The organism is Streptomyces sp. NPDC004126 (assembly GCF_050275515.1).
Lineage (GTDB): Bacteria > Actinomycetota > Actinomycetes > Streptomycetales > Streptomycetaceae > Streptomyces.
On the sequence record NZ_JBNNPF010000020.1, the window covers coordinates 112,435 to 153,060 of the forward strand.

Annotated in this window: 47 protein-coding genes and 1 pseudogene (1 of these 48 only partly in view); 28 read left to right on the forward strand and 20 right to left on the reverse strand. The window is 73.1% G+C overall.

The window, feature by feature from the left end:
* On the reverse strand, positions 1 to 598 hold the 5' portion of the coding sequence (locus ACQKM2_RS20535; RefSeq protein ID WP_427711578.1) for a fibronectin type III domain-containing protein. 167 nt of this gene lie to the left of the window's left edge; only the first 598 of its 765 coding nucleotides appear in the window; its start codon is at positions 596 to 598; its stop codon lies beyond the left edge, outside the window.
* Between the two features lie 137 nt (positions 599 to 735).
* On the opposite strand from ACQKM2_RS20535, the gene ACQKM2_RS20540 reads away from it, so the two are divergent.
* The gene (locus ACQKM2_RS20540) at positions 736 to 1,185 is read left to right on the forward strand and encodes a hypothetical protein (protein ID WP_427711580.1); all 450 of its coding nucleotides are present in this window, start codon (positions 736 to 738) and stop codon (positions 1,183 to 1,185) included.
* Between the two features lie 124 nt (positions 1,186 to 1,309).
* On the opposite strand, the gene ACQKM2_RS20545 is transcribed toward ACQKM2_RS20540, so the two are convergent.
* Both ACQKM2_RS20545 and ACQKM2_RS20550 read right to left on the reverse strand, forming a co-directional pair.
* The gene (locus ACQKM2_RS20545) at positions 1,310 to 2,416 is read right to left on the reverse strand and encodes a serine hydrolase domain-containing protein (protein WP_427711582.1); all 1,107 of its coding nucleotides are present in this window, start codon (positions 2,414 to 2,416) and stop codon (positions 1,310 to 1,312) included.
* A 7-nt stretch (positions 2,417 to 2,423) separates the two neighbouring features.
* Positions 2,424 to 3,329 carry a DMT family transporter gene (locus ACQKM2_RS20550; RefSeq protein ID WP_427711663.1) on the reverse strand — a complete coding sequence of 302 codons (906 nt, stop codon included), beginning with the start codon at positions 3,327 to 3,329 and terminating at the stop codon, positions 2,424 to 2,426.
* A gap of 52 nt (positions 3,330 to 3,381) precedes the next feature.
* On the opposite strand from ACQKM2_RS20550, the gene ACQKM2_RS20555 reads away from it, so the two are divergent.
* The gene (locus ACQKM2_RS20555) at positions 3,382 to 3,906 is read left to right on the forward strand and encodes a MarR family winged helix-turn-helix transcriptional regulator (protein ID WP_427711584.1); all 525 of its coding nucleotides are present in this window, start codon (positions 3,382 to 3,384) and stop codon (positions 3,904 to 3,906) included.
* 34 nt (positions 3,907 to 3,940) lie between these two features.
* Here ACQKM2_RS20555 and ACQKM2_RS20560 read toward each other — a convergent pair.
* Positions 3,941 to 4,066: pseudogene (locus tag ACQKM2_RS20560) on the reverse strand (alpha/beta hydrolase); the annotation flags it as partial.
* A 69-nt stretch (positions 4,067 to 4,135) separates the two neighbouring features.
* On the reverse strand, positions 4,136 to 4,699 hold the full coding sequence (locus tag ACQKM2_RS20565; protein ID WP_427711586.1) for a nitroreductase family protein: 564 nt from the start codon (positions 4,697 to 4,699) through the stop codon (positions 4,136 to 4,138).
* A 177-nt stretch (positions 4,700 to 4,876) separates the two neighbouring features.
* Between ACQKM2_RS20565 and ACQKM2_RS20570 the strand changes: the two genes are divergently transcribed.
* A complete protein-coding gene (locus ACQKM2_RS20570; RefSeq protein WP_427711588.1) occupies positions 4,877 to 5,425 on the forward strand; it encodes a hypothetical protein in 549 nt (182 codons plus the stop codon).
* A gap of 600 nt (positions 5,426 to 6,025) precedes the next feature.
* On the opposite strand, the gene ACQKM2_RS20575 is transcribed toward ACQKM2_RS20570, so the two are convergent.
* Positions 6,026 to 6,811 carry a transglutaminase domain-containing protein gene (locus ACQKM2_RS20575; protein ID WP_427711590.1) on the reverse strand — a complete coding sequence of 262 codons (786 nt, stop codon included), beginning with the start codon at positions 6,809 to 6,811 and terminating at the stop codon, positions 6,026 to 6,028.
* Positions 6,812 to 6,885: 74 nt separating this feature from the next.
* The gene (locus ACQKM2_RS20580; RefSeq protein ID WP_427711592.1) at positions 6,886 to 8,328 is read right to left on the reverse strand and encodes a cellulase family glycosylhydrolase; all 1,443 of its coding nucleotides are present in this window, start codon (positions 8,326 to 8,328) and stop codon (positions 6,886 to 6,888) included.
* 282 nt (positions 8,329 to 8,610) lie between these two features.
* Here ACQKM2_RS20580 and ACQKM2_RS20585 point away from each other — a divergent pair, with 282 nt between their 5' ends.
* From ACQKM2_RS20585 to ACQKM2_RS20595, 3 genes are all read left to right on the forward strand, one after another.
* Positions 8,611 to 10,098, forward strand: a complete 1,488-nt coding sequence (locus tag ACQKM2_RS20585) for a hypothetical protein (RefSeq protein WP_427711594.1) — start codon at positions 8,611 to 8,613, stop codon at positions 10,096 to 10,098.
* 176 nt (positions 10,099 to 10,274) lie between these two features.
* The gene (locus ACQKM2_RS20590; protein ID WP_427711596.1) at positions 10,275 to 11,390 is read left to right on the forward strand and encodes a sensor histidine kinase; all 1,116 of its coding nucleotides are present in this window, start codon (positions 10,275 to 10,277) and stop codon (positions 11,388 to 11,390) included.
* Positions 11,387 to 12,013 carry a response regulator gene (locus tag ACQKM2_RS20595; protein ID WP_427711598.1) on the forward strand — a complete coding sequence of 209 codons (627 nt, stop codon included), beginning with the start codon at positions 11,387 to 11,389 and terminating at the stop codon, positions 12,011 to 12,013. Before ACQKM2_RS20590 ends, ACQKM2_RS20595 begins: the two co-directional genes overlap by 4 nt.
* A gap of 4 nt (positions 12,014 to 12,017) precedes the next feature.
* On the opposite strand, the gene ACQKM2_RS20600 is transcribed toward ACQKM2_RS20595, so the two are convergent.
* Positions 12,018 to 12,497: a MarR family winged helix-turn-helix transcriptional regulator gene (locus ACQKM2_RS20600; RefSeq protein WP_427711664.1), complete on the reverse strand. Its 480-nt coding sequence runs from the start codon at positions 12,495 to 12,497 to the stop codon at positions 12,018 to 12,020.
* 182 nt (positions 12,498 to 12,679) lie between these two features.
* On the opposite strand from ACQKM2_RS20600, the gene ACQKM2_RS20605 reads away from it, so the two are divergent.
* From ACQKM2_RS20605 to ACQKM2_RS20615, 3 genes are all read left to right on the forward strand, one after another.
* A complete protein-coding gene (locus tag ACQKM2_RS20605; protein WP_427711600.1) occupies positions 12,680 to 13,810 on the forward strand; it encodes an NADH:flavin oxidoreductase in 1,131 nt (376 codons plus the stop codon).
* Between the two features lie 211 nt (positions 13,811 to 14,021).
* Positions 14,022 to 15,134 (forward strand): hypothetical protein, encoded by a 1,113-nt coding sequence (locus ACQKM2_RS20610; RefSeq protein WP_427711602.1) that lies wholly within the window; start codon positions 14,022 to 14,024, stop codon positions 15,132 to 15,134.
* Positions 15,135 to 15,186: 52 nt separating this feature from the next.
* The gene (locus ACQKM2_RS20615) at positions 15,187 to 15,729 is read left to right on the forward strand and encodes a DapH/DapD/GlmU-related protein (protein WP_427711604.1); all 543 of its coding nucleotides are present in this window, start codon (positions 15,187 to 15,189) and stop codon (positions 15,727 to 15,729) included.
* Positions 15,730 to 15,806: 77 nt separating this feature from the next.
* Here the strand turns inward: ACQKM2_RS20615 and ACQKM2_RS20620 are convergent, their stop codons facing one another.
* Together ACQKM2_RS20620 and ACQKM2_RS20625 are read right to left on the reverse strand one after the other, a co-directional pair.
* The gene (locus ACQKM2_RS20620; RefSeq protein WP_427711605.1) at positions 15,807 to 16,313 is read right to left on the reverse strand and encodes a RidA family protein; all 507 of its coding nucleotides are present in this window, start codon (positions 16,311 to 16,313) and stop codon (positions 15,807 to 15,809) included.
* Between the two features lie 123 nt (positions 16,314 to 16,436).
* Complete coding sequence (locus ACQKM2_RS20625) at positions 16,437 to 16,841, reverse strand: MerR family transcriptional regulator (RefSeq protein ID WP_427711607.1); 405 nt, start codon at positions 16,839 to 16,841, stop codon at positions 16,437 to 16,439.
* 98 nt (positions 16,842 to 16,939) lie between these two features.
* Between ACQKM2_RS20625 and ACQKM2_RS20630 the strand changes: the two genes are divergently transcribed.
* From ACQKM2_RS20630 to ACQKM2_RS20640, 3 genes are all read left to right on the forward strand, one after another.
* A complete protein-coding gene (locus ACQKM2_RS20630; RefSeq protein WP_427711609.1) occupies positions 16,940 to 17,728 on the forward strand; it encodes an amidohydrolase family protein in 789 nt (262 codons plus the stop codon).
* A gap of 75 nt (positions 17,729 to 17,803) precedes the next feature.
* The gene (locus tag ACQKM2_RS20635) at positions 17,804 to 19,039 is read left to right on the forward strand and encodes an MFS transporter (protein WP_427711611.1); all 1,236 of its coding nucleotides are present in this window, start codon (positions 17,804 to 17,806) and stop codon (positions 19,037 to 19,039) included.
* 154 nt (positions 19,040 to 19,193) lie between these two features.
* Positions 19,194 to 19,595 (forward strand): hypothetical protein, encoded by a 402-nt coding sequence (locus ACQKM2_RS20640; RefSeq protein ID WP_427711613.1) that lies wholly within the window; start codon positions 19,194 to 19,196, stop codon positions 19,593 to 19,595.
* Positions 19,596 to 19,656: 61 nt separating this feature from the next.
* Here ACQKM2_RS20640 and ACQKM2_RS20645 read toward each other — a convergent pair whose 3' ends face one another.
* Positions 19,657 to 20,670 carry an EcsC family protein gene (locus tag ACQKM2_RS20645; RefSeq protein WP_427711615.1) on the reverse strand — a complete coding sequence of 338 codons (1,014 nt, stop codon included), beginning with the start codon at positions 20,668 to 20,670 and terminating at the stop codon, positions 19,657 to 19,659.
* 196 nt (positions 20,671 to 20,866) lie between these two features.
* Between ACQKM2_RS20645 and ACQKM2_RS20650 the strand changes: the two genes are divergently transcribed.
* Positions 20,867 to 21,487, forward strand: coding sequence for an HAD family hydrolase (locus ACQKM2_RS20650; protein WP_427711617.1), 621 nt, complete (start codon positions 20,867 to 20,869; stop codon positions 21,485 to 21,487).
* A gap of 22 nt (positions 21,488 to 21,509) precedes the next feature.
* On the opposite strand, the gene ACQKM2_RS20655 is transcribed toward ACQKM2_RS20650, so the two are convergent.
* Positions 21,510 to 22,148 (reverse strand): PadR family transcriptional regulator, encoded by a 639-nt coding sequence (locus ACQKM2_RS20655; protein WP_427711619.1) that lies wholly within the window; start codon positions 22,146 to 22,148, stop codon positions 21,510 to 21,512.
* Between the two features lie 214 nt (positions 22,149 to 22,362).
* On the opposite strand from ACQKM2_RS20655, the gene ACQKM2_RS20660 reads away from it, so the two are divergent.
* The 4 genes from ACQKM2_RS20660 (at position 22,363) to ACQKM2_RS20675 (ending at position 26,016) form a co-directional block, all read left to right on the forward strand.
* Positions 22,363 to 23,010 (forward strand): DUF5701 family protein, encoded by a 648-nt coding sequence (locus ACQKM2_RS20660; RefSeq protein WP_427711665.1) that lies wholly within the window; start codon positions 22,363 to 22,365, stop codon positions 23,008 to 23,010.
* Positions 23,011 to 23,428: 418 nt separating this feature from the next.
* Complete coding sequence (locus tag ACQKM2_RS20665; RefSeq protein ID WP_427711621.1) at positions 23,429 to 24,022, forward strand: helix-turn-helix domain-containing protein; 594 nt, start codon at positions 23,429 to 23,431, stop codon at positions 24,020 to 24,022.
* A gap of 205 nt (positions 24,023 to 24,227) precedes the next feature.
* Positions 24,228 to 24,803, forward strand: a complete 576-nt coding sequence (locus tag ACQKM2_RS20670; protein ID WP_427711623.1) for an ImmA/IrrE family metallo-endopeptidase — start codon at positions 24,228 to 24,230, stop codon at positions 24,801 to 24,803.
* Positions 24,796 to 26,016 carry a DUF6545 domain-containing protein gene (locus tag ACQKM2_RS20675; RefSeq protein WP_427711625.1) on the forward strand — a complete coding sequence of 407 codons (1,221 nt, stop codon included), beginning with the start codon at positions 24,796 to 24,798 and terminating at the stop codon, positions 26,014 to 26,016. Before ACQKM2_RS20670 ends, ACQKM2_RS20675 begins: the two co-directional genes overlap by 8 nt.
* Positions 26,017 to 26,059: 43 nt before the next feature.
* Here ACQKM2_RS20675 and ACQKM2_RS20680 read toward each other — a convergent pair whose 3' ends face one another.
* Together ACQKM2_RS20680 and ACQKM2_RS20685 are read right to left on the reverse strand one after the other, a co-directional pair.
* Positions 26,060 to 27,394 (reverse strand): FAD-dependent oxidoreductase, encoded by a 1,335-nt coding sequence (locus tag ACQKM2_RS20680; RefSeq protein WP_427711627.1) that lies wholly within the window; start codon positions 27,392 to 27,394, stop codon positions 26,060 to 26,062.
* A gap of 137 nt (positions 27,395 to 27,531) precedes the next feature.
* Positions 27,532 to 27,798 (reverse strand): hypothetical protein, encoded by a 267-nt coding sequence (locus ACQKM2_RS20685; RefSeq protein WP_427711628.1) that lies wholly within the window; start codon positions 27,796 to 27,798, stop codon positions 27,532 to 27,534.
* 356 nt (positions 27,799 to 28,154) lie between these two features.
* On the opposite strand from ACQKM2_RS20685, the gene ACQKM2_RS20690 reads away from it, so the two are divergent.
* Complete coding sequence (locus ACQKM2_RS20690; RefSeq protein WP_427711630.1) at positions 28,155 to 28,526, forward strand: peptidase inhibitor family I36 protein; 372 nt, start codon at positions 28,155 to 28,157, stop codon at positions 28,524 to 28,526.
* A gap of 133 nt (positions 28,527 to 28,659) precedes the next feature.
* On the forward strand, positions 28,660 to 29,379 hold the full coding sequence (locus tag ACQKM2_RS20695) for a 2-phosphosulfolactate phosphatase (protein ID WP_427711632.1): 720 nt from the start codon (positions 28,660 to 28,662) through the stop codon (positions 29,377 to 29,379).
* An 88-nt stretch (positions 29,380 to 29,467) separates the two neighbouring features.
* Here ACQKM2_RS20695 and ACQKM2_RS20700 read toward each other — a convergent pair whose 3' ends face one another.
* The 3 genes from ACQKM2_RS20700 to ACQKM2_RS20710 form a co-directional block, all read right to left on the reverse strand.
* Positions 29,468 to 29,920, reverse strand: coding sequence for a GNAT family N-acetyltransferase (locus ACQKM2_RS20700; RefSeq protein WP_427711634.1), 453 nt, complete (start codon positions 29,918 to 29,920; stop codon positions 29,468 to 29,470).
* Positions 29,921 to 30,236: 316 nt separating this feature from the next.
* Complete coding sequence (locus tag ACQKM2_RS20705) at positions 30,237 to 30,785, reverse strand: GNAT family N-acetyltransferase (RefSeq protein ID WP_427711636.1); 549 nt, start codon at positions 30,783 to 30,785, stop codon at positions 30,237 to 30,239.
* Positions 30,786 to 30,880: 95 nt separating this feature from the next.
* Positions 30,881 to 31,705 carry a helix-turn-helix transcriptional regulator gene (locus tag ACQKM2_RS20710; RefSeq protein WP_427711638.1) on the reverse strand — a complete coding sequence of 275 codons (825 nt, stop codon included), beginning with the start codon at positions 31,703 to 31,705 and terminating at the stop codon, positions 30,881 to 30,883.
* Positions 31,706 to 31,843: 138 nt separating this feature from the next.
* On the opposite strand from ACQKM2_RS20710, the gene ACQKM2_RS20715 reads away from it, so the two are divergent.
* The gene (locus ACQKM2_RS20715; RefSeq protein ID WP_427711640.1) at positions 31,844 to 32,623 is read left to right on the forward strand and encodes an NAD(P)H-dependent oxidoreductase; all 780 of its coding nucleotides are present in this window, start codon (positions 31,844 to 31,846) and stop codon (positions 32,621 to 32,623) included.
* A 123-nt stretch (positions 32,624 to 32,746) separates the two neighbouring features.
* Here the strand turns inward: ACQKM2_RS20715 and ACQKM2_RS20720 are convergent, their stop codons facing one another.
* Positions 32,747 to 33,751: a LuxR C-terminal-related transcriptional regulator gene (locus ACQKM2_RS20720; protein ID WP_427711642.1), complete on the reverse strand. Its 1,005-nt coding sequence runs from the start codon at positions 33,749 to 33,751 to the stop codon at positions 32,747 to 32,749.
* A gap of 168 nt (positions 33,752 to 33,919) precedes the next feature.
* On the opposite strand from ACQKM2_RS20720, the gene ACQKM2_RS20725 reads away from it, so the two are divergent.
* Complete coding sequence (locus tag ACQKM2_RS20725; protein ID WP_427711644.1) at positions 33,920 to 34,126, forward strand: hypothetical protein; 207 nt, start codon at positions 33,920 to 33,922, stop codon at positions 34,124 to 34,126.
* 116 nt (positions 34,127 to 34,242) lie between these two features.
* Here ACQKM2_RS20725 and ACQKM2_RS20730 read toward each other — a convergent pair whose 3' ends face one another.
* On the reverse strand, positions 34,243 to 34,731 hold the full coding sequence (locus tag ACQKM2_RS20730; protein WP_427711646.1) for a GNAT family N-acetyltransferase: 489 nt from the start codon (positions 34,729 to 34,731) through the stop codon (positions 34,243 to 34,245).
* A 79-nt stretch (positions 34,732 to 34,810) separates the two neighbouring features.
* Between ACQKM2_RS20730 and ACQKM2_RS20735 the strand changes: the two genes are divergently transcribed.
* The gene (locus ACQKM2_RS20735; protein WP_427711648.1) at positions 34,811 to 35,839 is read left to right on the forward strand and encodes a phosphotransferase family protein; all 1,029 of its coding nucleotides are present in this window, start codon (positions 34,811 to 34,813) and stop codon (positions 35,837 to 35,839) included.
* 19 nt (positions 35,840 to 35,858) lie between these two features.
* On the opposite strand, the gene ACQKM2_RS20740 is transcribed toward ACQKM2_RS20735, so the two are convergent.
* Positions 35,859 to 36,119 carry a hypothetical protein gene (locus tag ACQKM2_RS20740; RefSeq protein WP_427711650.1) on the reverse strand — a complete coding sequence of 87 codons (261 nt, stop codon included), beginning with the start codon at positions 36,117 to 36,119 and terminating at the stop codon, positions 35,859 to 35,861.
* Between the two features lie 196 nt (positions 36,120 to 36,315).
* On the opposite strand from ACQKM2_RS20740, the gene ACQKM2_RS20745 reads away from it, so the two are divergent.
* The 6 genes from ACQKM2_RS20745 (at position 36,316) to ACQKM2_RS20770 (ending at position 40,494) form a co-directional block, all read left to right on the forward strand.
* On the forward strand, positions 36,316 to 36,582 hold the full coding sequence (locus ACQKM2_RS20745; RefSeq protein ID WP_125817431.1) for a DUF6225 family protein: 267 nt from the start codon (positions 36,316 to 36,318) through the stop codon (positions 36,580 to 36,582).
* A gap of 97 nt (positions 36,583 to 36,679) precedes the next feature.
* Complete coding sequence (locus tag ACQKM2_RS20750; RefSeq protein ID WP_427711652.1) at positions 36,680 to 37,159, forward strand: DUF2975 domain-containing protein; 480 nt, start codon at positions 36,680 to 36,682, stop codon at positions 37,157 to 37,159.
* Positions 37,159 to 37,398 carry a helix-turn-helix domain-containing protein gene (locus ACQKM2_RS20755; protein ID WP_427711654.1) on the forward strand — a complete coding sequence of 80 codons (240 nt, stop codon included), beginning with the start codon at positions 37,159 to 37,161 and terminating at the stop codon, positions 37,396 to 37,398. Before ACQKM2_RS20750 ends, ACQKM2_RS20755 begins: the two co-directional genes overlap by 1 nt.
* 27 nt (positions 37,399 to 37,425) lie before the next feature.
* Positions 37,426 to 39,003 carry a protein kinase domain-containing protein gene (locus ACQKM2_RS20760; protein ID WP_427711656.1) on the forward strand — a complete coding sequence of 526 codons (1,578 nt, stop codon included), beginning with the start codon at positions 37,426 to 37,428 and terminating at the stop codon, positions 39,001 to 39,003.
* A 246-nt stretch (positions 39,004 to 39,249) separates the two neighbouring features.
* Positions 39,250 to 39,930: a fibronectin type III domain-containing protein gene (locus tag ACQKM2_RS20765; protein WP_427711658.1), complete on the forward strand. Its 681-nt coding sequence runs from the start codon at positions 39,250 to 39,252 to the stop codon at positions 39,928 to 39,930.
* A 57-nt stretch (positions 39,931 to 39,987) separates the two neighbouring features.
* Positions 39,988 to 40,494 (forward strand): GNAT family N-acetyltransferase, encoded by a 507-nt coding sequence (locus ACQKM2_RS20770; protein ID WP_427711659.1) that lies wholly within the window; start codon positions 39,988 to 39,990, stop codon positions 40,492 to 40,494.
* Positions 40,495 to 40,626 lie beyond the last annotated feature (132 nt).

The window sequence follows — 40,626 nt, forward strand, 5'->3', positions numbered from 1 at the left end:
CCTCGTAGCCCGTTTCGTTGTTGGCGTTGTCCTCCCAGTCCACCCGGACGCTCTTCTCGTTGCCGACCGGGACCGCCGTGGCAACGACGTTCGAAGGCTCGTTCGGCCGCCCGACGTCCACTCCGGCCGCTTCGTGCGTGATCGAGAAGTCCGCCGAGGTGGAATCGTCCGACAGGAACTCGTCGTTCTTCACGCTCAGATGGTGCGTACGGACCTTGTCCATGGCGAGCGGTCTGGCAGCGGTGCGCATCGTTCCGTCGAGGTCGTTGTTGTTGCAGGACGACTCTTCGTAGAGGTAGAGCGTTCCTCGCGGGGTGACGGTCTCGTCCTTGTTGAGCTGCAGCGTGACGATGAGCAGGCCTCTGGTCTCCCCACCCGCGCACCGCTCGAAGCGGAAGGAGCCCCTCGGGGCGTCGTGGGTGAGGTTCACCGTCTCGCTGTAGCTGCCGCCGTTCACCTGCCCGCCGGCGTCGCGCACATTGAGCACTCCCCGGATCGTCACGGCGTGGGTGTTGCGCGCCGCAGCGGGCTGCGTCATGCCCACGAACAGGACAGGGGCCAGCAGTACGGCGGCCCCCACGGCACGTCCACGCTTCATCTCAGACCTCGCGGTTCTCCCCGTGGCGGTGGCACTGCGGCCCGGTGAGGGCATGGGATGCCGCGACGCAGCACCATCCCTCCAGAGTCCCACCGGGCCGCATCCGCCGCATCCCGCGGTGATCCATGATGGGTCGCATGGGAGCACTCTTCGGCTACTACGCCGCTGCCGATGACGGGGACGCCGTTCGCGCCGTCGACCGTGAGGACGGACAGCCGGTCGGGACGGGCTACGACTCGCTCGTCGTGAAGGGCATCGATCCGGTGGTCGGGCTGCTGCCCGCGGAGGTGCTCGTCACCGGGCGAACTGCCGGTGCCGTCACGGCGGATCCTCGGCACGGGCACTTGGTCGGGACGGTGGGTGACGGCGAAGTCGTCACCCTGTCACTCACCGGTTCCTTCTGCGACTCCCTCGCCCGTGTCGGCCCGGAGCGGTTGGGCGAAGTGGCCCGCGGGTGGTCCGCGTCGGGTGTCTTCGACGCCGAGTCGGACCTGACGGAGCTCACCGGCTTCCTGGAAGATCTCGCCGCCCTCGCGGAGAGGGCGGCCGCGCGCGGCCACCGGCTGTACTGCTGGATCAGCGTGTGAGTCCGGGGCCGGCCCCCGGAGGGTCGGCTTCCAGCACTGGCCGCGGCGCGGAAGGCGTCGCGGATCCGTGGACCGGCATGCGGCTCGGTGCTCGCGGTCGACGCGGTCGACTCGGTCGGGGCGGTCAGGCCCGGGGCCGCTCTACCGCGTCGGACTCCGCGCGGACCGCGTCCGCGAGGCGGGTGGCCGTCGTGTCGGCGGGGTGGACGAGGCGGGTGCGGGTCAGGGCGAAGGACAGGCCGCGCCGGGGGTCGGCGAAGGCGATGGAGCCGCCGCTGCCGTGGTGGCCGAAGGCGGTCGGGTCGCCGCCCGTCGGGGGCAGGCCGAGGAAGTAGCCGAGCCCCTTGGCGTGCCGGCGCAGCAGCATCCGGTCCGGGCCGTCCACCGCGGCCGCCGTGGCCTGGGCGACCCGGGCCTGCGGGAGCAGCCGTACGCCGTCCACCTCGCCCAGGAGCGCCGCGTACATCCGGGCGGCGGCGCGGGCGGTGGTGGTGGCGCAGGCGGGCAGGTCGGCCATGAGGTATCCGGGCCGGTTGGCGAGGGCGGCGGTGGTCCACAGGCTGCGGTTGGGGGCGACGAGGCGGACGAACGGGGCCTCGGAGGGCAGCCCGGCCAGGTACGCCTCCCAGCCGCCCTCCACCAGCGGTGCCACCCGGGCCAGCCGGTCGGCCGGCAGCCCGAAGTACAGCTCGTCGGCGATCCCCAGGGGCTCGGTGACGTACTCGCGCAGGGCCTGCCCCGGGGTGAGTCCGGTGGCCCGGCGGACGGTCTCCCCGAGGATCCAGCCGTAGGTCCAGCCGTGGTAGCCGCTGGCCGTGCCCGGCTCCCACAGCGGGCGCAGTCCCGCGACGACCCCGCACATGTGCTCCCAGTCGCACAGTTCGGCGGCCGTGAGGGCCCGGGGCAGCTGGGGGATCCCGGCGGTGTGCGTGAGGGCGTGCCGGACCGTGACGGCCGCCTTGCCGTGCGCGGCGAAGGCGGGCCAGTAGCGGGCGACGGGGGCGTCGTACTCGATCAGCCCGCGTTCGGCGAGCACGTGCACGAGGGTCGCGGTGCACCCCTTGCCGACCGAGAAGCCGTGGACGGGCGTCCCCGGCCCGGGAACCCCGGCGTGCGCCTCCACGAACAGCCGCCCGCCCCGGTACGCGGCCACCTGGAGCCCGGTTTCCCGCCCGGAGGCGACCAGTTCGCCGAGCGTCTCCTGAAGGTCCGTGTGCTCCATGCGTTCCATGCGCTCCTCATCCGCCGCCCGAAGCGGTGGACACCCTACCGTCCCCCGTGGCGTCCGGCCGGGCGCGAGGCCCCCGTGCGGCGCGTCCGGGTCGGCCGAGGACGACGCCGGTCAGGACCAGGCCCAGTCCGCACAGTTGCCGGACGGTCAGCACCTCTCCGGCGACCGCCGTGCCGAGCAGCACGCCGGTCACGGGGTTGAGCAGCCCGATCAGCGCGACCGTCCCCGCGGGCAGGTGCTTCAGCCCGGTGAACCAGGCCGCGAAGGCCAGCGCCGTGGCGATCAGGGCGACGTAGCCGAACGCGAGGAGCGTCGGCGCGGAGAGCGCGGGCGGGGGGCCCTCCACGGCTGCCGCGACCGGGAAGAGGAGCACTCCCCCGGCGGCGAGCTGCCAGGCGGTCGAGGCGAGCACATCGGCGCCGGCACCCCACCGTTTGGCCAGGACGTGGCCGAAGGAGGACACGAGCACGGCGGCGGCCGAGGCGAGGACCCCCGCCGCGCCCACCTCCTCCGCACCGGTCAGCAGCATGAGGCAGACCCCGCCGACTCCGATCACGGCGCCGGTCAGGTGGGCGGCGCGGGGCCGCTCGGACACCAGGGGCCAGGCGATGAGCATCATCGTCATCGGGGACACGGCCATGACGGTCGCGGCGACGCTGGTCGGCAGCAGCTGGGAGGCGGCGTAGACGAGGACGAAGAACACGCTCGTGTTGAGCAGCCCCAGCACCGCCGACCGCCACCACCACGCGCCGCGCGGCCGCTGCCTGCACAGGGCCAGCAGGACGAGGCCTGCGGGCAGGGCCCGCAGGGCGGCCCCGTGGAGCGGGCGGTCGGCCGGCAGGAACTCGTGCGTGACGAAGTAGTTGGTCCCCCAGGCCACCGGCGCGATCGCCGTCAGTGCCACCCAGCGCATATTCGCTTCCATGGAAGCCAATATAGCTTCCCGGGAAGATATGATGTCGCGCATGGAACACGGTGAACCGCTGGACCGCGTGGCCCGCATCCAGGCCGACTGGCGCCGCGAGCGCCCCGACCTCGACGTCGGCCCGCAGGCCGTGATCGGCCGGCTGCACCGCCTGGCCGACCGGCTCACGGAGGAACTCGCCCTCGTCTACGGCCGCTACGGCCTCGGCGAGGGCGAGTTCGACGTCCTGTGCGCCTTGCGCCGCGCCGGGGAGCCCTATGAGCGGGCGCCGGGCGAGCTCGCCGCGCACACCATGGTCACCACCGGCGCGATGACGAAGAGGATCGACCGCCTGGAGCGGGCCGGGCTCGTCACCCGCCGACGGGCCGACGACGACCAGCGCGGCCGGATCGTCGCCCTGACCGGCCCCGGGCGGGAGCTGATCGACCAGGCGTTCACCGACCACATGCGCAACGAACGCCACCTGCTGGACCTGCTGACGCCCGCCGAGGCCGCGTCACTCGAAACGCTGCTCACCGGCTGGCTCTCGCGCATGGATCATCCGCGGGCGCCCGGCGGCGCGTAGCCGGCCTCCGCACCGTCCCCGCCCTTCAGGTGCCGGACGCAGAAAGGGACTTCTCCTCGGAGCCGAAGGCGTCGAAGAGGTCCAGGGCCGCCCGCCGGTCGTTCGCCTCGTCGTCCCACTGCAGCAGGACGTGCAGCGGTACGGGGACGCGCCCGCCCTCCGCCGCTGACCGCCGCCGACCGCCGCGGTCCGGCGACGCCCAGGGGGCCCGCGGGGCGGGAGCGCGCGGCTACGCCGTCGGCGTCGACCAGGGCGCCGAGCGGAGGTCGGCGGTGCTGCGGCGTTCGCGGACCGCCGGGGGTTCCTCGGCCGCCCTGCCGACCGCGACCATGGACACGATCGCCCAGCCGGGTCGAGGGCGCAGCTCCGCGGTCAGGGCTTCGAGGTCGAAGGCCCGGAACTGGTGGGTGGCCAGTCCCATCGCCTGGGCCTGGATGCTCAGGTGGGCCACCGCCTGACCGAGGTCGTAGTCGGCGAACTCGGAGTAGACCAGGTCGGTGTCGTCGACGTACCGGCGGGTCAGCGCGACCACGAGCAGCCCCGCGTCCTTCGCCCAGCGGGTGGAGCTGGGCGCGAGGTGGGGCAGTATCCGTGCGTGGTCCGGTTCGCCGGGCCTGACCGGGAGGAAGCCCCACGGCTGCGAGTTGCCGGCCGAGGGCGTCCATCTCGCGGCTTCGAGGAGCAGGTGGAGGGTGGGGTCGTCGACGGCGGCGGAGCGGTCGAACCGGCGGGGGCTGAACCGGTCGGCCAGCAGGGCGTGGATCTGTTCGGTTTGCCGAAGGTCATGGGGCATGTGACGGACAACCACGGGTTCCGGTCGTCCATTTCCGGCCCGCGGCGCACGTTTTGCGGGGGTGGAAGTGCCGAGGAGCCCGCGGCTAGTGTGGTGATCATGGCTTTGCGACCCGATGAGTTCTACGACCACGCACGTGCGGCTGCGGATGACGGGCTCCGGCTCCCGTTGGCCAGGATGACCGGTTGGGAGATCAGCCCCTTCGAGGCGGAGGGCCTGCGCGTCTCCCCGCTCCGTCCGCCCGTTCTGCCCGAGCCGCCGCGGCACGGCGAGGACCCGGCGGACTGCGACGAGTGCCGCGCCCGCGACGAGGGCATCTGGCTCGACGACCGCTGGCGGCTCGCCCGGATACCGGGCGTGGGCGTGCCGCTCGTGCTGATGCTGTATCCGCGCGACCACTACGACATGGCCGATCTGCCCGACGAGCTGGCCGCCGAACTGGGCGTGCTCACCACGCACGTCGTCCGCCACGTCCAGGCGCTGCCGCACGTCTCCCGGGCCCACGTGTACCGCATCGGGGACGGGGCCGCGCACCTTCACGTGTGGTTCTTCGCCCGGCCCGAGGGACAGGCGCAGTTCTTCGGGTCGTGGCTGCCCGTCTGGGACGACCTCCTGCCCGAGTACCCCGCGGACGTGGCCGACGCGGACGCGGACGCCGTCGCGGACGCGCTGGCCGCGTCGTACGGAGGCCGCCGTCCCGGCCGCGACGGGCAGGCGGGGCTCTGATCCCGAAGGCGTGCGCCCGGTGCCCGTCCGGGCCGGGCGCCGCCGTGTCCGCCGGGGGTTGCAGCAGGGCGACGGAGCTCGCCCGGTCGTTCATCGCGTCCCCGACGTAGGAGGTCGACTGCTGGTACTCCTGGTGGACGCCGGAGGTGTCGGGGGCGTCCCAGAGCTCCAGCCGGCAGGACTGGGTGGTCAGCGAGCTGACGGAGTTGTTCCAGGTGCCGTCGAGGTTGATCTGGGCGTCCCGGCCGTTGCCGCTCCGGCAGCCGCTCGCGCCTGTCAAGACGAGGGCCGAGCCGCCGTAGTTCGAGTCCGTGTAGACGACGCCGAGCTGTACGGCCGCCGCCCCTGCGGTGGCCGAGGAGCCCTTCAGGCGGTCGGCCGTGGCGATGGCGATGCGTGGCGTACGAGCGAGCACGGGTCACTCCTGTCTCGTGGACGTTCTGCCGACACCGTGGATGCTTCCGCCCCGGCTCCGCACGGGCCACGGAAAAGGGCGCGGAGAGGGGGCCGGGGAACGCGACGCGAACTGTTCGGGGGCCACGGGCCACGGGCTCCGGGAACCGAGACCCGCGCGGGGAGGGGAGGTGCGCCGTCGGCGCCCTACGCTCCGGCCGCGCGGCGGCCCAGGACGGGTTCCGCCACCGTGCGGGCCAGGGGGCAGAGGGTCTGGCCGTGACGGGCGAAGAGGGCGTCGCGCGAGTCGAAGTGGCCCAGGTCCGTCAGGACGTACGCCGACAGGTCGCAGGGGGCCCCGCCCGTCGGGCAGAGCGCCGCCGCGCCGTCCCAGTCGACTGCCGTACGGGCTATCGCCTCGAAGAGGGTCTCGGAGCCGGCGTTGGTGAAGCCGCCGCCCGGGGCGGCGCCGCGTTCGCTGCGGGCGCCGAAGAGCTCCGAGACCGTCAGCCACCGCGCCGCGCCCGGCTCCGCGGCGGACTCCGGCAGGCGGAACTCCGGCCAGACCAGCAGCACCTGGTCGGGGACGAGGGCGCGCAGCCGGGGGAAGCGCGGGTACCAGAAGGCCCCGTCGACGACCAGCCCGCGCACCCGCGTGGCCGTCCCCGTCGCCCGGGCCACGGCCTCCAGCACGGCCAGCCGCTGACTGCACGAGCCGCGCCCCAGGCGCAGCACCTGGGACACGGGCCGCTCGTCCTGGACGGAGTAGACCGGGCGTACCGAGGTGGCGATCCAGCGGTGGGCCCGGCGCAGGGATGCCACCGGGTCCGCGCCCGCGGGGAGTTCGAGGGTCCGGGCGAGGGCGGTGACGCGCGGGTCGCGCCAGTCGAGGATGCGGGTCGGTTCCGTACCGCCCCCGACGGCTACCGGGGTCCCGGTCGCGGCGGGTGCCGTGCGGATGCGGCCGCGGGGCCGCAGGAGCGAGCTCGTCATGGCAGCCGTCCTTTCCTGGGAACCGCATCATGGCACATCGACTGAACGCGTTCAATAAAATGGCCCGCGCCGCCCTACCTCGGGCTGACCGTCACCTCGTACACGGCGCCGGCCCTGCCGCGCGTGGTCACGGCCACGGTCTGGCCGCGGCCGTCCCACCTGGCGTTGCCGCCGCGGACCGTGACGCGGTAGCCGTTCGGGTAGACGTCCTCCGGAACGGTGATCTCGGTGGGTCCCCCGGCGTCGCCGCGGGTGCGGAAGGTCAGGGTGTAGGTGCGCGTGGCGGGGTCGTACGCGAAGCCGAGCGGGTCACCCGCGACGGCCCGCGCGTAGGGCTGGACGAGCAGCCGGGCGCCGGGCTTCACGGCACCCGTCTGGTCGAGGAAGCAGTAGCCGCCGCCCCGGCACCACTGCCACCAGGTCCAGCCGCCGGCGAACCGGTCCATGGCGGCCGTCATGTCGGTGACGAACTGGCTCGCGTGCGGTACGTAGGGGTTCCCGCCCCACTCCCCCACGATCACCGGCATGCGGTTGCGGGTCGGATAGTCGCTGATGGCCGCCTCGTAGGCCGGGACGAACGTGCCGGCCGGGTCGTAGTCGGCGCCGGTCTCCATCGCGGTCTCGTAGAAGTGCGGCGCGTACCCGGCGTGCGGGTCGTCGACGGCCCCCAGCCGGGTGGGGACGCCGAGACCGACGATGACGGTGGGTTCGACGAACACCCACGACGTGCGGTCGACCGTGCGGATCGCCCGGGCGAGGCGGTTCCACATCTCGGTGAGCTCGCCGGCCTCGAAGCGGCCCGCGGCGGCCGGGAGGTCCTCGCCTTCGAGGAACTTCGCGAAGGGCTCGTTCATCAGGTCGTAGCCGAGCAGCGCCGGGTGCCTGCCCAGGGCCGAGGCGACCGTCATCCACATGCGGGCGTGCGCGGCGCGGAGGTCGGCGTCCTTGTACAGGTGGTCGAAGGCGGCCTGCACGGACGGTTCGAAGTACTGGGAGAACCAGTCGTCGGGTATCGGCGTGAACGGCAGCCCGTCGTCGCGGGTGGCCCAGTCCGGGATGCCGCGGGCGCCGAAGTGCGGTCCGTACACGTCCTGGTGGGCGTCGAGCACGACCTTGACCCGGTAGCGGTCGGCCCAGTCGAGGATGCGGCGCATCTTGGCGAGGTAACCGCGGTCGTAGTGTCCGGGGGCGGGTTCGAGGTCGTCCCAGAAGAACGCCAGGCGCGCGAGGTTGAAGCCCCGGGCGGACATGTCCCTGAGGTCGCTCTCGTGGATGCCGGCGAACGCGTCGGCGCCCCGGCTGCTCTTGTCGGCGAGGTTGAAGCCGCGCCACTGCAGCGCGCGGCCCCGACCGTCGGCGATGAAGGTGCGGTCGCCGACCGTGACGCGGTCGGTGACGCGGTCGGTGACGCGGTCGGTGACGCGGTCCGGGCGGGCCTGGGCCTGCGCGGGGACGACGCCGAGCAGGAGGGCTGCCACGGCGAGGACGACGGGGGCGAAGCGGGAGGTCCGGCGCATGCAGGAGACCCTTTCGAGGTCGGCTTCTCGGACGGCGTGCTACTGGCCGGTCGGATGTTACTGACGGGTGAGTCAAGTTCCCACCGTTTCACCGGAGTTGGTGTGGCCCGTGGGGTCTGCGGCGAGTTCGTGGACCGCGAGCCCGTCCGCCCCGCGGGGGAATCGGGATTCGGCCATGACAGGGCCCGCCCGGCACTCCACACTTGTGCTGAACCACGCGATGGGGAGGCGCTGATGGGTCGGGCTCTTCGTACGGGTGTGCCTGCGGGTGTCGTGGTGCTGGTGGCATGCGCACCGTGGTACGCCCCCTACTACTCCACGGTCCTGGTGTGGGAGCTGCGCAAGCTCTTCGCCTGGCTGGCCCTGCCGCTGCTGACGCTGGGGCTCGTCGCGCTGGCGGCGCTCGGGCGGTGGCTGCTGCGCAGGGCGCGCGGCAGGACCGGCGGCGGTTCGGGCGAGGTGGCGGGGGTGCTCGGCTGCCTGGGCGCGCTCGTCGGTCTCGCGCTCGCCGTCTGGTGGCTGGTCTACGGGGCGTACCTGCAGGACCGGGGCTACATGGAGGCCACGCAGGTGGTGACCGAGCCGGTGCCCGCGCTGGCCCCCCGCGCGCCCTACCTCGTGGGGAAGGCGCAGGCGGCCCCGCACCTGGGGGATGTCACCGGGGAGATCTCGGACATCACGTACCTGCCGGACTCGGACCGCTTCTCCACCCTCGTCGAGCGCAGCGGCTGGCTGTCCGGGTACGAGGTCGGTCTCGTGCAGGAGGTGCCGCTCGGCGGTACCGGTCGTTCGCAGCAGCGCTGTTCGTTCGACGTCGACGTGGCGGACGCCCGCATCAGCGGCTGGTTCGGCCACAACCTGGGCCGGAAGATCTCCGCGCAGAAGCGCTGGGTCCGCTTCGAGGCCGGCGACGCGTACGTGACCTGCTCGGGCGATACGCCCGTCGTGGTCGTGCCCCTGAAGCGGCAGACCGGGCTCCTGGTCGTGACGGAACGTCCGGCGGGGGTCGCGCTCTACGACGGCCGGACGGGCGAGGTCACCGTCACCACGGAGACGGACACCGTCCCGGGCCCCTCCTATCCGCTCAGCCTCGCCGCCCGCCAGCGGGAGGCCGTGGCCGCCGTCGGCGGCTTCACGGACTGGTGGTTCGAACGCAGCGGCTGGGACGCCTCGGAGGACGGCGCGAACGCGGGGAACGACTCGGAGTTCACCCTGCGCTACGGCGATGCGAGCGGGCGCAGCGTCTACGTCACTCCCCTGACGCCGCAGGGCGAGGCCAGCTCGGTCGTCGCCGTCGCGACGGTGCCGGCCCGCCACCGGGGCGGCGGGCTGGCACCGCTGACCGTCCACCGGCTCGATCCGACCTGGTCCTCGCCGAAGGCGATCATCGCGCTGATCAAGGCCGAGTACCGGGACGTCTGCTGCTACAACGACGACCGGGTGTTCGAGGTGGTCCCCACGGGCGGGACCACCTGGACCGCCACGATCGGCAGCGAACAGGACATCCGCTACCGCGTGGAGGGCCGGGGCCAGGTCGCGGGCCGCGAGGCGACCTGCCTGAAGGCCGCCGACGGGGCACTGATCAAGTGTGCGTTCGCGGCCCCCGGCTCACCGGAGGAGCAGGAACTCAAGCGGCGCGAGGAACAGGCGAAGGGCAAACCCCGGACCGATCCACCGGACCTCGGGGACCTCACCGCCTACACGCCCGAGCAGCTGGCCGAGCTGAACCGCCGCATCAGCGAGGAGGTCAACCGCCGGCTCAAGGGCTGACGCGGCGCCGCAGGGGCGGGAACGCGTCCGGCCCAGCGTGTCCGAGGAGCGTCTTGACGGCGAGAAACCGAGCGAGATCCACTGAAGCCACGACACCCGCCCATATGGGCGGGTACCGGTGGGGTTTCGTCGCTTGGGGGCGGGGAGTGGGGCTTCGGCGTGCGCGGGGGTTCGCGGTGAAGGCCACGGCGCTGTTCCGTCTGGCGCACCTGATAGCCGCTGCGGGCGTCGTGCTCGACGGCCGGGTGGACGGCCGGAGCCTGGCCCTGCTGGCCTGTGTCTGCGCCGTCTCGCTGGTCCTCTACGTGCCCGCCCTGGTGCGCGGCTGGTTCTCCGCTCCGGGCGTCTGGGCCGACGTGCTGGTGACCGGATGTGCCCTGCCGTGGGTCGCCGTGGCCGTCATCGGTGAGGGGGACGCCGTGGCACCGCACGGCTGGCTGATGGTGCAGAGCCTGTCGGCCGCCGCCACCGCGGTGGTCGCGTTCCGGTGGCGGGGCGCCGCCCTCGCGGTGGCGCTGCTGCTGGCCACCTCGCCGGCCGTGCACGCGGTGCTGCCGGAACCGGACCCGGCCGGTGTCCTCGATCATTTCAGCGCGGTCGCCAGCTGCGTCGCCCTGGCCGGCGGAGGCTGGTGGTACACCCGGCGCCAGGGGCTCCTGCTGGACGCCGCGCACGACCGGGCGGTCGCCCTGGAAGCCGCCCGCGCGCGGCAGGCCGAGCGGACGGCGCACCACGCGGCCCTGCACGACACGGTGCTCGCCACCCTCACCACGATCGGGGCGGGCCGCGTGGACGCCAACGCCCCCGCGGTCCGCGAGCGCTGCGCCCGCGAGGCCGCCTACCTGCGGCGGCTCGTCGAGTCCGAGGAGGGGCAGGACCGGGCGTACGGCCCGCCTCCGGGAGGGGCGGCGGGCACACGGGCCGCGCTGGAGGAGGCCGTGCACCGGGCGGAGGCTCTGGGGCTCACGGTGAGGGCGCGGTTCCATGCCGTGCCGGAGCTGCCCCGGGAGGTCTGCGAGGCCCTCGCCGCCGCGGTGTCCGAGGCCCTGAACAACGTGAGCCGGCACGCCGGCACCGGCACCGCCCACGTCACCGCCGTCGGAGGGGCGGAGGGCGGTGTGGAGGTGACCGTGGCCGACCGCGGCACCGGTTTCGACGTCTCCGGGCCCGGCGGCCGCGGTACGGGGCTGCGCCGTTCCGTACGCGGCAGGCTGGCCGCCGTCGGAGGGGCGGCGTCCGTGGACAGCCACCCCGGTGAGGGGACCGTCGTCGAGCTGCGGTGGCCGGCGTGATCGACATCGCCGTGGTCGACGACGACCGCATGCTCCTCGACGGGCTGGTGTCCTGGCTCGGCCGCCAGCAGCGGCTGCGGCTGGTCGGCACCGCGGCGACGGTCGGTGGGCTGCTGGCGCGGCCGGGGGCGGCGGCCGAGGTCGTCCTGCTGGACCTCGTCCTGCGCGACGGGTCCGATCCGGAGGCGAACGTGCGGCGGGTGCGGGCGGCCGGGAGCAAGGTCCTGCTGATCAGTACGGTGACCGACCGCGCCCGGATCGTGGCGGCCGTCGCGGCCGGGGCGGACGGCTACCTGACCAAGGACCACGCGCTGGACACCCTGGTCGAGGCCGTCGAGGCGGTGGCCGCGGGCGGCACGGCGCACTCGCCCGAACTCGCCTTCGCCTGGGCGAACGACACCGGTCCGGCCCGGCCGCACCTGGCGCCGCGGGAACGGCAGGTGCTGCGCGACTACGCCTCCGGGCTGACGCTGAAGGCCGCCGCGCGCCGTGCGGGCATCAGCTACCACACCGCGAAGTACTACCTGGACCAGGTCAAGGAGAAGTACCGGCAGGCCGGACGGCCCGCCCCCACGAAGGTCGAGCTGGCCCGGCGGGTGTACGAGGACGGCCTGCAGCCGTGAGGTGCTACGCGGTGGGCGGCGCCGGTTCCCCCGGGGCCGTCGGCCGGCAGCCGGCGGCGGTGCCGTCCTCCTCCGTGCGCGGCCAGTAGCGCCCTTCGAGGGCCTCCGCGCTGCGGTTGAGCCGGACCAGGACGTCCTCCAGCTCCCGCACCTCCTCGGGGGACCAGCCGGCGACGATCCGGGCCAGGCAGGACCGGTTGACCTCGCGGTGCCCGTCGAGCCGGCGGCCGCCCTCGTCGGTGATGCGCAGCTTGCGGGCCATGCCGCCGTCCGGATCGGCGACGCGTTCGGCGAGCCCGCAGCGCAGCAGTGCGGCGGTCTGGCGGTTCACGGTCGAGGTGTCGAGCCCGAAGGCCTCCGCCAGCTGGCCGATGGACATGGGGCCCTGGGTGTCGATGCGGCTGAGGAGCAGGTACGCCGACCGATCCAGGCGCTCGTGGTCGCGCTCGTGCCGGCCGAGCACCTGGTGCCGTGCGAGCAGCATCAGCTCCCGCTCCAGTTTTTCCAGCACTGCGCCTCCCGCTCCGCTCCTTCCGGCCGCCCATTATCGCCGACCCGTGCGGGCCCGGGGGCCGACCGTGCCGCAATATGCATGATACACAGCATGTGTACTATGCACTTCTCGTTGTCGTCCGACGAGCCCCAGCCACAACCCGGAGGACCCGCATGACCGCCACCACGTCGACCGCCTCCCGCGCGGCCGAGATCCTCTCCCGGCCCGTCACCCTCAATGGCCTCACCGTCCCCAACCGCATCGCGATGGCTCCGATGACGCGGATGTTCTCCCCCGGCGGCGTGCCCGGCGAGGACGTGCGGGCGTACTACGCCAGCCGCGCCGCCGCGGGCGTGGGCCTGATCATCACCGAGGGCACGTACGTCGGCCACGAGTCCGCCGGGCAGAGCGACCGGGTGCCGCGGTTCCACGGCGAGGAGCAGCTGGCCGGCTGGGCGGAGGTCGCCGCGGCCGTGCACGGGGCGGGCGGCACGATCGTGCCGCAGCTGTGGCACATCGGCATGGTGCGCAAGCAGGGCGAGGCGCCGTACCCCGACGCCCCCGCCGTCGGCCCCTCCGGCATCCGCGTCGACGGCACCGAGGGGACCGGCAGGGCGATGACCCGCGCCGACCTCGACGACGTCATCGGCGCGTTCGCCGACGCCGCCGCGGACGCCGAGCGGATCGGCTTCGACGGCGTCGAACTGCACGGCGCCCACGGCTACCTGCTCGACCAGTTCCTGTGGGAGCGCACCAACCGCCGCACCGACGCCTACGGCGGCGACGCGGTGGCCCGTACGAAGTTCGCCGCGGAGGTCGTCGCGGCGGTCCGCGAGCGCGTCTCGGCCGAGTTCCCGGTGATCTTCCGCTACTCGCAGTGGAAGCAGGAGGCCTACGACGGCCGGCTCGCGCAGACCCCGGAGGAGCTGGAGGCGATCCTGGCCCCGCTGGCGGCGGCGGGCGTCGACGTCTTCCACGCCTCCACCCGGCGCTACTGGCTCCCGGAGTTCGAGGGCTCGGACCTGAACCTCGCGGGCTGGACCAAGAAGCTCACCGGCCGGCCGGCCATCACCGTCGGCTCGGTGGGCCTCGACGGGGACTTCATCCGCTCCTTCGCCGGCGAGGGCGCGGCGCTCGGCGACATCGACAACCTCCTGGACCGCATGGAACGCGACGAGTTCGACATGGTCGCCGTCGGCCGGGCGCTGCTCCAGGACCCGCAGTGGGCGGCGAAGGTCCTCGGCAACCGGTTCGACGAGCTGAAGGCGTACGACGTGGCGGCGCTCGGGTCGCTCAGCCGGTAGCCGACCGTCCCGGCGGGCCGCCCGTCAGGAGACGCCCCGTGGAGCCCGTACCCCGCTCCCACGGGGCGTTCGCGTTCCGTCATGGCCGAAACCGCACCTCTCGGGCATGTGCCTCATTGACCCCACCGCACCATCGCGATTGCATGCTCTGGTCCTCCGGCGGGGAGCCGGAGGACGGGGTCTGCCTGCTCGTCCTGACTGGGGGGAAACGATGGGGTACACGAACAGGGCCACCGCCAGACGCGTACGGGTCGCACTGGGCGCCGCCGCGGCGGTCTGCGCGGTCACCGCGGCGCTGCCCGCCGCGGCCCGGGCCGAGTCCGCGGGGGCGGCGGGCGGGGCGGCGGCCGGCGTCGAGAGGATCAGCGTCGCGCCCGACGGCACCCAGGGCGACGGCGATTCCGCCTCCGCCTCGATCACGCCCGACGGCCGCCACGTCGTCTTCGCGTCGTCGGCGCGCAACCTCACCGCCGGCACTCCGGCAGGCAACGAAGCCGTGTTCGTCCGCGACCTGCAGGCGGCACTCACCAAGCGGATGGGGACCTACACCCCGCTCCAGCCCCCGTCGATCAGCGGCAACGGGGCGTACATCGGCTATTCGCTCCAGTGGATCAACGACGTACGCATCCGCCAGTACCAGGTGAGCACCGGGGGGACGGCCTCCGCCAACTGCTCGGCCTACAGCTGCGACCAGCCGTCACTGAACGGGGACGGCCGCTACACGGCCCTCGCCCTCCTCATGAGGAAGCCGGCGCCCACCAACCGCCAGCGCGTCGAGGTCCACGACTGGAACACCGGCGCCGTGGTGACCGTCGCCGCCTTCGAGCACACCTACCCGGCCCGGCCGTCCATCAGCGGCGACGGGCGCTACGTCGCCTACCAGGACGGCGCGGCGAAGGACGTCTTCGTCTGGGACCGGACCACCGGCACCAGCACCGGCCCGGTCGAGGGCCCGGCCACGGCCGCGTCGCTCCTCCAGCTCAGCGACGACGGCGGCACGGTCGTCTACCTCTCGGGCTCCGACACCTACGTCCACGACCTGCGGTCGGGCACGACCCGACAGGTCCCGGACGTGAAGGGCGTGGCCGTCGATCCCACCGGCCGGCACCTGCTGTACGCCCCGAACGGCACGGGCGGACCGTCGCTGGTCCTGCGCGACCTGGAGACCGGCACCGACCAGGTCGTCTCGGACCAGCCCGCCACGGCGGGGATCGACGCGGTCAGCAGCGGAGGCGGCGACGTGGTCTTCCAGTCCGCGGCCGACGACATCGTGCCCGGCGACACCAACGGCAAGCGGGACGTCTTCGTCCGCCACCTCTCCTGACCCGCCCGGCCGGATCTTGTCCGGCCGGGCGGACGGACGGAAGAATCGCGGCATGTCCAGCGACCGGCTCATGCGCATCCACAGTCCCGAGTTCCAGGCCATGGCCGAGAGGGTGCTGCAGGTCACCCGGCTCACCTCGCGCCTGAACGTCCTGCCCTTCGAGGACGAGGAGGCCAAGGCCGAGCTGTTCGAACAGATCCTCGGCAAGCCGCTGCCGCCGAGGGTCACGATCTATCCGCCCTTTTACACCGACCACGGTCTGCGTCTCGAACTCGCCGAGCGGGTGTTCATCAACCAGAACTGCACGTTCCTGGACTACGCCGGCATCCGGCTCGGCGAGCGCGTGATGGTCGGACCGAAGGTCACGTTCATCACGAGCGGGCACCCCGTCGATCCCGAGGAGCGGCGGCTCTACCTCACCGGCGCGCCCATCGACGTCGCGGAGAACGTGTGGATCGGCGCCGGCGCCACGATCCTGCCCGGCGTCAGCATCGGCCGGGACGCGGTGATCGCCGCCGGCGCGGTCGTGGCCGACGACGTTCCGGCGGCGAGCCTGGTGACCGGTACGAAGGCCGCCGTGAAGCGCCAGTGGTGACGGCCCCTCCTCCGCCGCGCGGAGGAGGGGCCGGGGTGCCGGGGAGGCCGCGCGGGGTCACCGCGCGGCCCGCCCGGTCAGGACCGCGGCGAGACCTTGACGATGGCCTCGATCTCGACGAGCTGCTCGGGGACCGACAGCTCGGAGACGCCGACGATGGTGTCGGTCGTGCGGTGCTTGCCGACGTACTCCTTGTGGAGCCGGGCGGCCGTGTCGAAGTTCTGCCGCAGGTCCTTGGTGAAGATCTTGATGCTGATGATCTGGCTGCGCGGCACCTTGTAGTGCGCGAGGACCTTGTCCAGGTTGTCGAACGACGTGCGGACCTGCTTCTCGAAGTCGCCGGCGCCCACGAAGTTCCCGGCCGCGTCGTGCGACACCTGCCCCGAGATGTAGATCTCGTCCCCGGCCTTGATGCCCTGCGAGTACCCGTAGGACTCCTCCCACGGCACGCCGAAGGTGAAGTGGTCCCAGCCGCGGCGCGCGGTGTCCTGCGCGCTGGCGCCCGGTCCCGTGAAGGTGATCGTGGTGGCCACGACCGCGGCCACCACTGCGCCAATGCCGAACCTGCGCCCTGACTTGGTCATTCCTCGTGTTCCTTTCGTCCCCGGTGGAGCCCGTGGCGCTGACGCTGTCAGAGCAGAAGCGAGAACTCCTCGAACGGGGACGGACCCGTGGACGGGCCGGACGGCGCCCGGTGCCCTCCCCCGTCACCGGGATGAGCCACTCCTGTCCGGGCCGGGCCGTCCGTCGGCGGCGGGGCCCGCGGTGGTCTCGGTGGCGTCGATCGTCCGGCGCAGGAGGTCGCGTGCGGCCTCCAGGTCGGCGGCGCGCTGGTCGAGGACGTCCAAGTGGGCGCGGAGGCTGGTCAGGACACCGGGGCAGGGGCGCAGCGTCGTGTCGCCGGAGGTGCAGGGCAGGAGCCGGCCGATGACGCGGGTGGGCAGGCCGGCGGCCAGCAGGGCGCGCACGCGCCGCACCGTCTCCACCGTCGGGTCGTCGTACTCGCGGTAGCCGTTGGCCCGGCGCTCCGAGTGGATCAGCTCCGTCCGCTCGTAGTAGCGCAGCAGGCGCTCGCTGACCCCCGTACGGCGTGACAGCTCCCCGATCAGCACCGGGCCTCCCCCTTCGACTTGACCTTCCAACGGTGTCAGGGAGCAACAGTGTGCCGACCGGCGGCATTCCGCGCCGGCCGTCGAGAAGGGAACGACCGTTGATCATCGATGCGCACAGCCACGTCCACGACCCCGTCGGGGCGCACCTCGGGCTCATGGAGGAGGCCGGGGTCGACCGCGCCGTACTGTTCGCCACCCGCCCGCATCCGGAACGGGCGCGGGACCTGGGGTCGCTGCGCCGGGAGATGGCCGTCCTGGACGAGGCCATCGGGGGGCGGGCCGGGACGGTCGAGGCGTACCGGGGGGCGTGGCAGGAGTTGGACGCGGCGCTGGCGGCGCATCCGGAGCGGTTCATCGGCTTCCTGTCCGTCCCGCTGGACCTGGAGCCCGAGCAGATCGCCGCGGTGGTGGAGCGGGAGGTCGTCGGGCGCGGGATGCGCGGGATAGGCGAGCTGACGCCGCCGCCGGGGCGGGCGGGGCTGATCGAACCGGTGCTGCGGGCCGCGGCCGATCACGGCCGGCTGCCGGTGGTCGTGCACGGATCCGCGCCGACCACCGCGGACGACGTGGCGACGCTGGCCGCGCTGGCCGTCCGCCATCCGACGGTTCCGCTGGTGGTGAGCCAGCTCGGCGGGCTGAACTGGATGCAGGCCGTCGAGCTGGTCCGGGAGACGCCCAACATGTACCTGGAACTGTCCACGGCCGGCATCGTCTTCGCGGTCCGCCTCGCCATCGAGGAGATCCCGGACCGGACCCTGTTCGGCTCGGACGCCCCGTACGGCGATCCGGTCCTGGCCCGGGCCATGGTGGAGCGGGTGACCCGCCCGGGCGAGGTCCGGGACCGGGTGCTGGGCGGCACGATGGCCGAACTGGCCGGCCTCGTCTGAGGCGTTCCCGGCGGGGGTGGCCGGATCCGGTGCCCCCGGCGGCCGGGAGCGGCCCGGGGCTGGCAGCATCTGCGGGTGCTCGGAAATCGTGGTGTTGTCCTGACCGTGGTGGCGGCCGCGTACGGCATGTCCTCCATGGGGGACCAGATGGCGATCCTGTCCCTGACCCTGCGGCTGCACGACCAGGGGCACTCGGGCGTCGCCGTCTCGGCCCTGGTCGTCGCCGGGGTGCTGCCGCTGGTCGTGGTCGGGCCGCTGGCCGCCCCGCTGGTCGACCGGGTCGAGAGCGGCCGGCTGGTCGTCGTGGTGGCGGCGCTGCAGGCGCTGGTCAGCGCGGGGCTGGTGTTCGTGACCGGCCTGGCCGGCACGCTCGTGCTGCTGGTGCTGCTCGGGGCCGGGCTGGCCCTGGCGTCGCCGGCGCTGCTGCTGCTGGTCCCGCGGATCGTCGGCGCCGACGGCACCGCCCGCGGCTACGCCCGGCTCGACGCCTTCCGTTCGGCCGGCAACGTGGCCGGGCCGGCGCTGGCCGGTGTGCTGATCGGCGTGTTCGACGTGCGCGTCGTCCTGCTGGCGAATACGGCCACTTTCGTCGCCATGGCCGTGGTGCTGTCCTGCCTGGGGATCCGGCGCGAGCCCGTGGCGGGGTCGGGCGGGAGCTGGCCCGCGCAGGTCCGGGAGGGGGTGCGGGTCCTGGGCGGGGACCGGTTGCTGCGTACCGCGATCCTCGCGCTCGCGTCGGCGATCGTGTTCACCGCCGTGCTGAGCGTGGCCCGGGTCTTCTTCATCCGGGACGATCTGGGCGTGTCGGGCACCGGGTACGGCTTCCTGGTCAGCGCGCACACCGTCGGGATGCTGGCCTCCTCCACGCTGATCGCCCCGCGGGTCCCGCTGGAGTGGCAGCCGCGGGTGCTGGTCGGGTCCGGGGTGCTGATGGGGACCTCGCTCGCCGTCGGGGCCGCCGTGCCGGTCTTCGCGCTCGCGCTGGTCTCGTTCGTCCTGACCGGGGTCGCCAACTCCCTCCAGGGCCTGGCGATCCGCAACCTCATCCACGCCCGGGTCCCCGAGCAGGTACGCGGCCGGGCCTTCGCCACCTCGGGGGCGACGCTGAACGGGGCCAACCTGGTGGGGACCGCGCTCGGCGGGCCGGCCACGGCACTGCTCGGCGGGGCCGGGGCCCTGGAGCTGGCGGGGGCGGGGACGCTGCTCGTGACCCTGGCGGGCAGTCCGGTGCTCCTGCGCCGCCGCGCCGGCGCGGACGTTCCGGAGCCCTCCCGGGCCCCGGAGCAGGCAGCCGGTCCCGCGGAGGAGTAGGCACGGACGCCGGTGGCCGGTTTGCGCTCCCGCGCGTTGACGGGCCGTCGGGGCGTCCCTAGCGTCGGAAATCGACCGGTGACGGTCGAGTAAGTCGTGTCTCTGATCTCAGAGGGTGCCAGGCGGACCTGCCACCCGTCAGAGGGGGAAACCCATGTCCAGCACGATACTTCCCGGTAATCCCGTGATACGAGAACTGGTGCTCCTGGGCGACTCCGCGCCCGGACGCCGGGGTGGGCGCACCGTCGTCGCCCAGTCCCACTGCGAGATCGACCTCGCCTCCGACGAGGCACTGGAACGCTGCGTCCAGGCGTTGCGCGCCTCCGACGAGCGGCTCGCCGAGCAGTCCGACGGCCCGTACGACTGGCAGCGGACCTGGGTGGAGCGCAACGGCCGGGCCGGCGGCACGGTGGTCTTCGACGTGGCCTGGTACGACGAGGAGTTCTTCCGGCAGAAGAAGGACACCTTCCTCGCTCCCGGACACCTCGCCATGTACGCGAACATCGGCGCCGAGGACGGAGCGGTGCAGGTCACCCACTGGCACAAGGTCGACTGACGCACCGCCGGACGCGCGGCGGGGACCCGGTCCGGACGCAGGGCCGGGTCCCCGCCGCCTGCTACGGGGCCTGCTCCGCGGGGTCTTCGTCCTCGTCGGACGCCAGTGCGGCCGGCAGCGGCAGCCCGTACTTCTCGCACAGGAACCGGGTCTGGCAGTACCGCTGGGCGTCGGCGGCCACTCCCCCGAGGACCGCGGAGTTCATGCCGGCACCGATGAGGACGCCCACGAAGGGCACGACCTTGGCGACGTTCTGGACCGGCACCCGCGCCCCGGCCGGGCCCAGTTGCCGCATCAGCTTCTCGAGGGCGGCCACGAGGCGGTGGTCGTGGCGGAGCTTCTCCGACCACTTCACCCGCCCCTTGAGCGCCTGCGCCGCCCGCGCGGTGTCGCTCAGCGGTTTGGCCTTGGCCGCCTGTGCCATGAAGGACCGGCGTACCAGGCGCTGGATGAAGTCCTGCTCGGCGGGGTCCTTGGCGTCGTAGCCGTAGGAGTACGCGATGCGGGCGGCGATGGAGGCGCTGAGGACCTGGATGACGAGGATGTCCGCGGTCATCGCGACGGGTATGCCGGCGACGGGGACCATGGCCAGCATGCCCATGGCGCCGCCTTCGAAGGCGCCGGCGGTGCGCCAGGCGAGGGTGTTGCGGGAGAGCAGCCGGTCGCAGGCCTTGAGGTCCTGTTGCCGCAGTTCGGTGAAGCTGTCGATGTCGGCGCCCCGTTTGCGGGCGAGGTCCTCCACGTTCTTCGGGTCGTTCAGTTCCATGGCCCAGTCGTTGACCAGTTCGAGGAGCGCCGCCGCGGCCCCGAGCACCGGGCGCATGGCCTTGTGGGCGACCGCGTCGCCCGCGCGGCGGACCGGTTGGGCGACCACCTGCGGTACGGCGTCGGCGACGCGTCTGGCGGCGTTCCCCGCGGCCTCGCCGGTGCGGCCGAGGGCGGCGCTCGCCCAGTTCGGCAGTCCACGGCGGTTGTTGCGGCGCTGCCAGTGCTCGTTGAGCGCGTCCCACACCTGCGCCTCGTACTCGCTCATGGACATCGCACCGTCGACGAGTGGGGCGGTGTGACTGCTCATCGGTTCTCCGTTCCGGCCGTGATCGCTGGGTCCACCATGCCCTACCGGCCGCCGCGTTCTCCCGGGATCGGCCTTACCGGCGTCAGGGGCGGACCGTTACCCCGATCGGGTAGGAGCGGGGCGGGTGCGCGGTGGGGCGGGCGGGGCCCGGGCAGAGGACGGGGTGGGAACCCGACACACCTCGGAGGCGCTTCACATGTCCGTTCTCTTCTTCGACATCGGGGCCACGCTGGCGGACGCCCGGATGGAGCCCGACGGCTCGCTGACGCTGCGGCCCCGGCCCCGGGTGGTCGCCGTCCTCGATGCCCTCGCCGGCGTGCGCAAGGGCATCGTCTCCAACCCCGGGCCGGGCGAAGGGGCGGCCGAACGGGCGGCGGCGGCCCTCGAAGCGGCGTTTCCCGGACGTTTCCCGGACGCGGGTCTCGTGCACTGGGGCGTGAAGGACGGCCGCGGGATCTTCGACCGGGCGGTCGCGGGCGCGGGCGGTGTACCGGCCGACGGCTGCGTGTTCGTCGGTGAGGACGCGCAGGAGCGGGCGTTCGCGCGGGAGGCGGGGATGCGGACGGCTCCGCATCCGGTGTTCGCGTCCGCGGCGATGGAGGGTCGTCCCGTGTTCTCCGCGCGGATCGGCCTGCCGGAGGGGCGGGGTCTGCCGGAGCTGGCGGCGGTGGCGGACACGACCGAGGCCGTGCCCTTGCCCGTGGCGTCGGAGCGGCTCGTGCGCGCGATGGCGAGCGGACTCGGCGCCGAGGCGCTCGAACGCGCCGGCTTCCCGGTGGAGCTGCGGGAACCGGTGGATGACGGCCTGCCTTCCTGATCCGCGCCGAGGGCTCCGGCGCCTAGTGGGGGTCTTCGGGGTGGGGGCCGGTGGCGTACGGGTTGGGCTGGTCTTCGGCGAGGACGCCGACGAAGGGCTCGCCCTCCCCCGCGAAGGTGTACGCGCCGCCCTCGATCCGGTCGATGAGGCCGCGGGTCCACGCGGCCTCGCTGTCGGCCGAGTGGACCCACATGTTCATGATCTCGCCGATGTGCCCGAGCTGTCCGGGGCCGCCCTCGGGCGTGTAGTACTCGGTGACCGAGGCCCGCCACTGCCGGAGCCGTTCGGTCCGCTCCGTGAGGAGCGCGACGGCCTCGTCCCGCGGCAGGTCGACGATGAATCCGATGCCGGCCGAGAGGACGTCCGTCTTCTGGTCGTAGGAGGTCAGCGCCTGGCGCAGCAGGGCGAGGTACTCCCGGGTGCCCTGGTCGGTCATCTCGTACTCGACCCGGGGCGGGCCGCCCGCGGTGCTCGGCGCGACCTCGTGGGCCAGCAGGAGGCCCTCCTTCGCCATCTGCTTGAGGGCGTGGTAGATCGAGCCCGGCTTGGCGTTGGACCATTCGTGGGCGCCCCAGAACTCCAGGTCGTTGCGCACCTGGTAGCCGTGCGCCCGTCCGTGCTGGCGGACCGCGCCGAGGACCAGCAGGCGGATCGCTGACATGGGCGTCTCCCTTCAAGACAAGTTTGACTAGCTTAGGGCTCCGCGGGTCGGCCGTCGGGCGCGAGGCCCTCTAATCAAGTTTGACTACTCTTGGTCCGGCGCCGTACGGTAACCCCGGTAGTCAAGTTTGATCAGCGAACCGGAGGCCTCCCCCTGCCCCTCCAGCCACGACCGTCCGACGCTTCGATCACGTACCGAGGGAGTAGCCGTGCCCCTGCCCGAAACCGTTTCCGGTGACGCCGCGACCGCGCTTCCGCCGCTGTCCGTCCAGGCCGAGCGCCTGATCGAGCTCGGGGTGCCCGGGATCGCCGGGATCTCCGCCGCCGAACTGCGGGCCTTCGCGGGCGCGGGCGGCGACGGGGTGCTGCTCGCCGTCCACCCGGACCGGGCCCCCGCCTCCGCCCTCGCACCGCTGCTCCGGCGGGAGGGGAAGTCCGGCTTCGTCGTCGCCGACATGCACGACGTCGACCGGTTCGCGCCCCACCGGGTGGAGCTGCCCGACGCACCCCTGTACCTCGTCGGCGGCCTCGACCGCGGTGACCGCATGGCCAACTGGAGCCCGGAGGAGGCACTTCCCGTCCTCACCGGGGAAGGACGCACCCCGCTCCTGCTCAGCGAGGGCATCCACTGGGTCCTCCAGCAGCCCGCCGTGCTCGACCGCAACCACTGCTTCATGACGATCGGTTCGCGCCTGGTCAAGGCCAACGGCACTCCGGACGCGCGCACTCCGGCGATCTGGATCAGCAACGGGACCGGGCGGGACGGCCGCGAGCGGCGCAACGCGCCCAAGGTCGGCTGGTGTTGGTGGAACAACCGGCACACGTGGCTCGGCTTCGCCTCCGCCGCGGACCGCCGGGCGTAACCCGCCGGAGGCATGCCGTGCGCCGCCCTCGGGCGTTGGTCCGGGCCGCAATCATGCTGCCCGGCACCAAAGTTGCGACCCTCCCCCGTGGAGATCGCTGCCTTCGGGCGGCGCATACAGCCATACGGAAGGCCCCTCGCGAAGGCGGGGGGCCGCCCCATTGGCGGCATGGGCAAGATCCTGCTGCACCAGCCTGCGACTGTCAACAATAGTTTGCACATACCTCAACTCGGTTGCGGTTCCATGACCTTGTCCCATCCTCGGCCCGGGAATCCGCTGCCGGTGCGCCACCGTCGGCGCGGAGGGCTTTAGGCCCTTCCCTGCCAAGGCGAAAGCGGCGATGATCGTGGCACTCGCCGTCCCGGCCGCCCCGCGCGCCCGGTGCCGGCAGCCGATCGAGCCAGCAGGAAAGAGACCGATGAGCGGCACGGGGGACGAACGGGCGTCGCTGATCTCGGCACGTCTCGACTTCCTGTTCGCCCACATCTTCCCGAGGGACGGCGGTCCCCAGTCGCAGGACGCCGTCAGCCTCGCCACGGGCGTGCCCGTCGCCCTCCTGCAGCGCCTCCGGGCGGGCGATCCCGTCACGGAGGGCGCGGACGACGACCCGTTCACCGCCAGGCTGGAACACCTGCTGAAGACCCGGATGACCACCGAGGGCAAGCCGCACACCCTCACGGACGTGGCGAGGTCCTGCGGGAAGTCGCGGACCTGGCTCTACAACCTGCTCGACGACAAGAGCAAGCCGAGCCTGGAGTCCACCAAGCTGCTCTGCAGGATCTTCGGGGTGGACCCGTCCTTCTTCACGGACGGCCCCCTGGAGGCCCTCGCGCGGCACTTCGGCATCGAGGCCGGAGCGCGGTTCTTCGTGCTCCCCGATGACGACGAACTGGTGCAGGAGACGAAGAGCCAGGTGGAACTGGTCGCCCTGCTGCGGGAGGTCGGCGCCCCGGCCGTCCTCAGCCGCTACCTCGGCACCATGCCCACGGGTACGCCCCGCGCCGGGGCCTGACCCGCCGGTCCGGCGGGCACGGCCGGACCCGCGTGCCGCGCCGCCGGAAGCCCCGGGCAGCCATTCGGGGCCCGCTCCTTTACGCTGCCGTGAGGTCACAGTGGGCGGCCCGCGGATGCGGGGCCGCCCACGAGTGATGCGGCAGACCCGTGGACCGGACGAAGTGCCCGTCCCGCAGCGGGTCTTGTGGGAGGAGAGGCCGGCCGTGACGGGAATCAGGGCAACCGTCGGGATCGTCGTGGAGACGGTCCGGGAGATCCGTACCCTGCGCAGGTTGCGCAACACCTTCTGCTCCCGGCTGGGGCTGCCCGCGCACCCGACCATCGACGCGGTCGTCTCGGCCGTGTCCGGGCACTGCGGAATGCCGATCCGGATCCTCCACCTGCCGCTCAAGTACCCGCTCACGGGCGGGCTCCTGCAGGGGCCCGGCGAACTGATCGTCGTGGTCGACAAGGACTCGCCGAGCATCCTGCAGAACTTCGTGATCGCCCACGAACTGGCGCACGCCTTCCTCGGGCACGATCCGGAGACGGCGGGGCACGACCTCCAGGACGAGCTGCTCGCCAGCCTGGCGCCCGCGCTCAACCCCAAGGTGGCCCGCATGATGCTGGCCCGTACCTACTTCGACGGGCCCGAACCCGCCCATTCCCACGGCCAGAGTCCGCCCGAGCGGGAGGCCGAGACCCTGGGAAGGCTCATCGTCAGCATGATCACCAATACCGGCGGCAACTCGGCGACATCGGCGAGCTCTGCCCTGCGCCACAGGGGGACCGGTGTCTGAAGACACTGCGAACGTCGTCTACCTCGTCGTCGCCGCGATAGCCTCGTGCACCACCCTGGCGAAGTTCGTCGCCTGGCAGCGGGAGCGCTCCCCCGCCCTGCGGCTGATCGCCGTGTGCTCCGCGGTCGGAGTGGGCGCGTTCGTGTTCGCCACGCCCGTGGTCTACCGCGGCATCGCCGCACTCACGGGTGCGCAGAACCTCGCCGAGCTGCTGGTCTTCTTCTGCATCCTGGGCTTCTTCGCGCACACGCACGTCATGTCTCTGGTGTGGCGGCCCGTCGCCGAGCCGTCCTCCACGCGGAACGTGCTGGTGTTCCCGCTCTGCGTCTACGTCCTCGTCGGCGTGGCCATGGCCGCCGGGTTCCTCGCCGGCGGACTCGACGACGCGCCGCACCCGCTGGACTTCAACATCGCCTACGGCCGGGACCCCGGCGCCCTGGTGATGCTGGCCGCGTTCCAGCTGGGCCTCGGCTACGCGTCGGTCTCCACCGCCCTGCGCTTCCGCCGCAACGCCCTCTACGCCCAGGACGACCCCCGGCTGCGCCGGGCCCTGCAGCACATCGCCGTCGCCACCTGGTTCATCGCCGGATACGTGGCGTGCGTCGGCCCGGCCACCCTGGCCGGCGCCTTCGGCGTGCGCGCTCTGGAGCCCCTGCACAGCCTCGGCCCGGTCTCCGGCACCATCGGAGCGATCATCATCAACTGGGGGTTCTCGGGCGCCGCGATCGCCACCTGGCGCACCGACCGCCGGGACTACCTGGCGCTGGCCCCCCTGTGGCAGCTGACGCGCCGCCCGGACCCCCGGATCGCGCTGACCGAGCCCAACCAGGTCACCCAGCTCGGCCTCGTCTACGTACGGGACTGGCACCTGGTGACGCGCATGGCCGACATCCTCAGCGGGATCCGCAGCCTGTACCCGTACTTCAGCGACACCCCCGTCGACCGGATCCGCCGGGCCGCGCCGGGCGCCGGCTGGTCGCGGGACGAGGAGCACGCCGCCGCGGCCGCCGCGGTCCTGCTGCGCGCGGTGGCGCTCGCCGAGAGCGGGGCCGCCGTCGTCAGCGAGAGGGGCCGGCCGCTGCCGGGCGCCGGCCTGGAGCCGGCCGCCCAGCGCGCCCACCTGGTCCGCATGGCCCGCCACCTCGAACACCCCGACGTCCTGGCCGCGGCGGGTGTGGACACCGACGGGCGGCTGGTCACCGACACGGCCTAGGGGAGCCCGGTTCCCGGGGCGGGCGTCCGGTGGCGGCGCCGCCTCACCGCCCCGGCTGCGCGGCCTGCGCCCGGAGCGCCGAGGCGACGCGCCACCAGAACTCCGGGGTCCGCAGGGCGGCCGGCCGCCGCCGCATGTTGACGACGTCGAGGAACCGCTCGTTCACCCACGCGTCCGTCGTGGAGGCCCGGGCCATCCAGTCCGCCATCTTCCGGGCCATCCGGTAGCCCCGCGGATAGGGGCCCGTGACGTGCGGCTGTGCCAGGTCGGAGAGGGTCGAGACCTCCCAGGCGGCGTCCACGACGACCCTGACGTGGCGGAAGTAGGCATGGGCCGGCGCGTGGAGGTCCGCACCCTTGCGCAGGTGGGCGGCCAGGCAGGAGGCGTGCAGGAAGGCGCTGGTCATCCCCTGCCCGTACACGGGGTTGAAGGAGGCCACGGCGTCGCCCACCACGAACAGGCCGCCCGGCAGGCGGTCCAGCGCCCACCAGTTGCGCCGCAGCGAGTGCGACATGCCGAAGGTCTCGACCCCGCCGATCATCGCGCACCGGTCGGCCACCACGCCGAACGGACCTGCCTCCATCTCCCGCATGCGCCGCAGGAACTCCGCGGGGTCACGGGAGGGGCGCCGCTCGGCGTAGGCGACGATGACCGCCATCCACTGGTCGCCCTCCACCGCCGCCATGGCTCCCGTGTCCGGCTGCTGCGCGGCGCCCGCGGCGGCGGCGCCGGGCAGTTGGTGTGCCACGCTCACTCCGGGCAGTTCCCCGCCCCGGCGGAAGCGGGCGGTGGCGTAGCCCAGATCGATCCGCATGCGGTCGGCCGGGGGCTCCGGCCACCCCTCCGCCGCGAGCCAGGACGTCAGCCTGCTCGACCGGCCCGTGGCGTCGACGACCGCGTCGGCGGGCACCGCGGTCACGTCGGCCGAGCCGGCGGTGCGTACGCGGACGCCGGTCACCCGACCGCCGCGGATGTCCAGGCCGCAGGCCCTGCCCACCAACACCGAGACCCCGTCGTCCAGGACGGTCCGCCGGCGGACGTGGTCTTCGAGGAGGGTGCGGCTCACACCGATCAGCTCGTTGCCGGGAACGCTGACCTTGCGGGTCCCGTTCTCGAAGAGCTGGATCTCGTCGCCCGATCCGAGGACCGCTCCGTCCGCCACCAGGTCCTTCGACAGACCGGGGAACCAGCGTTCGGCCTGTGTCCGGCCCATGTCGAGCAGCGCGTGGAGCTGCCCGCCCTGCGGCACACCGCCCCGTGCGCCCGTCGTGGCGAGTCCGTCGGGCTCTACGACGGTGACCGCCAGGCCCTGGCCGCGCAGGGCTCGTGTCGCTGCGAGCCCCGCGATGCTTCCGCCCAGGACTACTACGTGTTGCACGTGCTCGCTCCCCCTCCTCCACCGGCCGGCCTCCCGTCCGGCGATCCGCACACCAGGATTCCGGCCCAATCTAAGGCCGTTCCGGTTGACGGCCAACGCGGAGGGTTCGCGGGCGGGCGGCGGGTGGTGGCGGTGCGTCAGCTCCCGGAGGGGCGGCCGGGCAGCCGGCGGAGTTCGAGGAGGGCCACCGCGATCTTCACTCCGGTGGCGATCGTCAGGGCCTGCAGGAACGGCATGCCCGTGAGCCACAGGGCCAGCATCATCACGGTGAGGACCAGGAACGCGGGAAGCAGGTTGGTCCGCGTGATCGCGGCCCTCAGGTGGCCTGCCGGGCTCCGGCTCGGCACCGCCGTACCGGTGGGACGCGCGGTGAGGCCTTCCCTCTCCTCCTCGGCTTGCGGCATCGCCCGCTCTCCTTCCCTCGTCTTCCCTCGTCCTCGTCTCCCGCCACGAGCCTCCGGTGCGTCCGGGCCCGCTGCCACTCCTGCCGCCCGCCCCCGCCGCCATCCGGCGTACGGATTCACCGCGACGGCGGTCCGGCGCGGAGGGGGCGCGCGGGGGCACGGGTGGGGGCGGGGCCGCGCATTCAGACATCCCGCCACCGGCTGACGTGAAATTGCCTCGCCGGACTCAGGTGTACACCCCATGCTTGATGAGGCCCGGGGCGGATGAGTCTTTCTCTCCGGGCCGTCTCCGCGCGTCCCCGTCATTTATCCGGGGCACTGCCCCGGTCACGATTGATCAAAGGGGTACTTCTGTCATGCGCCGTGTGAGTTCCTTGGCCGCTGCCGGTCTGTCCATAGCCCTCGCCTTCGCCGCGGCACCCCTCGCCGCCGCCACCGAGAGCTCGCCTGCGGCGTACACCTGCAACTCCGGGAACTTCTGTATCTACAGCGACTGGAACGGCGGCGGCGAGCGCTGCGAGTTCCCCGAGTCCCAGAAGGCGAACACCGCGGACAACTGCGCCTTCATCCAGTGGGGATGGAATGTCCGGTCCGTGTGGAACGGAAAGAACAACCGGGTCCAGTACTACACCAGCACCAATTACAATTCGCGTGTGGGATCCACGCCGGGCGGTCAGGGCGGAAATCTGATGGGCAACTACCAGATCCGGTCCTTCAAGAAGCAGTAGGGAATTCCCGTGCCCGTGCCGCGTGCGGTCCCCGGGGCCGCGGGCGGCACGGGCCGCCGCCCGTTCATCCGTCGATGTGTGAGGCGCGACACTGTCCCGGCGCCGGCGGCCGGCCATGGGTGATCATGACCGCATGGACGCCCGTTTCCTCGGTATCCCCGAGCTGGCCGAAGCCCCGTCCGCGGCGGTGGTGGTCGATGTCATGCGCGCCTTCACCGTGGCCGCCTGGGCCTTCTCCCGGGGCGCGGAGAAGATCGTTCTCGCCGAGTCGCTGGACGAGGTCCTGGCGCTCAAGGCCCGCCGCCCGGACTGGGTGGCGCTCAAGGACGGCCCGCCGGCTCCCGGGTTCGACGCCGTCAACTCGCCGGGGCTGCTCCGGTCCGCGGACCTCGGCGGGCGGACCGTCGTGCAGAAGACCACGGCGGGTACGGTCGGCGCCCTCGCGGTCAAGGACGCGTCGCTGGTGCTGTGCGCGGGCTTCGTGGTGGCGGAGGCGACGGCGCGGCTCCTGCGGGCGCGCGGGTGCGGCAGCGTCACGTTCGTGGTGACCGGCGAGGACGGGCGCGCCGAGGAGGATCTGGCGTGCGCCCGGTACATCGCCGGGCGGGCCGCGGGGGCCGGGGAGGACCCGGCGGATTTCCTGCGCCGCGCCGCCGGGTCACGCGCCGCCGCCGAACTGGCCCAGGGCGTACGCGAGGGGTCCCACCCCGATGACGTCGCGCTCTGCCTGGAGCTCGACCGGTTCCCCTTCGCCATGGTGGCCGCGCTGGAGGACTCGCACATGGTCCTGCGCCCTTTTGACGTGCCATCAGCCGCCGAGGACGCTCCGGCCGGTTCCACACCGCCGCGCTAGGGCGGGGCGGGTCCGGCGGCGCACTGGCCGGCCCGCCGGCCCGGCGGATCCCCGACGCCGGCGGGCATCAGCCCCTCGCGGGGCCCGGCTACGGCGTCGTGTCGCGGAGGTCGGGGCGGTTGCGGGGCAGGCCGAAGCCGGCCATCTCCTTCTCCTCGTGGGACAAGAAGCCCAGGCTCCGGTAGAAGGCGTGGTTGCGCTCGCCCTCCGGTGACGACTCGTGGTCCGTGGACAGGAGGAAGAACCGGCAGTGCGAGTAGCGCCGCATGAGGTGCTCGACCAGGGCGCGGCCGACGCCCTGCCGGTGGTGCGCGGGGTCGACCACGACGTCCTGGACGTAGCAGACGTGCTCGTCGTCGGAGATCGTCCGGGCGAGTCCGAGGAGGGCTCCCGACGCGTCCCGGGCCGTGATGACCAGGTGCGAGTTGACCAGTCCCCGGCACAGCCGGTCGACGTCACGGGTGTAGCCCTCCCACTCGACCGAGGCGTACAGGGCCAGCATCTCGTCGGGATCGAACACGTCCTCTTGCGCTATGAACATGCTGCCCCTCCGTGCGGCGGTGCCGTGACCGCTCCCCTGACCTGCCCGACACCGCATTCCACTCCGCCCGCACCGGTCACGTCAAGATCGGCATCGGCGGGTCAGCGGCCGAGGGTGTTCATCAGGATGATGGCGGCGAGGTCCAGCAGGATGACGGTGATCACACCGCCGATCATGATCCAGGCCCTGCGCGATTCGTCCACGTCCGCCACCTCCCGGCTCCGCCGCTCCCCGCCATGGTGGCGCGGTTCCGCGCCGGGCACATCTCGGGCGGGCGGAGCCGGGCGGACGACCCGGCGACGGTCAGGCGGGCCGGTCAGGCGGGCCGGTCCAGGCCCCACGTCTGCAGGACGAACGGCCGGCCCTTCTCCTCGCCCGTGATCGGCGGCACGTCGAGCAGGGCGAAGCCCGCCTTCTGCGCCACGGCGACGCTGGCGGCGTTCTCGGCCTCCAGTTCGAGGATCACCTGCTCCGCGCCCATCTGCTCGAACGCGTACGAGGCCATCACCCGCACCGCGCGCGCCGCCAGCCCCTGGCCGCGGTGCGCCGGGCCGACCGCGTAGCCGATCTCCATGCCCTCGGGGGCGCGGCGCAGCATGATCTCGCCGAGCGGTGCGCCGCCGTCGACGGTGATGGCGAGCAGGATGGTCGTGCCCTCCTGGCGCAGCTGCCGGTCCCGGGCCAGCCGGGTGTGGGCGGCCGCCTCGTCGAAGGGCGAGACGATCGGCGTCCAGTACGCGATGTCGGGGTGGTCGAACAGCTCCGGCATCGCGGCGAGGTCCGCCTCCGTCCAGTCGCGCAGGACGAGCCCCTCCCCCGTCAGCCGGATCCGCTCGGGCAAGGACGACGACGTGGCACTGCTCATGGTGTGGGACCTCCCGGGGGCCTGTTCAGGACGAGGCAAGATATCCGGGCCGCGACGCGGCCGCACAGGCATTTTCCCCGGGCGCCCGCGCCTGCTCAGGAGTGGGTGTCCGGGGCGGGCGCGTCCAGGGCCGCGAGCAGGCGGAGGCCGTCTTCGGCCGGGGTGTCCGGGGCCGCCGACAGCACCACGAGTTCCATGCCCGGTTCGTGCGGCAGTGCGAAGTTCTCCTGGTGCAGCTCCAGCAGCCCGACCAGCGGGTGCCGGTAGGCCTTCACGCCGTGGGTGCGCGCGCGTACGTCCGCGCGGGCCCAGAGGCGGCGGAAGCGTTCGCAGCCCATCGCCAGTTCGCCGATGAGGGTGGCCAGGCGGGTGTCCCCGGGGTGTTCGCCGGCGGCCAGGCGGAGGTGTCCGACCACGTCGCGGGTGCACTGCTCCCAGTCCGCGTAGAGGCCGGACTCGGCCTCTTCCAGGAAGAGGTGCCGGGCGATGTTCAGGCCCGGCAAGGGCCGGCCGAAGAGGAGCCCGGCGAGGCGGTTCCCGGCGAGTACGTCCATCCGGTGGTCCATGACCATCGCGGGTGCGCCGGCGACCAGGCCGAGGACGCGCAGCAGTTCGGGCCGGACCCGTCCGCCCGGCGCCTTGGCGCGGCGCCGGGGCTGCCGGGCGAGCCGGTGGAGGTGGCCGCGCTCGGTCTCGTCGAGGCCGAGGACGCGGGCGAGCGCGTCGAGGACCTGCTCGGAGGGCTGGGTCGCGCGGCCCTGCTCCAGGCGTACGTAGTAGTCGACGCTGACCCCGGAGAGGTGCGCCACCTCTTCGCGGCGCAGCCCTTCGACCCGGCGGCGGCCGTCGGCGGGTATGCCGACGGCGGCCGGGGCGACCCGGGCGCGCCGGGTCCGCAGGAACCCCGCGAGATCATCCATGCCCTCCAGTATGGCGCGAGTCGTGCGCGCCAGGGTGGTACTGCCGTTCCCAGGATGGCCGGTCCGATGGAAGGGCCGTCCCTGAACGCCGGCCGCCCCGGCGCCCAGGATGGGGGCATCCGATCCGAAGGAGTTCCCGTGAAGACGCTGATCGTCCACGCCCACCCCGAACCGAAGTCGCTCAACGGCTCGTTGAAGGACCTCGCGGTGTCCACGCTGGAGGGCGCCGGGCACGAGGTGCGGGTGAGTGATCTGTACGCGATGGGGTGGAAGGCGGTCGTGGACGCCTCCGACTACGGCCCGGACGCCTCCAGTCCGCTGAAGGTGGCGCGGGACTCGGGCCGTGCCTTCGAGGCCGGGACGCTCACGGCGGACGTCCTCGCCGAGCAGGAGAAGCTGCTGTGGGCGGACACGGTCATCTTCCAGTTCCCGCTGTGGTGGTACTCGATGCCGGCGATCCTCAAGGGGTGGGTGGAACGGGTGTTCACGTACCGCTTCGCGTACGGGGTCGGCGAGCACAGCGACACCAAGTACGGCGAGCGGTTCGGCGAGGGCACCCTGGCGGGGCGCAGGGCCCTGCTGTCGGTGACCGCCGGGGGCCCGGAGTCGCACTACGCGGCCCGCGGCATCAACGGCCCGATCGAGGACCTGCTGTTCCCGATCCACCACGGCATCCTCTACTACCCGGGCATCGAGGTCCTGCCGCCGTTCGTGCTGTACGGCACCGACCGGATGGGCGACGAGGAGTACGCGCAGGCCGCCCGGGCCTGGGAGGAGCGCCTGCTGACGCTGGAGTCGACGGAGCCGATCGCCTTCCGGCGGCAGAACTTCGGCGACTACGAGATCCCCTCGCTGCATCTGAAGGAGGGTCTGGAGCCCGCGGGCCGCTCGGGTTTCGGGCTGCACGTGCGCGGCTGACGGCGGGGGCGCCGCCCGAGCCTCTCCCGTACCGTCCCTCCGGAGGGAGGGTTTTGGCTTGAACTCGCCGTTTTCGGGGTTCGGGGGCCGTACGCCGCCCGGGACCGGGCCCCTGCGGGCCGCCTACGGGAGGAGCCGCTCCGGTGACGTCGCCCACCAGAACGTCAGCTGGGGCACCGTCTCCAGGCCCAGTGCCTCGCGCAGTTTGGAGACCTGTGCCGTCACGGTGCGCTCGCTGAGGCCGAGGTTCTCGCCGATCTGCCGGTGGCTCTTGCCGGCCACGATGCCGCGTACGATCGTCCGCTGGATCTTCGAGGTCTTGGCGTCGCCGTCGGCCTTCGCCGCGCCGGCGTCCGTCTCGCCCGGCAGCCACGGGTCGGCCCGCTCCCACTGCTGCCAGAAGTGCGCGGCGAGCACGGCGCACACGCCGCGGTCCCGGGTGTACCAGGCGGCCGCCGGCTGGACGGTGCCGTCGTCGCCGTAGACCTCGAAGAACGCGTGCTTGCGGTCCACGACGATTAACCGGAGGAAGTCCTCGCCGAGGGTGCGGACCTGGGCACCGGCCCGCGTCATGGTGGCGACCCAGTCCCGCTGGGTGGGGTTGCTCCGCCCGTTGGTGCGGTAGATCGTCCGTACGGTCACGCCGCGCTGGGCGGCCTGCAGGTCACGCGGCAGGGCGCCCTTGAGGACCTGCGGTTTGCGGTGTCCGGGCTGTGCGGTGAGGATCTCGGACTCGGCGGACTGGATGGTGCGTATCGTCTCGGTGTTGACCTCGGGGACGGTGCGGAGCAGGAGCGTCCCGAGCGGGCTGGGGCTGTAGTGGTAGCGCTCCTGCTCGGCTTCGAGCTCGCGCACGTGGGCGGGGACGGCGGCCAGGGCCGCGGTGACGCCGGTGAGTGCCTTCAGGACGGCGTCGGTGAGCTGGGTCTCCAGATAGCGGGACGGGGCGGGGACATACGTTCCGGGTTCGTGGGTATTGGGGAAGACGATGTCCCGGGTGAGGAGCGAGGCGAGTCCCGGCTCGTCGTCGGGCAGTACCTCGCCCCTCAAGGCCCTGCGGTAGGTGCGCAGTTCCACCGCGGTCAACCGGGAGGTGTCGGGGGCGGCGGCTATTTCCCGTTCCGTCATCAGATCTGTCTTCCTCTTCCTGAACTGCGGGTGGACGCAGTATCGCGAAGGTTGATCGCGCCCCTCTCCCGGTAGAGGCTTGATCCCGTGCCACAGGGCCCGTGGCGCGCAGAAGGCCCCGCTGCCCGCATCGTCCGCGGGGGTCGGGCCGGCCAAGGGAGGAACACCTTGATATCGATCAACATCCGGTCAACCATCACCGCCGTGCTGCTCGCGATCCTCGCGGTCACCGGACTCAGTGGTGTCGCGGCGGCCAGTGGGCCGGCCGGCACCAATTGGGGAATCGCAGCCATGGGAGAGGTGGAACAGCAGGCCGACGCCCGTGTCGTGTCCGCGGATTCACTGATCCAGCCGCCGGACTCCGACTGGGGATGATCCTCCCGCGCTGCGGCGCACAGCACCCGGTGTAGCGGTAACCCCGCCCTGCCGGGTGCGACGCCGTGTCCGGGGTCGGTCCGCCGCGAGGAGATCGCGCCCCTCGCGGCGGCCCGTCACCGCGTGGTCGGGGCCGTCGTGGCCGTCGGCGCCCCGCGGGGGACGGTGAACCGCAACTCCGGGCGCTCCCAGGGGACCTTCGGCGGGATCGGGGCGATCGTCCCCACCCGCTCGGCACCCATGCGCCGGTAGAACGGCTCCGCGGGCGGGTGGGACACCACGCGTACGCCGGTCAGCCCGGCTTCGGCGGCCTGGCCGATCATGTGCCCGATCAGGAGCCGGCCGACCCCCAGCCCTTGCGCCTCGTCGGCGACGAAGGCGAGGTCCAGCTCGGGCGGATCCAGGGTCAGGGAGTAGAAGCCGACCGTCCGGCCGGTGGTGTCGACGGCCGCGAACACCCGGTGCCGGGCCACGTATTCGGGGGTGAGGCGGTAGCCGGAGATGATCGAGGCGTACTGCCCCTGGTAGGCGCCGGACTGCTGGATCAGTGAGGTGAGGCGCTCCGCGTCCTGCGCGACGGCACGCCTGATCGTTATGGACTGCATCCACCGGAGTATAGGGGTGCCTTGCCAGTGTGACTATTACCGTTGTGGGTTGTCGGGGGACGGTCGGGAGGATGGGCACATGTGGCGACGGCTTCCGTTCGGGGGCGGGTTGCGGGCCGAGTTGGGGACACCCGGACGCGCCCGCAGGCTGGGCAGCAGCCCCCGGTCTCGGGTGTGGCGGGTCGCCCTGCCGGACGCGACGGTGGTGGTGAAGCAGGTCGTCGACGGCCCTGACGCCGACGAGCGCTATGCCCGCGAGGTGACGGCGCTGCGGCTCGCCGCCCGGGGGGAGACGCCCGTGGTGCCGGCCCTGCTGGCCACCGATCCCGGTGAACGGGTGCTGGTGCTGGAGCACCTGGAGCACCTGGCGCCGGGCGGGGACTGGATCGCCGGCTACGCGGGCGCGCTGGCGCGGCTGCACGCGAGCGCGGGCCCGGAGGACGCCGGGGCACTTCCCCGGTGGCGGGGCCCGACCCGGGCGGACGCCGACGCGTTCCTGCGCCTGGCCGGGGCCCTGGAGGTTCCCGTGGCGGCTCACACGGCCGGCGAGCTGTACGCGCTCGTGGAGCGGCTCGGCCGGGCGGAGGGGCACGCCCTCCTCCACGGGGACCCGTGTCCCGGCAACGACCTCCACACCGCTGCGGGGGTCAGGTTCATCGACTTCGAGCAGGCGTCGCTGGGCAGCGGCCTGACGGAGCTGGCGTACCTGCGCATCGGCTTCCCGACCTGCTGGTGCGTCACTTCGGCCGCGGAGCCGCTGCTGCGCCGGGCCGAGGCCGCGTACCGCGACGCCTGGCGCGCCGCGACGGGCTCCGAGGCCCCGGGAGACCTGACCGACGCGTGCGCCGGCTGGCTGCTCCGCGGCGACGCGCTCGTCGAGCGGGCCCGCCGCGAAGGTGCCGACCACCTGGCCCGGATTCCGCGCCGGGACTGGACGTGGGGCACCGCGACGGCCCGGCAGCGGCTCGCCCACCGGCTCGGGGTCGTCGCCGGGATGACCGCCGGCCAGGACGCGCTCCGCGGCCTGGGCGACCTCACTACGGCCATGCGCCGGAGCATGCTCGCCCGCTGGCCGGGGCTCGGGCCGGTCCCGGCGAAGCGGCCGTAGCGGCCGTGGCGGGTGCCGCCTATCCGAGCCAGACGACGTCCAGGACCGAGATGCGGCGCAGCGGCCGGTTGACCCAGTAGACGACGGACAGCGCGCCCGCGGACGCGATGCGCACGTCCTCGCCCTCGGGGTCGCCGGCGTCCCACTGCGCGAACCCCCACGGCCCGGCGGACGCCCGGTCCAGGACGTCCCAGGCCGCGGCCCCCGCGCCCTCGGGCAGCCCGGCGAGCACCCCGGCGGCATGCGGGGACAGGCGGATCGCGTACGACTGCCCGGCCATCACCCTCCGCTCCCCCGACCCTGCAAGGTCCTGCGTCCGCATTCTGCCGCACACCACCGGGCCGCCCGGCGAGCCGGGCCTCCCCACGGCGGCCGCGGGGGCGGCCCTCCTGCGGCGTCAGCCCCGGGGGGAACCGGGCCGTGGCGTCCGGCGTGGCATGTTCCGCCGCGGGAGGGGCCGTCACTACCCTCGGCGCATGGCAGACACGTTCGATCACGCTCCCGCGGTCTGGACCGCGAGGCAGCTGCGCTCCGCCCTGGCCGATGTTCCCGACGACGCCCCGATCAGCATCGGCGTCGCCGGTACCCCCGGCGACTTCGACGAGTACGACGAGTTCGTGCTCGTGGGCGCCGAACCCGTGGAGGTCGACCCCGGCGACGGTGAGGATCCCGGCACGCCCCAGGTCGAGTTCACCCTCTTCGCCGACGCCAAGGCGGGGCTGTACTACCTCGACATGGAGTGACACCGGCCGGGACCGGACCGGTCCCGGCCTCCCACCGCCTTGCCTCGCCTATTGAAAATCGATAGATTCACATCGTGATTCGATAGAAGGAGGGGCCATGGGACGACTGACGGTGCAAGCCCTGCGCGCCGTACTCGTGGTGATGCTCGCCGGCACGGTGTTCGTGCAGGCCTTGATGGTGTGGGCGCTGGCCGCGGACCCGGAGGACGGGACGCTGCCGCTGACCCCGCTCCGCGTGATCGTGATCCTGGGAGCCGTGACGGTCCAGGTCGTCCTCGTCTGCGTCTGGCGGCTGGTGGCGATGGTGCGGCGCGGCACGGTGTTCTCCCATGCCGCGTTCCGGTACGTGGACACCGTGATCGGCGCGTTCGTGGCGGCCGACCTGCTGGTGTTCGCGATCTTCCTGGTGGCGCGCTCGCAGATGGAGCCGCCCGGGTTCCTGTTCCTCGGCGGGGTCGGCATCGGGCTCGTCGGGGTCGCGCTCATCGTGCTGGTGCTGCGGATGCTGCTCGCCCAGGCCGTGGCGCGCGACGTCCAGGCGGCGCACATGCAGGCGGAGCTGGACGAGGTGATCTGATGGCGATCGTCGTCGACATCGACGTGATGCTGGCCAGGCGGAAGATGTCCGTGGGCGAGCTCGCCGAACGCGTGGGGATCACCCCCGCCAACCTGGCCGTGCTCAAGAACGGCCGTGCCAAGGCCGTGCGCTTCTCGACCCTCGCCGCGCTCTGCGAGGTGCTCGAGTGCCAGCCGGGCGACCTGCTGCGTTGGGAAGCCGAGGACACGGTGGAGGAGTCTGCTGCATCCTGGGCCTGAACTGCCCTACGTCGCAGGAGGAACCAGGTGGGTTTGAGCGGGCTGCGGGCGGGGGACCCGCAGCGGATCGGCGAGTTGGCGCTCGTCGGCCGGCTGGGCGCGGGCGGCATGGGCGTCGTCTACCTGGCACAAGGTCCGGACGGGCGGCTCGTCGCCGTCAAGCGGCTGCGCGAGGAACTCGCCTCGGACGACGGGTTCCGGGCGCGGTTCCGGCGTGAGGCCGCGACGCTGCTGCGCGTCCAGGGGGCGTGCACGGCACGGGTGCTGGCGGTCGAGGCCGAGGCGAACACCCCGTACGTCGTCATGGAGTACGTGCAGGGCCCGACGCTGTCGGAGTACGTCGGCGAACACGGGCCGCTGCGCGGCGACATGGCGCGGTTGTTCGCCGCCGGTCTCGCCGAGGCGCTCGTGGCGGTCCACGGGGCCGGCGTCGTGCACCGCGATCTCAAGCCCGCCAACGTCCTGCTGTCCGAACAGGGCCCCAAGGTCATCGACTTCGGCATCGCGCAGGCCGCCGACGGGACCGCGCTGACCCGTACCGGTGTCGCGGTCGGCACCGTGGGCTACATGGCGCCGGAGCAGATCCGCGGGCAGGCCGGTCCCGCGGCCGACGTGTTCGCGTGGGCCCTGACCGTCGCCTACGCCACCACCGGGCGGCCCCCCTTCGGCACCGGACCGGCCGACGCCGTGCTCTACCGGGTCCTGAACGAGGAACCCGACCTGGACGGCGTACCGCCCCGCCTCGGGGCACTGCTGACGTCCGCCCTGGCGAGATCGCCCGAGCAGCGCCCCGCTCCCCCGGAGCTGCTCGCCGAGCTGACCGGCGGCGGGGTTCCCACGGCCGAACTCCCCACCGAGACCGTCGCCACGGTGCTCGCCGCGGCGTGGCGGATACCCGGCGCTGCGGGGCCCCCGGCTCCGGTGCCGGGGCGGCGCCCCGCGCGGACCGCGGCCGTGGCGGCGGGGGCGGCGCTCCTCGTCCTGACGGCCGGGATCCTGTGGGCGGTACTGCCCGGCGACGGCCGCTCGACAGCCTCGGGGGCACCCGCCGCCTCGGGCCGGACCGCGAGCACGGCCCCGTCCTCTCCGCCGAACACGCGGGCGCCGTCCACCGCTTCGGGTACGGGGCAGGTGCCCGCGGCGCCCGGTCCGACCGCCGCCTCCCCGTCTGCTCCGCCGTCGTCCTCGCCGTCGTCCTCGCCGTCGTCCTCGCCCTCGGCGTCGACGGGCTCGATCGCCAACTCCCACAGCGGGCTGTGCGTCGACACCGACGGCCCGCAGCGGCCCGGACTGAACGTGGTGCTCCGCGCGTGCGGGAGTTTCACCGGCCAGATCTGGCACTACGACGAGACCGACGCGCGCCTCACGAACACACCCAGCGGACTGTGCCTGGACACGAACGGGAAGCCCGCCGGCGGGGTCACGGCGGTCCTCAACCCGTGCGGCCGGTTCACCGGCCAGCAATGGCGCTACGACACCGCCACCGGGCGGTTCGGCAACCCGGCCAGCGGCCTGTGCCTGGACACCGGCGGGCCACCGGCGCTCAACGTCGCCCTGGTGCTCAACCCCTGCGGCAACCACACCGGCCAGTACTGGCGGCTGTGAGCGCGGCCGGGGCCCCTTCCGCCCGGCGTGCCCGGGAGAGGCCCCCGGCCTAAAATGGTGCTGCCACGTCGGGGACCCCACCCGCGGCGCCCCGCGGTACCTCGCGAGGCGATTGCGAGGTACGACGTGCGAGGCATGACGCGGAAACTCCGGCGTGCCGCCCTTGCGACGGCAGCCGTGCCCCTGACCTTCTGGTGCGTATGGCCGGCCCCGCCGGCCGCCGCGGCCAGTACCCACACCGTCACCATGACCGGAACCCTGACGGTGTCGAACGCCCCGAGCCTGGGCAAGGGCCGCATCACGCAGAGCATCACGCTCAGCGGGATGACCCAGCTGAGCCACGACCGGCCCGACGGCACGATGACGTTCGCGAGGTGCGTGGCCGGGGAGACCCGGGGCGAGCTGTCCGTACAGGTCCACCTGCGGTCCGACGAGATGGTGGTGGCCACGCCCACGCTCCGGCTCTACGAGGGGTCGAGCTGCAACTCCAACGACCTCGACGGCACCTCCGGGGGCCTCCAGCAGGGCATCAGGCAAGGCGGGCGCAGCCCGAGCAACTGGGAGCTGTACGTGAAGAACGGCGAGGCCGGCTCCCCCGACTACGCGCGTGTCAACTTCAGCGTGTCGCAGAAGGGCAGCACCGGGATCGGCATCGGCAGTCCCGCCGAACCGTCGAACGTGGTCGCCACCCGTGACGCCGCCGACCCCACGCGCGTGAACCTGGAGTGGACGGACACCGCCACCGACGAGACGCGGTTCGAGATCTTCAACAGCACCCTCCAGCAGGCCAGGGGCGTGCCCGCGAACAGCACGTCGTTCGTCTGGACCGGCCTGCCCCCGGCAAAGCAGTGCTTCCAGGTGCGCGCGGTCAACGACGTCGGTCCGTCGGACTGGACCCCCTTCAACTCGAAGGTCGAATGCGCCTGACTGACCTCGCGTTCCTTATTCGGTGGCGCCGCACGGCGTGCGGGGGAGAATGCGGGCATGCGCATCAGAGCCGTGCGCCTGGACGAGCTGCCGCTGCTCCAGGACATCGAGCGGGCCGCCGGGCAGTGCTTCCGGGACATCGGCATGCCGGAGATCGCCGACGACGAACCACTCCCCCTCGGTGAGCTCGCCCGCTACCGCCACGCCGGGCTGGCCTGGGTCGCGGCCGACGGAGCCGACGTGCCGGCCGCCTACCTGATCGCCGACCGGGTCGACGGCAACCTGCACGTCGAGCAGGTGTCGGTGCACCCGCGCGGCGCGCGCCGGGGCGTCGGCCGGCTGCTGCTGGAGCACCTGGCCGAGCACGCGGCGGGCGAGGGGGCGCCCGCGCTGACCCTCACCACGTTCACCGGGGTGCCGTGGAACGCCCCCTACTACGCGCGCTGCGGCTTCCGGCTCATGGACGACGCCCGCCTCACCCCCGGCCTGCGGCGGATCCGGGAAACCGAAGCGGCCCACGGGCTGGACCGCTGGCCGAGGGCCTGCATGCGCCGGGTGCTGTGACGCCGGCCCGGCGCCCGCGGGCCCGGCCCGTCCCCCTCCCCATTACCTTCTTGGTGGCCCCGCAATGGGGCGCCCGGCCTCCGGAGTTGGCATGACTTTCTCCCCCTGTCGATCGCATGGCCTGGGGGGTGG

Excerpts from the sequence above, each read along its gene's own strand:
- ACQKM2_RS20610 (WP_427711602.1), top strand. The coding sequence starts at position 14,022 with ATGGGGTACACGAACAGGGCCACCGCCAGACGCGTACGGGTCGCACTG.
- ACQKM2_RS20645 (WP_427711615.1), bottom strand. The coding sequence starts at position 20,670 with ATGAGCAGTCACACCGCCCCACTCGTCGACGGTGCGATGTCCATGAGC.
- ACQKM2_RS20705 (WP_427711636.1), bottom strand. The coding sequence starts at position 30,785 with ATGAGCAGTGCCACGTCGTCGTCCTTGCCCGAGCGGATCCGGCTGACG.
- ACQKM2_RS20540 (WP_427711580.1), top strand. The coding sequence starts at position 736 with ATGGGAGCACTCTTCGGCTACTACGCCGCTGCCGATGACGGGGACGCC.
- ACQKM2_RS20565 (WP_427711586.1), bottom strand. The coding sequence starts at position 4,699 with ATGCCCCATGACCTTCGGCAAACCGAACAGATCCACGCCCTGCTGGCC.
- ACQKM2_RS20550 (WP_427711663.1), bottom strand. The coding sequence starts at position 3,329 with ATGCGCTGGGTGGCACTGACGGCGATCGCGCCGGTGGCCTGGGGGACC.
- ACQKM2_RS20770 (WP_427711659.1), top strand. The coding sequence starts at position 39,988 with ATGCGCATCAGAGCCGTGCGCCTGGACGAGCTGCCGCTGCTCCAGGAC.
- ACQKM2_RS20545 (WP_427711582.1), bottom strand. The coding sequence starts at position 2,416 with ATGGAACGCATGGAGCACACGGACCTTCAGGAGACGCTCGGCGAACTG.
- ACQKM2_RS20620 (WP_427711605.1), bottom strand. The coding sequence starts at position 16,313 with ATGACCAAGTCAGGGCGCAGGTTCGGCATTGGCGCAGTGGTGGCCGCG.
- ACQKM2_RS20665 (WP_427711621.1), top strand. The coding sequence starts at position 23,429 with ATGAGCGGCACGGGGGACGAACGGGCGTCGCTGATCTCGGCACGTCTC.
- ACQKM2_RS20600 (WP_427711664.1), bottom strand. The coding sequence starts at position 12,497 with ATGCTGCTCGCACGGCACCAGGTGCTCGGCCGGCACGAGCGCGACCAC.
- ACQKM2_RS20710 (WP_427711638.1), bottom strand. The coding sequence starts at position 31,705 with ATGGATGATCTCGCGGGGTTCCTGCGGACCCGGCGCGCCCGGGTCGCC.
- ACQKM2_RS20615 (WP_427711604.1), top strand. The coding sequence starts at position 15,187 with ATGTCCAGCGACCGGCTCATGCGCATCCACAGTCCCGAGTTCCAGGCC.
- ACQKM2_RS20755 (WP_427711654.1), top strand. The coding sequence starts at position 37,159 with ATGGCGATCGTCGTCGACATCGACGTGATGCTGGCCAGGCGGAAGATG.
- ACQKM2_RS20740 (WP_427711650.1), bottom strand. The coding sequence starts at position 36,119 with ATGGCCGGGCAGTCGTACGCGATCCGCCTGTCCCCGCATGCCGCCGGG.
- ACQKM2_RS20655 (WP_427711619.1), bottom strand. The coding sequence starts at position 22,148 with ATGTCAGCGATCCGCCTGCTGGTCCTCGGCGCGGTCCGCCAGCACGGA.
- ACQKM2_RS20650 (WP_427711617.1), top strand. The coding sequence starts at position 20,867 with ATGTCCGTTCTCTTCTTCGACATCGGGGCCACGCTGGCGGACGCCCGG.
- ACQKM2_RS20735 (WP_427711648.1), top strand. The coding sequence starts at position 34,811 with ATGTGGCGACGGCTTCCGTTCGGGGGCGGGTTGCGGGCCGAGTTGGGG.
- ACQKM2_RS20700 (WP_427711634.1), bottom strand. The coding sequence starts at position 29,920 with ATGTTCATAGCGCAAGAGGACGTGTTCGATCCCGACGAGATGCTGGCC.
- ACQKM2_RS20605 (WP_427711600.1), top strand. The coding sequence starts at position 12,680 with ATGACCGCCACCACGTCGACCGCCTCCCGCGCGGCCGAGATCCTCTCC.
- ACQKM2_RS20730 (WP_427711646.1), bottom strand. The coding sequence starts at position 34,731 with ATGCAGTCCATAACGATCAGGCGTGCCGTCGCGCAGGACGCGGAGCGC.
- ACQKM2_RS20640 (WP_427711613.1), top strand. The coding sequence starts at position 19,194 with ATGTCCAGCACGATACTTCCCGGTAATCCCGTGATACGAGAACTGGTG.
- ACQKM2_RS20690 (WP_427711630.1), top strand. The coding sequence starts at position 28,155 with ATGCGCCGTGTGAGTTCCTTGGCCGCTGCCGGTCTGTCCATAGCCCTC.
- ACQKM2_RS20750 (WP_427711652.1), top strand. The coding sequence starts at position 36,680 with ATGGGACGACTGACGGTGCAAGCCCTGCGCGCCGTACTCGTGGTGATG.
- ACQKM2_RS20580 (WP_427711592.1), bottom strand. The coding sequence starts at position 8,328 with ATGCGCCGGACCTCCCGCTTCGCCCCCGTCGTCCTCGCCGTGGCAGCC.
- ACQKM2_RS20695 (WP_427711632.1), top strand. The coding sequence starts at position 28,660 with ATGGACGCCCGTTTCCTCGGTATCCCCGAGCTGGCCGAAGCCCCGTCC.
- ACQKM2_RS20685 (WP_427711628.1), bottom strand. The coding sequence starts at position 27,798 with ATGCCGCAAGCCGAGGAGGAGAGGGAAGGCCTCACCGCGCGTCCCACC.
- ACQKM2_RS20575 (WP_427711590.1), bottom strand. The coding sequence starts at position 6,811 with ATGACGAGCTCGCTCCTGCGGCCCCGCGGCCGCATCCGCACGGCACCC.
- ACQKM2_RS20720 (WP_427711642.1), bottom strand. The coding sequence starts at position 33,751 with ATGACGGAACGGGAAATAGCCGCCGCCCCCGACACCTCCCGGTTGACC.
- ACQKM2_RS20555 (WP_427711584.1), top strand. The coding sequence starts at position 3,382 with ATGGAACACGGTGAACCGCTGGACCGCGTGGCCCGCATCCAGGCCGAC.
- ACQKM2_RS20570 (WP_427711588.1), top strand. The coding sequence starts at position 4,877 with ATGACCGGTTGGGAGATCAGCCCCTTCGAGGCGGAGGGCCTGCGCGTC.
- ACQKM2_RS20745 (WP_125817431.1), top strand. The coding sequence starts at position 36,316 with ATGGCAGACACGTTCGATCACGCTCCCGCGGTCTGGACCGCGAGGCAG.
- ACQKM2_RS20765 (WP_427711658.1), top strand. The coding sequence starts at position 39,250 with ATGACCGGAACCCTGACGGTGTCGAACGCCCCGAGCCTGGGCAAGGGC.